Source organism: Mycobacterium sp. 94-17 (assembly GCF_035617725.1).
Lineage (GTDB): Bacteria > Actinomycetota > Actinomycetes > Mycobacteriales > Mycobacteriaceae > Mycobacterium.
Map to the genome: position 1 here is coordinate 225,628 of NZ_JAPIYN010000001.1, position 57,044 is coordinate 282,671.

The 57,044-nt window shown below is 65.9% G+C and carries 55 protein-coding genes and 1 pseudogene (1 of these 56 running past the window's edge); 37 read left to right on the forward strand and 19 right to left on the reverse strand.

Annotation, left to right across the window (positions count from 1 at the left end; all coding sequences use genetic code 11):
* Positions 1-294, forward strand: partial view of an LLM class F420-dependent oxidoreductase gene (locus OQ789_RS01110; RefSeq protein ID WP_324682861.1) — the 3' end only. Its footprint begins 756 nt before the window's first position; the window shows 294 of its 1,050 coding nt (coding positions 757-1,050); its start codon lies off the left edge, out of view; it ends in the stop codon at positions 292-294.
* A 137-nt stretch (positions 295-431) separates the two neighbouring features.
* Here OQ789_RS01110 and OQ789_RS01115 read toward each other — a convergent pair whose 3' ends face one another.
* On the reverse strand, positions 432-1,154 hold the full coding sequence (locus tag OQ789_RS01115) for an acetoacetate decarboxylase family protein (protein WP_324682863.1): 723 nt from the start codon (positions 1,152-1,154) through the stop codon (positions 432-434).
* A 42-nt stretch (positions 1,155-1,196) separates the two neighbouring features.
* On the opposite strand from OQ789_RS01115, the gene OQ789_RS01120 reads away from it, so the two are divergent.
* The gene (locus tag OQ789_RS01120; protein WP_324682865.1) at positions 1,197-2,417 is read left to right on the forward strand and encodes a cytochrome P450; all 1,221 of its coding nucleotides are present in this window, start codon (positions 1,197-1,199) and stop codon (positions 2,415-2,417) included.
* Positions 2,418-2,502: 85 nt separating this feature from the next.
* Here the strand turns inward: OQ789_RS01120 and OQ789_RS01125 are convergent, their stop codons facing one another.
* Positions 2,503-3,303, reverse strand: coding sequence for a crotonase/enoyl-CoA hydratase family protein (locus tag OQ789_RS01125; RefSeq protein ID WP_324682867.1), 801 nt, complete (start codon positions 3,301-3,303; stop codon positions 2,503-2,505).
* Between the two features lie 63 nt (positions 3,304-3,366).
* On the opposite strand from OQ789_RS01125, the gene OQ789_RS01130 reads away from it, so the two are divergent.
* The 4 genes and pseudogenes from OQ789_RS01130 to OQ789_RS01145 all read left to right on the forward strand — a co-directional run bounded on the left by OQ789_RS01130 (position 3,367) and on the right by OQ789_RS01145 (position 8,189).
* Complete coding sequence (locus OQ789_RS01130) at positions 3,367-5,025, forward strand: acyl-CoA synthetase (protein ID WP_324682869.1); 1,659 nt, start codon at positions 3,367-3,369, stop codon at positions 5,023-5,025.
* Positions 5,022-5,790 (forward strand): annotated as a pseudogene (locus OQ789_RS01135) (fructosamine kinase family protein). The gene OQ789_RS01130 and the pseudogene OQ789_RS01135 overlap by 4 nt, the downstream one beginning before the upstream one ends.
* 24 nt (positions 5,791-5,814) lie before the next feature.
* Positions 5,815-6,642 (forward strand): amidohydrolase family protein, encoded by an 828-nt coding sequence (locus tag OQ789_RS01140; RefSeq protein WP_324682871.1) that lies wholly within the window; start codon positions 5,815-5,817, stop codon positions 6,640-6,642.
* A complete protein-coding gene (locus OQ789_RS01145) occupies positions 6,639-8,189 on the forward strand; it encodes an acetolactate synthase large subunit (protein WP_324682873.1) in 1,551 nt (516 codons plus the stop codon). Before OQ789_RS01140 ends, OQ789_RS01145 begins: the two co-directional genes overlap by 4 nt.
* On the opposite strand, the gene OQ789_RS01150 is transcribed toward OQ789_RS01145, so the two are convergent.
* From OQ789_RS01150 to OQ789_RS01165, 4 genes are all read right to left on the reverse strand, one after another.
* Entirely contained in the window at positions 8,175-8,888 is a 714-nt protein-coding gene (locus tag OQ789_RS01150) for a hypothetical protein (protein ID WP_324682875.1), read from the reverse strand. The genes OQ789_RS01145 and OQ789_RS01150 overlap by 15 nt on opposite strands.
* Positions 8,889-8,986: 98 nt before the next feature.
* Positions 8,987-10,543 carry a long-chain-fatty-acid--CoA ligase FadD17 gene (gene fadD17, locus OQ789_RS01155; RefSeq protein WP_324682877.1) on the reverse strand — a complete coding sequence of 519 codons (1,557 nt, stop codon included), beginning with the start codon at positions 10,541-10,543 and terminating at the stop codon, positions 8,987-8,989.
* 5 nt (positions 10,544-10,548) lie between these two features.
* On the reverse strand, positions 10,549-11,646 hold the full coding sequence (locus tag OQ789_RS01160) for an acyl-CoA dehydrogenase family protein (protein ID WP_324682879.1): 1,098 nt from the start codon (positions 11,644-11,646) through the stop codon (positions 10,549-10,551).
* A 29-nt stretch (positions 11,647-11,675) separates the two neighbouring features.
* Positions 11,676-12,857, reverse strand: a complete 1,182-nt coding sequence (locus tag OQ789_RS01165) for an acyl-CoA dehydrogenase (protein ID WP_324682881.1) — start codon at positions 12,855-12,857, stop codon at positions 11,676-11,678.
* A gap of 215 nt (positions 12,858-13,072) precedes the next feature.
* On the opposite strand from OQ789_RS01165, the gene OQ789_RS01170 reads away from it, so the two are divergent.
* From OQ789_RS01170 to OQ789_RS01225, 12 genes are all read left to right on the forward strand, one after another.
* Positions 13,073-13,264, forward strand: coding sequence for a ferredoxin (locus tag OQ789_RS01170; RefSeq protein WP_324682882.1), 192 nt, complete (start codon positions 13,073-13,075; stop codon positions 13,262-13,264).
* A 45-nt stretch (positions 13,265-13,309) separates the two neighbouring features.
* Complete coding sequence (locus OQ789_RS01175; RefSeq protein ID WP_324682883.1) at positions 13,310-14,224, forward strand: 3-oxoacyl-ACP reductase; 915 nt, start codon at positions 13,310-13,312, stop codon at positions 14,222-14,224.
* A gap of 237 nt (positions 14,225-14,461) precedes the next feature.
* Entirely contained in the window at positions 14,462-15,226 is a 765-nt protein-coding gene (locus OQ789_RS01180; RefSeq protein WP_324682885.1) for an ABC transporter permease, read from the forward strand.
* A 19-nt stretch (positions 15,227-15,245) separates the two neighbouring features.
* Positions 15,246-16,088 carry an ABC transporter permease gene (locus OQ789_RS01185; protein ID WP_324682886.1) on the forward strand — a complete coding sequence of 281 codons (843 nt, stop codon included), beginning with the start codon at positions 15,246-15,248 and terminating at the stop codon, positions 16,086-16,088.
* A gap of 19 nt (positions 16,089-16,107) precedes the next feature.
* Complete coding sequence (locus OQ789_RS01190; protein ID WP_324682888.1) at positions 16,108-17,310, forward strand: MCE family protein; 1,203 nt, start codon at positions 16,108-16,110, stop codon at positions 17,308-17,310.
* Positions 17,310-18,365, forward strand: a complete 1,056-nt coding sequence (locus OQ789_RS01195; protein WP_324682889.1) for a virulence factor Mce family protein — start codon at positions 17,310-17,312, stop codon at positions 18,363-18,365. Before OQ789_RS01190 ends, OQ789_RS01195 begins: the two co-directional genes overlap by 1 nt.
* Positions 18,355-19,419: a virulence factor Mce family protein gene (locus OQ789_RS01200; protein ID WP_324682890.1), complete on the forward strand. Its 1,065-nt coding sequence runs from the start codon at positions 18,355-18,357 to the stop codon at positions 19,417-19,419. The genes OQ789_RS01195 and OQ789_RS01200 overlap by 11 nt, the downstream gene beginning before the upstream one ends.
* An 11-nt stretch (positions 19,420-19,430) precedes the next feature.
* Positions 19,431-20,858 (forward strand): virulence factor Mce family protein, encoded by a 1,428-nt coding sequence (locus OQ789_RS01205; protein ID WP_324682892.1) that lies wholly within the window; start codon positions 19,431-19,433, stop codon positions 20,856-20,858.
* Positions 20,855-22,009 (forward strand): MCE family protein, encoded by a 1,155-nt coding sequence (locus tag OQ789_RS01210; RefSeq protein ID WP_324682893.1) that lies wholly within the window; start codon positions 20,855-20,857, stop codon positions 22,007-22,009. The genes OQ789_RS01205 and OQ789_RS01210 overlap by 4 nt, the downstream gene beginning before the upstream one ends.
* Positions 22,010-22,022: 13 nt before the next feature.
* The gene (locus tag OQ789_RS01215) at positions 22,023-23,747 is read left to right on the forward strand and encodes a virulence factor Mce family protein (RefSeq protein ID WP_324682894.1); all 1,725 of its coding nucleotides are present in this window, start codon (positions 22,023-22,025) and stop codon (positions 23,745-23,747) included.
* Positions 23,747-24,454 carry a mammalian cell entry protein gene (locus tag OQ789_RS01220; protein WP_324682895.1) on the forward strand — a complete coding sequence of 236 codons (708 nt, stop codon included), beginning with the start codon at positions 23,747-23,749 and terminating at the stop codon, positions 24,452-24,454. The genes OQ789_RS01215 and OQ789_RS01220 overlap by 1 nt, the downstream gene beginning before the upstream one ends.
* On the forward strand, positions 24,454-24,945 hold the full coding sequence (locus OQ789_RS01225; RefSeq protein WP_324682896.1) for a mammalian cell entry protein: 492 nt from the start codon (positions 24,454-24,456) through the stop codon (positions 24,943-24,945). Before OQ789_RS01220 ends, OQ789_RS01225 begins: the two co-directional genes overlap by 1 nt.
* A gap of 22 nt (positions 24,946-24,967) precedes the next feature.
* On the opposite strand, the gene OQ789_RS01230 is transcribed toward OQ789_RS01225, so the two are convergent.
* From OQ789_RS01230 to OQ789_RS01240, 3 genes are all read right to left on the reverse strand, one after another.
* A complete protein-coding gene (locus OQ789_RS01230) occupies positions 24,968-25,546 on the reverse strand; it encodes a hypothetical protein (RefSeq protein ID WP_324682898.1) in 579 nt (192 codons plus the stop codon).
* An 85-nt stretch (positions 25,547-25,631) separates the two neighbouring features.
* Positions 25,632-27,110 carry a trehalose-6-phosphate synthase gene (locus OQ789_RS01235; RefSeq protein ID WP_324682900.1) on the reverse strand — a complete coding sequence of 493 codons (1,479 nt, stop codon included), beginning with the start codon at positions 27,108-27,110 and terminating at the stop codon, positions 25,632-25,634.
* Entirely contained in the window at positions 27,111-27,275 is a 165-nt protein-coding gene (locus OQ789_RS01240) for a hypothetical protein (RefSeq protein ID WP_324682901.1), read from the reverse strand.
* 97 nt (positions 27,276-27,372) lie between these two features.
* Here OQ789_RS01240 and OQ789_RS01245 point away from each other — a divergent pair, with 97 nt between their 5' ends.
* The 5 genes from OQ789_RS01245 to OQ789_RS01265 all read left to right on the forward strand — a co-directional run bounded on the left by OQ789_RS01245 (position 27,373) and on the right by OQ789_RS01265 (position 31,681).
* Positions 27,373-28,086 (forward strand): phosphate ABC transporter ATP-binding protein, encoded by a 714-nt coding sequence (locus OQ789_RS01245; RefSeq protein ID WP_324682902.1) that lies wholly within the window; start codon positions 27,373-27,375, stop codon positions 28,084-28,086.
* Positions 28,083-28,871: an ABC transporter permease gene (locus OQ789_RS01250; protein WP_324682904.1), complete on the forward strand. Its 789-nt coding sequence runs from the start codon at positions 28,083-28,085 to the stop codon at positions 28,869-28,871. The genes OQ789_RS01245 and OQ789_RS01250 overlap by 4 nt, the downstream gene beginning before the upstream one ends.
* Before the next feature lie 111 nt (positions 28,872-28,982).
* Entirely contained in the window at positions 28,983-29,918 is a 936-nt protein-coding gene (locus OQ789_RS01255) for an enoyl-CoA hydratase (RefSeq protein ID WP_324682905.1), read from the forward strand.
* A 99-nt stretch (positions 29,919-30,017) separates the two neighbouring features.
* On the forward strand, positions 30,018-30,857 hold the full coding sequence (locus OQ789_RS01260) for an SDR family oxidoreductase (protein WP_324682906.1): 840 nt from the start codon (positions 30,018-30,020) through the stop codon (positions 30,855-30,857).
* A gap of 32 nt (positions 30,858-30,889) precedes the next feature.
* Positions 30,890-31,681 carry an SDR family NAD(P)-dependent oxidoreductase gene (locus OQ789_RS01265; protein WP_324682908.1) on the forward strand — a complete coding sequence of 264 codons (792 nt, stop codon included), beginning with the start codon at positions 30,890-30,892 and terminating at the stop codon, positions 31,679-31,681.
* A 123-nt stretch (positions 31,682-31,804) separates the two neighbouring features.
* Here the strand turns inward: OQ789_RS01265 and OQ789_RS01270 are convergent, their stop codons facing one another.
* The gene (locus OQ789_RS01270; protein WP_324682910.1) at positions 31,805-33,367 is read right to left on the reverse strand and encodes an LCP family protein; all 1,563 of its coding nucleotides are present in this window, start codon (positions 33,365-33,367) and stop codon (positions 31,805-31,807) included.
* Positions 33,368-33,712: 345 nt separating this feature from the next.
* The gene (locus OQ789_RS01275; protein ID WP_324682911.1) at positions 33,713-33,955 is read right to left on the reverse strand and encodes a hypothetical protein; all 243 of its coding nucleotides are present in this window, start codon (positions 33,953-33,955) and stop codon (positions 33,713-33,715) included.
* 368 nt (positions 33,956-34,323) lie between these two features.
* On the opposite strand from OQ789_RS01275, the gene OQ789_RS01280 reads away from it, so the two are divergent.
* Entirely contained in the window at positions 34,324-34,500 is a 177-nt protein-coding gene (locus OQ789_RS01280) for a hypothetical protein (RefSeq protein WP_324682912.1), read from the forward strand.
* Positions 34,501-34,528: 28 nt separating this feature from the next.
* On the opposite strand, the gene OQ789_RS01285 is transcribed toward OQ789_RS01280, so the two are convergent.
* A complete protein-coding gene (locus tag OQ789_RS01285; RefSeq protein ID WP_324682913.1) occupies positions 34,529-36,022 on the reverse strand; it encodes an amidase in 1,494 nt (497 codons plus the stop codon).
* Positions 36,023-36,159: 137 nt separating this feature from the next.
* Between OQ789_RS01285 and OQ789_RS01290 the strand changes: the two genes are divergently transcribed.
* From OQ789_RS01290 to OQ789_RS01305, 4 genes are all read left to right on the forward strand, one after another.
* Positions 36,160-37,035 carry an alpha/beta hydrolase gene (locus tag OQ789_RS01290; RefSeq protein ID WP_324682914.1) on the forward strand — a complete coding sequence of 292 codons (876 nt, stop codon included), beginning with the start codon at positions 36,160-36,162 and terminating at the stop codon, positions 37,033-37,035.
* Between the two features lie 88 nt (positions 37,036-37,123).
* A complete protein-coding gene (locus tag OQ789_RS01295; protein WP_324682915.1) occupies positions 37,124-37,792 on the forward strand; it encodes a S1 family peptidase in 669 nt (222 codons plus the stop codon).
* A 139-nt stretch (positions 37,793-37,931) separates the two neighbouring features.
* Positions 37,932-38,408 (forward strand): lipoprotein LpqH, encoded by a 477-nt coding sequence (locus tag OQ789_RS01300; protein ID WP_324682917.1) that lies wholly within the window; start codon positions 37,932-37,934, stop codon positions 38,406-38,408.
* Between the two features lie 40 nt (positions 38,409-38,448).
* Positions 38,449-39,534: an MAP_0585 family protein gene (locus OQ789_RS01305; RefSeq protein ID WP_324683342.1), complete on the forward strand. Its 1,086-nt coding sequence runs from the start codon at positions 38,449-38,451 to the stop codon at positions 39,532-39,534.
* A 68-nt stretch (positions 39,535-39,602) separates the two neighbouring features.
* On the opposite strand, the gene OQ789_RS01310 is transcribed toward OQ789_RS01305, so the two are convergent.
* On the reverse strand, positions 39,603-40,550 hold the full coding sequence (locus OQ789_RS01310) for a transglycosylase SLT domain-containing protein (protein WP_324682918.1): 948 nt from the start codon (positions 40,548-40,550) through the stop codon (positions 39,603-39,605).
* A gap of 132 nt (positions 40,551-40,682) precedes the next feature.
* Here OQ789_RS01310 and OQ789_RS01315 point away from each other — a divergent pair, with 132 nt between their 5' ends.
* On the forward strand, positions 40,683-41,507 hold the full coding sequence (locus tag OQ789_RS01315; protein ID WP_324682920.1) for a DUF732 domain-containing protein: 825 nt from the start codon (positions 40,683-40,685) through the stop codon (positions 41,505-41,507).
* Positions 41,508-41,629: 122 nt separating this feature from the next.
* Complete coding sequence (locus OQ789_RS01320) at positions 41,630-41,932, forward strand: LapA family protein (RefSeq protein ID WP_324682922.1); 303 nt, start codon at positions 41,630-41,632, stop codon at positions 41,930-41,932.
* Positions 41,933-42,054: 122 nt separating this feature from the next.
* Here OQ789_RS01320 and OQ789_RS01325 read toward each other — a convergent pair whose 3' ends face one another.
* The gene (locus tag OQ789_RS01325; RefSeq protein WP_324682923.1) at positions 42,055-42,183 is read right to left on the reverse strand and encodes a hypothetical protein; all 129 of its coding nucleotides are present in this window, start codon (positions 42,181-42,183) and stop codon (positions 42,055-42,057) included.
* A gap of 402 nt (positions 42,184-42,585) precedes the next feature.
* Here OQ789_RS01325 and OQ789_RS01330 point away from each other — a divergent pair, with 402 nt between their 5' ends.
* The 3 genes from OQ789_RS01330 to OQ789_RS01340 all read left to right on the forward strand — a co-directional run bounded on the left by OQ789_RS01330 (position 42,586) and on the right by OQ789_RS01340 (position 47,491).
* Positions 42,586-44,799 (forward strand): hypothetical protein, encoded by a 2,214-nt coding sequence (locus OQ789_RS01330; RefSeq protein ID WP_324682924.1) that lies wholly within the window; start codon positions 42,586-42,588, stop codon positions 44,797-44,799.
* Complete coding sequence (locus OQ789_RS01335) at positions 44,771-45,388, forward strand: hypothetical protein (RefSeq protein ID WP_324682925.1); 618 nt, start codon at positions 44,771-44,773, stop codon at positions 45,386-45,388. Before OQ789_RS01330 ends, OQ789_RS01335 begins: the two co-directional genes overlap by 29 nt.
* 315 nt (positions 45,389-45,703) lie before the next feature.
* Positions 45,704-47,491, forward strand: coding sequence for an N-acyl-D-amino-acid deacylase family protein (locus OQ789_RS01340; protein ID WP_324682926.1), 1,788 nt, complete (start codon positions 45,704-45,706; stop codon positions 47,489-47,491).
* A gap of 30 nt (positions 47,492-47,521) precedes the next feature.
* Here OQ789_RS01340 and OQ789_RS01345 read toward each other — a convergent pair whose 3' ends face one another.
* The gene (locus OQ789_RS01345) at positions 47,522-48,454 is read right to left on the reverse strand and encodes an alpha/beta hydrolase (RefSeq protein WP_324682928.1); all 933 of its coding nucleotides are present in this window, start codon (positions 48,452-48,454) and stop codon (positions 47,522-47,524) included.
* Between the two features lie 300 nt (positions 48,455-48,754).
* Here OQ789_RS01345 and OQ789_RS01350 point away from each other — a divergent pair, with 300 nt between their 5' ends.
* The 3 genes from OQ789_RS01350 to OQ789_RS01360 all read left to right on the forward strand — a co-directional run bounded on the left by OQ789_RS01350 (position 48,755) and on the right by OQ789_RS01360 (position 51,757).
* On the forward strand, positions 48,755-49,042 hold the full coding sequence (locus tag OQ789_RS01350; protein WP_324682929.1) for an SRPBCC family protein: 288 nt from the start codon (positions 48,755-48,757) through the stop codon (positions 49,040-49,042).
* A gap of 170 nt (positions 49,043-49,212) precedes the next feature.
* Complete coding sequence (locus tag OQ789_RS01355; protein ID WP_324682930.1) at positions 49,213-50,151, forward strand: metal-dependent hydrolase; 939 nt, start codon at positions 49,213-49,215, stop codon at positions 50,149-50,151.
* Positions 50,135-51,757 carry an NAD(P)/FAD-dependent oxidoreductase gene (locus OQ789_RS01360; protein WP_324682931.1) on the forward strand — a complete coding sequence of 541 codons (1,623 nt, stop codon included), beginning with the start codon at positions 50,135-50,137 and terminating at the stop codon, positions 51,755-51,757. Before OQ789_RS01355 ends, OQ789_RS01360 begins: the two co-directional genes overlap by 17 nt.
* A gap of 33 nt (positions 51,758-51,790) precedes the next feature.
* Here OQ789_RS01360 and OQ789_RS01365 read toward each other — a convergent pair whose 3' ends face one another.
* Entirely contained in the window at positions 51,791-52,459 is a 669-nt protein-coding gene (locus OQ789_RS01365; protein ID WP_324683344.1) for a helix-turn-helix domain-containing protein, read from the reverse strand.
* Between the two features lie 424 nt (positions 52,460-52,883).
* On the opposite strand from OQ789_RS01365, the gene OQ789_RS01370 reads away from it, so the two are divergent.
* Positions 52,884-53,033, forward strand: a complete 150-nt coding sequence (locus tag OQ789_RS01370; protein WP_324682933.1) for a hypothetical protein — start codon at positions 52,884-52,886, stop codon at positions 53,031-53,033.
* Between the two features lie 44 nt (positions 53,034-53,077).
* Here OQ789_RS01370 and OQ789_RS01375 read toward each other — a convergent pair whose 3' ends face one another.
* The 3 genes from OQ789_RS01375 to OQ789_RS01385 form a co-directional block, all read right to left on the reverse strand.
* Positions 53,078-54,001, reverse strand: coding sequence for a metal-dependent hydrolase (locus OQ789_RS01375; RefSeq protein WP_324682934.1), 924 nt, complete (start codon positions 53,999-54,001; stop codon positions 53,078-53,080).
* A 157-nt stretch (positions 54,002-54,158) separates the two neighbouring features.
* Positions 54,159-55,568 carry an NAD(P)/FAD-dependent oxidoreductase gene (locus OQ789_RS01380; RefSeq protein ID WP_324682936.1) on the reverse strand — a complete coding sequence of 470 codons (1,410 nt, stop codon included), beginning with the start codon at positions 55,566-55,568 and terminating at the stop codon, positions 54,159-54,161.
* Between the two features lie 109 nt (positions 55,569-55,677).
* Positions 55,678-56,772, reverse strand: coding sequence for an aromatic ring-hydroxylating dioxygenase subunit alpha (locus tag OQ789_RS01385; RefSeq protein WP_324682938.1), 1,095 nt, complete (start codon positions 56,770-56,772; stop codon positions 55,678-55,680).
* Positions 56,773-57,044: the final 272 nt, after the last annotated feature.

A 57,044-nucleotide genomic window follows, 5' to 3' on the forward strand; every position in this document is an offset into this window, starting at 1 on the left:
TACATGGGCGGGATGGGGGCCGAAGACACCAACTTCCATGCCGACGTCTACCGCCGGATGGGTTACGCCGAGGTGGTCGACGACGTGACCAAGCTGTTCCGGAGTGGACAAAAGGACGGCAAAGAACGAGCGGCGGAAATCATCCCCGACGAGGTGATCGACGACGCCGCGATCGTCGGCGATGTCGACTACGTGCGTAAGCAGATCAAGGTTTGGGAGGCGGCAGGCGTCACCATGATGGTGGTGTCCGGCCGCAGTACGGAGCAGGTCCACGAGCTGGCGAGCCTGATCTGACACTTACGCGCAGCGCAGTAGAACACGTTCCAGTTTTCTTGCCAGGGGCTTAGAACACGTTCTAGATTGTCCGGATGACACGCCCGACGACCATGCAGCGCGCTGAGCAGCCGGGCAATAGACATCGGTCCGGCGGGTCAGCCCAGCGGATGGGCGTCGCCGAACGTCATCTCGACGTGGCCGACCGATCCGGAGACCATCGCCCGCTTGGGGAGGCCCAGCGACGCGAGCTCCTTGGCGTAGGCGTGATCGCCCAGTCGCAACGTCGCCCCGCCGGGCCGGCCGCGCAATCCGCGCACCCGCATCTCCCAGGGCACTTCGCGGGTGGTGCCGTCGGCAAAGGTGTAGGTCTTGAGCACCTGCGGCCTGGCGGTGAACATCGAGGGCACCGGCAATCCGCGGGCGAAGTCGATGCCGGCGATGTGCGCGCCGTCGGCGCTGACGTCGAATCCGAACCGGCCCTGCTCGCGAACGGTGAAGTCCGCCATGATCTTCGGGAATCCCCAGATCGAGCGGCCGGCTTCCAAAGTGAAACTCTGGTCCACGGGCAGATGGTGGATGAACGCGGCCGCATCACCCAGTGCCCGCCAGCCGCGCGCCGTCGAGCCGGGCGGGTTCACCATGACGGCGGTGCCGAATTCGTGGTACTTCCCCAGATCGCCGTCGATGTAGCGCGCCAGCATCAGGTTCACCACCGCCCGGCCGGGGCGGTGCTGGCAGACCTGCAGGCCGCTGTATTCGATAAGTTGTTGTGCGGCTTGCGCATCCACCGAAAACATCGCGGTGTGCACGTCCGCTTTCCGTATCCGAACCGGCATGGTGAGGACTGTCCCCGCAATGGTGTGTTGTGACTCAGGCATGCCGGTAACTGTAATCCGCTCGTCAATATCTGGAGGCTGTAGATGACTTCGACCATCCCGGACGCTATCTCGAACATCGACCTGACCGACGGCAATTTCTACGGCGACCGTCGCACCTCGCGCGAGGCCTATCGCTGGATGCGGGCCAACCAGCCGGTGTTTCGTGATCGCAATGGACTGGCCGGCGCCACCACCTATCAAGCGATCCTCGACGCCGAACGCAATCCGGAGTTGTTCTCCAGCACGGGCGGCATCCGCCCCGAGCAGCCCGGCATGCCCTACATGATCGACATGGACGACCCCGCACACCTGTTGCGGCGCAAGCTCGTCAACGCCGGTTTCACCCGCAAGCGGGTGAAGGAGAAGGAACCGTCCATCGCCAGACTGTGCGACACGCTGATCGACGCCGTGTGTGAGCGCGGCGAGTGTGACTTCGTCCGCGACATCGCCGCCCCGCTGCCGATGGCGGTGATCGGCGACATGCTCGGCGTGCTGCCCCAGGAGCGCGGCATGCTGTTGAAATGGTCCGACGACCTGGTCTGCGGGCTGAGCTCGCACATCGACCCCGAATCCGACGTCGCCCAAGCGGTGATGGCCGCGTTCGCCGCGTACACCGCATTCACCACCGAGATCATCACCAAGCGGCGAGCCGAGCCCACCGACGACCTGTTCTCCATCCTGGTCAACGCCGAGGTGGAGGGTCAGCGCTTGTCCGACGACGAGATCGTCATGGAGACGCTGCTCATCCTCATCGGCGGCGACGAAACCACGAGGCACACGTTGAGCGGCGGGACCGAACAGCTGGTGCGCCACCGCGACCAGTGGGATGCCCTGGTGCGCGACCCCTCGCTGCTGCCCGGCGCGATCGAGGAGATGCTGCGCTGGACCTCGCCGGTGAAGAACATGTGCCGAACGCTGACCGCCGACACCGAATTTCACGGCACTTCGCTGCGTGAGGGCCAGAAGATCATGCTGCTGTTCGAGTCGGGCAACTTCGACGAGTCGGTGTTCGAGGAGCCGGACAACTTCGACATCCGGCGAGACCCTAACAGCCACATGGCTTTCGGTTTTGGTACTCACTTCTGCCTGGGCAATCAGCTGGCCCGCCTGGAGCTGTCGATGATGACCGAGCGGGTGCTCAAGCGGATGCCGGATCTCAGGCTGGCCGAGGACGACTCGACCCTGCCGTTGCGACCGGCGAACTTCGTCAGCGGGCTGGAGTCGATGCCGGTGGTGTTCACCCCGAGCGCGCCGCTGAGCTGATTTGAGTTTGCGGGCGCCGAGCGTGACGCCAGGGCGATAAATCGGCCGAAAACTCGCCCTGAGTTCACGCTCGGCGAAGAAAGTCCTAGCGGCTTTTGAACTGCGGCTTGCGCTTCTCGGCGAACGCGCGGGGGCCTTCCTTGGAGTCCTCGGAGAGGAACACCGGGATGCCGTTGGCGGTGTCGGGCTTGAAGGCCTCTTCCTCGTGCATCCCCTCGGTCTCGCGGATCGTCTTGAGGATCGCCTGCACCGCCAGCGGCCCGTTGTTCTCGATCACCTCGGCGATCTCCAGCGCCTTTGTCAGCGCCTGGCCGTCAGGAACGACGTGCCCGATCAGCCCCATCGCCAGAGCCTCGGCGGCGGTGACGTGGCGCCCGGTCAGCAGCAGGTCACAGGCCACGGTGTAGGGGATCTGGCGGACCAGGCGGACCGCCGAGCCGCCCATCGGGTACAGGCTCCACTTGGCCTCGGAGATGCCGAACTTGGCGCTCTCGCCGGCGACCCGGATGTCGGTGCCCTGCAGGATCTCGGTGCCCCCGGCGATGGCCGGGCCCTCGACGGCGGCGATCAGCGGCTTCTTCAGCCTGCGGCCTTTGAGCAAGGCATCGATTCGCGACGGGTCGTAGCTGCCGTCCTTGAACGACTCACCCGGCGGCTTTGCGGTTGCCGCCTTGAGGTCCATGCCCGCGCAGAAGTAGCCACCGGCGCCGGTCAGGATGCAGCAGCGGATGTCGTCGTCGTTGTCGACGCGGTCCCAGGCCTGGACCATGATTTCCATCATTTCCGTGCTCAACGCATTGCGGCGGTGGGGCCGATTCATGGTGACGATCAGCGTGTGACTGCGCTGCTCGACGAGGGCGTCGGGGCTATCGTCCGGATCGGTCACGGGGGTCCGCCTTCCTGCATCGTTGCGCGAAACTTGCCTCGAAATGTAACACGTTCTAATTTGGTGGCCGTGGCCCTGAATATTGCCGACCTTGCAGAGCACGCCATCGACGCCGTGCCCGACCGTGTCGCCCTGATCTGCGGCGATGAAAAGCTGACCTACGCCCAACTCGAGGAGAAGGCCAACCGCCTGGCTCACTACCTGATGGAGCAGGGGGTGAAAAAGGACGACAAGGTCGGGCTGTACTGCCGCAACCGCATCGAGATCGTCATCGCGATGCTCGGCATCGTCAAGGCCGGCGCCATCCTGGTGAACATCAACTACCGCTACGTCGAGGCCGAGCTGCGCTACCTGTTCGAGAACTCCGACATGGTCGCGCTGGTCCACGAGCGGCAGTACTCCGAGCGCGTCGCGAACGTGTTGCCCGACACCCCCGAAGTCAAGACGGTGCTGGTGGTCGAGGACGGCAGCGACGCCGATTACGCGGGCTACGGAGGCGTCGAGTTCTACTCCGCGATCGCCGACAGCTCGCCCGAACGTGACTTCGGCGAGCGCAGCGCCGACGACATCTACCTGCTGTATACCGGTGGCACGACGGGCTTTCCCAAGGGAGTGATGTGGCGCCACGAGGACATCTATCGGGTGCTGTTCGGTGGAACCGACTTCGCCACAGGCGAATTCATCAAGGATGAGCACGACCTGGCCAAGGCCGCCGCGGTCAGCACGCCGATGATCCGCCACCCGATCCCACCGATGATCCACGGGGCCACCCAGTCGGCCACCTGGATGTCGATCTTCTCGGGCCAAACCACGGTTCTGGCACCGGAATTCAATGCCGACGAGGTATGGCAAACGATCCACAAGCACAAGGTGAACCTGCTGTTCTTCACCGGCGACGCGATGGCGCGCCCCCTGCTCGACGCACTGCTGGCTGCACAGGAAGGCGCAGAAGGAGAAGCGTACGACCTGTCGTCGCTGTTCCTGCTCGCCTCCACCGCCGCGCTGTTCTCGCCGAGCATCAAGGAGAAGTTCCTCGAGCTGCTGCCCAACCGGATCATCACCGACTCCATCGGGTCGTCGGAGACCGGCTTCGGGGGCACCAGCGTGGTCGCCAAGGACGCGCCCCATGCCGGTGGCCCGCGCGTCACGATCGACCACCGCACCGTCGTCCTCGACGAGCAGGGCAACGAGGTCAAGCCGGGCTCCGGTGTGCGCGGATTCATCGCGAAGAAGGGCAACATCCCTGTCGGCTACTACAAGGACGAGAAGAAGACCGCCGAGACGTTCAAGACCTTCAACGGCGTGCGCTACGCCATCCCCGGCGACTTCGCCACGGTCGAGGAGGACGGCACCGTGACGATGCTGGGCCGGGGCTCGGTGTCGATCAACAGCGGCGGGGAGAAGATCTACCCCGAAGAGGTCGAGGCCGCGCTCAAGGGCCACCCCGACGTCTTCGACGCCCTGGTGGTCGGCGTGCCCGATCCGCGCTACGGCCAGCACGTCGCCGCGGTCGTCCAGGCCCGGCCGGGCACCCGGCCCGCGCTGTCCGAGCTGGACAGCTTCGTGCGCTCCGAGATCGCGGGCTACAAGGTGCCGCGCAGCCTGTGGCTGGTCGACGAGGTCAAGCGGTCACCCGCGGGCAAACCCGATTACCGCTGGGCCAAGGAACAGACCGAGGTGCGACCCGCCGACGACGTGCATGCCGCCCACGCCACTGCGTGACCGACTTCGTCAAACGTAATCCGGCCGCACCGGCCGGCTTCTTCGCGGCCGAAGCGGCAGGGCTGCAATGGCTTTCCGCCGTAGACGGCGGCGCGCCGTGCGCGCAGGTCGTCTCGGTGGACCACGCGAGCCTGACCGTGCGGCGCCTGCGGTCGGTGAGCCCGACCCCCGAGGCGGCATGCGCGTTTGGCTGCCGGCTGGCCGTCACCCACGACGCCGGAGCGCCGGCGTTCGGCGCGGGACCGGACGGCTGGGACGGGCCGGGATTCTTCGGGCCGCTGTCGCAGCCCCTGCCGATATCGCTGCGCCGGCACCGGCGCTGGGGCGAGTTCTACGCCGAGGAGCGGCTGGCTCCGATGGCCGAACTGGCGGCCCCGCACCTGGATGCCGGCACCCGCGACGCAGTTGGCGCCGTCGCGGCGCGTTGCCGTGCGGGCGATTTCGACGACGACGACCGCCCGGCCCGGCTGCACGGCGATCTGTGGAGCGGGAACATGATGTGGACGCCCGACGGCGTGGTGCTGATCGACCCGGCCGCGCACGCCGGTCACCGCGAGACCGACCTGGCGATGCTCGCGCTCTTCGGCTGCCCGCACTACGGCGCCGTCATCGACGGCTACCAGCGGGTGCGGCCACTGAAGCCCAGCTGGCGCAACCGTATCGGGCTGCACCAGCTCTTCCCGCTGCTGGCGCACGGTCGTGCTGTTCGGCGGCGGATACGCGCAGCAGACCGATGCCGCGGCCCGCGCCGCGTTGGCTGCCTAGTCCACGGTCTAGTGTCAAACTGCGATGACGATCGACGTGTGGATGCAGCATCCGACCCAGCGGTTCCTGCGCAGCGATTTCTTGGCCTCGCTGCGCCGCTGGACCGGTGGGTCGATTCCCGACGCCGACGTGCCTATCGAGTTGACGTTGGCGGCGATGGATGCCGCCGAGGTCGAGTTCGGTCTGCTCAGTGCGTGGCGCGGCCCCAATGGTCAGGACCTGATCTCCAACGACGAGGTCGCGGAGTGGATCCGGTTGCACCCCAGCCGATTTGCCGGCTTGGTCGCCGTCGATCTGGACCGGCCCATGGAAGCCGTCCGGGAGCTGCGGCGCCGGATAGCCGACGGCGGGTTCGTCGGCCTGCGGGTGGTGCCGTGGTTGTGGAATGCCCCGCCCACCGATCGCCGCTACTACCCGCTGTTCGCCCAGTGCGTGGAATCGCAGGTGCCGTTTTGCACCCAGGTCGGCCACACTGGCCCGCTGCGCCCGTCGGAGACCGGCCGGCCGATTCCCTACATCGACCAGGTGGCACTCGATTTTCCGGAGCTGGTGATCGTCTGCGGACACGTCGGCTACCCGTGGACCGAGGAGATGGTCGCGGTGGCGCGCAAGCACGAAAACGTCTACATAGACACCTCGGCGTACACCATCAAGCGACTGCCGGACGAACTCGTCCGATTCATGAAGACGGGCACCGGGCAACGAAAAGTGTTGTTCGGCACCAATTATCCAATGATCACCCACGAGCACGCGCTGGCCGGAGTTGACGGCCTCGGGCTGTCCGATGAGAGTCGCCGAGATTTCCTGCGCGGCAACGCCCAACGAGTTTTCCGACTGGAGGCAATGAAGTGAACGGTGCCCAGGCCCTGATCAACACCTTGGTCGACGGCGGCGTCGACGTGTGTTTCGCCAATCCGGGGACATCGGAGATGCACTTCGTGGCCGCGCTGGATGCGGTCCCGCGGATGCGCGGCGTGCTGGCGTTGTTCGAGGGGGTCGCCACCGGCGCGGCCGACGGGTACGCCCGCATCGCCGACCGCCCGGCCGCCGTGCTGCTGCACCTGGGTCCCGGGCTGGGCAACGGCCTGGCCAACCTGCACAACGCGCGCCGCGCGCGGGTGCCGATGGTGGTGGTCGTCGGCGATCACGCCACGTATCACAAAAAGTATGACGCCCCACTGGAATCCGACATCGACGCGCTCGCGGGCAGCGTCTCGGGGTGGGTGCGCCGGACCGGTGACGCCTCGCAGGTCTCGGCCGATGCCGTCGAGGGCATCGCCGCCAGCCGGTGGGGTTCGCAGATCTCGACGCTGATCCTGCCCGCCGACGTGTCCTGGTCCGACGGCGCCCAGCTGTTTGCCAACCTGGAGGCAGAGCCGACGGGCGCCGATCCGCTGCTGGTGCCCGAGGTGATCGAGGCCCTCCAGTCCGGGGAGCCGACGGTGATCATGGTGGGCGGTGATGCCACCCGCCGTGCCGGGTTGGCGGCGGCCACCCGCATCGCGGCGGCCACGGGTGTCCGCGTGCTGTGCGAAACCTTCCCGACCCGCCTGGAACGCGGGGCCGGCGTCCCCGCTGTCGACCGGCTCGCGTATTTCGCCGAGGCCGCCACCGCCCAATTGAACGGCGCCAAGCATCTGGTGCTGGCCGGCGCCAAGTCGCCGGTGTCGTTCTTCGCCTACCCCGGCATGCCCAGCGACCTGGTGCCGGCCGGCTGCGAGGTACATGTGCTCGCCGAATACAGCGGTGCCGCAGACGCTTTGACCGCCCTGGCCGATCAGCTGGCGCCCGGCACCGAAGCGCCGGTGGCTGCCGCGTCGCGTCCCGAGCTGCCGACGGGCGCGCTCACCTCCGCGTCGGCGGCCGACGTGATCGGCGCGCTGATGCCCGAAGGCGCGATCGTGGTCGACGAGTCGAACACCTCGGGCGTGTTGCTTGCGGGAGCGACCGCCGGGGCACCGGCGCACGACTGGCTGACCCTGACCGGCGGCGCGATCGGCTACGGCATCCCAACGGCCGTCGGCGCCGCGGTGGCCGCCCCGCATCGTCCGGTGCTGTGCCTGGAATCCGACGGTTCGGCGATGTACACGATCTCGGGATTGTGGACCCAGGCCCGCGAGAACCTGAACGTCACCACCGTGCTGTACAACAACAGTGCCTACGACATCCTCCGGATCGAGCTGCAACGCGTCGGCGCGGGGTCGGCCCCCGGGCCCGAAGCGCTCGCGCTGCTCGATTTATCAGATCCCACAATCGATTTCGTGAAGATCAGCGAGGGCATGGGGGTGCCCGCCCGGCGGGTCACCACCGCCGAGGAATTGGCCGGTGCGCTGCGCACCGCCTTCGCCGAACCCGGCCCGCATCTGATCGACGCCGTGGTGCCGTCAATAACGGGCTAGGCTGGGCAACCGGCTCAGCAACCAGTCCGTCATCGTGTTCACCACGTCGACGCCCGTCTCGAACGCGCCGTCGTCCGCGTCCGCCGCGAGCGCCACGCCCCATTGGCCGGACGGCGTGGGCACGATGCCGAACTGGCGGACCAGGTATCGGTCGTGCGCGCCGGGGCCCCAACCACCCTTCGCGGCAAGGCCTTTCGCGGCAAGCCCCCACTGATCGCCGGGGACCAGACGTTGCATCAGGTCGATCACCTCGACGGCGTCGGGAATGGTCGACACCTCAGCGGCGAAGCGCGCCTGGCGCTGCAGGCTCCACTGGGTCTGGCCGAACGCGGTGAATCCGCGGCGAAGCCTTCGTGATTCGACCACCGTCGCCGTGTCACCGCCTTCGGCCACCACGACCTGAACGCGCCGCGCCGCGTCCGCCGGCTCGCCGAGCTGCGACCACAGCTGTTCGGACGCGCGATTGTCGGATTCGGTGATGGCCTTGGTGACCAGGTCGCGCGCGCCCAGCCAGTCGTTGCGCAGCGCCGCGATCGCCAGGGGCACCTTGATCGTCGACCAGGCCACGCCCGACCACCAGCTGCCCAGCGAGAAGGTTCGGTCCGGACGGGCGACGGCGACGCCGACGTTCGCCGGCACCGCCTCGGCAAGCTGGTCAAAGCTCGCTTCCAGCGCGAGTTCAAGGGGCCGGGCCGTCATGCGCTGGCTTCGCCGCCGGCGTGTGTGACGCTGGCGCCGCGGCGGGCGACCAGGATTGAACCGGCGATCACTACGCAGATTTTCATCAAGCGCTGAGTTTACTGCGGCACCGGCGCATCCGGCGGCAATGCCGGCCCCCGGCCCTGGCGGGGGATCTCCCACACCGGGTCGCCGCAGTCGACGCCCTGGGCGGCGAGCTGTCGCTTCAGCACCTTGAAGGTCACCGTCCGCGGGAGCTCGGCGCAGACCCGGACATACGACGGCCATTGCTTGGGGCCCAGGTCGGGTTGTTCGGCCAAAAAGGCGCGGAACTTGCCGTCGGCGAACTCGGTGCCCGGCGCCATCACCAAGGCGGCCATCACCTGGTCGCCGACTATCGGGTCCGGCACCGGGTACACCGCGACCTCGGTGACGTCGGGGTGGCGCAGCAACACTCCTTCGATCGGGGCCGCGCCAAGGTTTTCGCCGTCGACGCGCATCCAATCACCCAGCCGCCCGGCGAAGTACGCGTAGCCGGCCTCGTCGCGGTAGGCCAGGTCGCCGCTGTGGTACACCCCCCCGGCCATCCGCTCGGCCTCGGCCGCCTCGTCGTTGTAATAGCCCTCGAAACGTCCCCGCCCCGCGGTGTTGACCAGTTCGCCGACCACACCGGGCGGGCACGACGAGCCGGTATCGGGATCGATGATGTCGACGCCCTCCGGCAGTGGGCCCAGCGATCCCGCCGGCGTGTCGGGCGTGCGCGCGATGGCCACCCCGCCTTCGGTGGAACCGAACCCGTCCTGCACGACGCATCCGAACCGGCGCGCGAAGCGCTCGATGTCATCCGGCACGCCCTCGTTGCCGTAGACCGCGCGCAGCGGGTTGTCGGCATCGTCGGGTTGCTCGGGCGTGGCGAGCACATACGACAGCGGCTTGCCCACGTAATTCGCGTAGGTGGCGCGGTAGCGACGTACATCGACGAAGAAGTTCGACGCGGAAAACTTGCGCCGCAACACCATTGACCCCTCGCAGGCCGCCGCCACCGCCCAGCCCACCAGCACCGCGTTGGAATGGAACAGCGGCATCGACACGTAGCAGACATCGTCGGGCCCGAGGCTGAAACGCCGTGACATCGTCACGCCCGCGATCGCGACCTTGCCGTGGCTGCACTTGACCGCCTTCGGCTCGCCGCTGGTGCCCGACGTGAAGATCAGCATGAACAGATCCGCAGGCGAGGCGGCCGGGAAAGACAGCCGCGCGTCGCGGTGCGCGGCGACCTCTTCCGCCCACTCCGGTGAGTCGGCGTTCAGGTGCTCGATGCCGTCCAGCGTCTCCGACGATGCCGAGTCGGCCAGCACCAATTGGCAATCGGCGCGGGCGATGTCGCGCCGCAGCGCCGCGCCGCGGCGCACCGGGTTGAGTCCCACCGGCACGATCCCCGACATTCCCGCCGCCACCAGCATCGCCGAGAAGAACGGAGTGTTCTCCAACAGCACGCCGACGTGTGGCGGCCGGCCGGGGTCGAGCCGCTCACGCAACGCCGCGGCGATCGCGGCGCCGTGCTGCAGGTGATCGCGCCAGCTGGTGAACGAGTCCTCGAAGTAGACACCGCGATCGTCGATCTCGGCCAGCGGCGCCAGCAGCTTGGCTACCGTCAGGTCATCGGTGAGTTCCATTGCGCCTAAGCAGGCGTCTCGGCCAGCTCCCGGCCGATCCGGCGCAGCTGTCCGGTGGCACCGCCGAGGGCGAACTCGGCCTCCTTTGCGGCCAAGAAATAGCGGTGCGCCGGGTGGTCGGTGTCGACGCCGACGCCGCCGTGCACGTGAACGATGGTGTGCGCCACCCGGTGGCCGGCGTCCGCCGCCCAGAACGCCGCGTTCGCGACGTCCATCTCGGCCGGAATGTCTTCCGAGACCCGCCAGGCCGCCTGGGTCAGCGTGAGCCGCAACCCCTTGACGTCGATGTAGCCGTCAGCCAGCCGTTGCGACACGGCCTGGAAGCTGCCAATGGGGCGGTCGAACTGCTCACGCACGCGGGCGTATTCGGCCGTCATCTGCAGGCCCCGCTCGAGTACCCCGAGCTGGAAAGCGCTGCGGCCCAACGTGCCCAGCGTACCGAGCCACGTCACGACCTCGGCGTCGCCGACCTTACGGCTGTCATCGACCTCGACGCCGTCCAGCGCGAGGTGCCCGACGCTGCCCAGCCCGGTGGTCTCCAGTGCGGTCACCGTGATACCGGGATCGTCGGCGGCGACCAGGAAAACCGCGGTGCCGGAATCGGTTTCGGCGGGAACCAGGAATGCGTCGGCCACCGGGCCGAAGTGGACCTGGGTGCGCGTCCCGGTCAGCCGGTAGCCCGCGCCGGCGCCGGCCGCCCGCACGGGGCCGTCGCCCATCTCGCCGTCGAGGGCCACGCTGAGCGTCTTCTCGCCGTTGACCGCCGGTGCACCCCAATCTTGCTGCAGCTCTTCGGAACCGAACCGGGCCAGGGCGCCTGCGGCCAGCACCACCGACTCCAGATAGGGCACCGCGGCCAGCTGGTGTCCCAGCGCGACCAGGATCGCCATCTGCTCGAGCGCACCGAACCCGTCGCCGCCCAGCGAGGAGGCCGACGCGCTGGACAGGATGCCCGCATCGATCAGCTTTCGCCACAGGTCGCGGTCGAACCGCTGATCGAGCCCGTCGAGCTCACGCTGATGGTCGGGGGTGCATACCGAGTCCACGATGGTGTCGACCAGGTTGCCGAGGTCGTTCGCCGCTTCGGTGGTGGTGAAATCCATGAACGTCCGTCTTTCTATTCCGTAGCGGCTCAGCGGTTCCGGGGCAGGCCGAGTGCGACCATGCCGATGATGTCGCGCTGCACTTCGTTGGTGCCGCCGCCGAAGGTCAGAATCAGGCAGGCCCGGTGCATCCGCTCGACCCGGCCGCGCAGCAACGAGCCCGACGAATTCTGGCGCACCGTCGCAGCGGTACCCAGCACCTCCATCAGCAGCCGGTACGCCTCGGTGGCCAGTTCGGTGCCGTACACCTTGGCCGCCGAGGCGTCCGCCGGGTTCAGGGCTTCACTTGACGCCGAGGCGAGCTCCCAGTTGATCAGCTTCAGCACTTCGGCTTTGGCGTGCACGCGGGCCAAGTTGATCTGCACCCATTCGGAGTCGATCAGGCGGGCGCCGCCGGCGTCCTTGGTGTTCTGGGCCCATTCGCGGACCTCGCGCAGCGCCACGATGATTGGTTGCGCCGAGACCAGGGCGACGCGCTCGTGGTTGAGCTGGTTGGTGACCAGCTTCCAGCCGCCGTTCTCCTCGCCGATCAGGTTGGTCACCGGGACGCGCACGTCGGAGTAGTAGGTGGCGCTGGTGTCCACCCCGGCCATGGTGTGCACCGGTGTCCAGGAGAAGCCTTCGGCGGTGGTCGGCACCGCGATCATCGAGATGCCGCGGTGTTTCTTGGCCTCGGGGTTGGTGCGCACGGCCAGCCACACCCAGTCCGCGTAGGCGATGAGGCTGGTCCACATCTTCTGGCCGTTGATGACGTAGTCGTCACCGTCGCGCACCGCGGTGGTGCGCAGGTTTGCCAGGTCCGTGCCGGCGCCGGGCTCGGAGTAGCCGATCGAGAAATGCAGTTCGCCGGCGGCGATCTTGGGCAGGAAGAACGTCTTTTGCTCGTCGGTGCCGAAGGCCATGATGGTCGGCGCCACGCTATTGATGGTCAAAAACGGCACCGGCACGCCGGCGATGGCGGCTTCGTCGGTGAAGATCAGCGAATCCATCGGGGAGCGGTCCTGCCCGCCGTACTCCTTGGGCCAGTTCAGGGTGAGCCACCCGTCCTTGCCCATCTGCGCGACGGTGTCGCGGTACGCGGTGCCGGTCCCGACTTCGCCGCCGCCCGACGAGGTCAGTGCCTCCCGGCGCTCGGGGGTCATCAGCGTGGTGAAGTACGACCGCAGCTCGCGACGCAGCTCCTCTTGTTCCGGGGTGTAACTGATACGCATTTCGGCCGTCCTTGAAGTTACCGACGTTCGGAGTGACAAGCCTCGTCATGGGCTGCCGCAACTCGACCAACGGCTACCCGTTCGCCTCCCCGGTTGTAACACGTTCTAGTCTGGGAATCCAGCGGCCGTTTCCCCAGAGGTGTCGGGGTCCTATGGTGGACCTACATACCGATGAGGCGAGTCCTGCGGTGAAGTCCAGGTTCAAGGAGGGTGCTGTGCGGGTGATCGTGGACCGTGACCGGTGCGAAGGCAACGCAGTGTGTTTGGGAATTGCCCCAGATATCTTCGACCTGGACGATGAGGACTACGCGGTGGTGAAGCTCGACCCCATTCCCGGCGATCAGGAGCAACTGGCCGAGCAGGCGATCGCGGAGTGCCCGCGCGCGGCGCTCCAGCGCGGCGACTAACGGAGCCCAGAGCCCGGATCCAGATGAACTAGAGGTATTCATAAATTGACTAGCAGCACGAACGCGACCGATCTGTCCGGAAAGGTCGCGGTGGTCACCGGTGCGGCCGCGGGCCTGGGACGTGCCGAGGCACTCGGCCTGGCGCGCCAGGGCGCAACCGTCGTCGTCAACGACATCGCCGCGGCGTTGGATTCGTCCGATGTCATCGACGAGATCACCTCGGTTGGTTCGAAGGCCGTCGCCGTGGCCGGTGACATCAGCGAACGCGCCACCGCCGACGAACTGGTTGCTCAGGCCGACTCTCTGGGCGGCCTCGACATCGTGATCAACAACGCCGGGATCACCCGGGACCGGATGCTGTTCAACATGTCGGACGAGGAGTGGGATCTCGTCATCGCAGTGCACCTGCGCGGTCATTTCCTGCTGACCCGCAACGCCGCGACCTACTGGCGCTCCAAGGCCAAGGACGCCGGCGGCCAGATCTTCGGGCGGATTGTCAACACCGCGTCGGAGGCCGGGCTGGTCGGTCCGGTCGGGCAGGCGAATTACGGCGCCGCCAAGGCGGGCATCATTTCGCTCACCCTCACGGCCGCACGGGCACTGGGCCGCTACGGTGTGTGCGCCAACGCCATCTGCCCGCGCGCGCGCACCGCGATGACGGCCGACGTCTTCGGCGACGCACCCGAGGCGGAAGCGGGTGGCGTCGACCCGTTGTCGCCTGAGCACGTGGTCAATCTGGTGACGTTCCTGTCGTCGCCGGCGGCCGCCGAGGTGAACGGCCAGGTGTTCATCGTCTACGGTCCGCAGGTGACGTTGGTGGCCGCGCCGACCGTGGAGCGCAAATTCAGCGCCGACGGCACCGCCTGGGACCCGGCGACGCTCAGTTCGACGCTGCAGGAATACTTTGCTGGCCGTGATCCTGAGCACAATTTTTCGGCTGGCGCGCTGATGGAAGAATAGCCGCGAAAGACCCGGCGTATCGGGCGGAATCGCCAGGTAGAACGTGTGTCAGTTTGACACGTACCAAGCGGGTCTGACCTGGCAAATTAACAGTTCGGATAAAGAAGTGCCGTTCATTGACACGGCCAACTTGTTCTGGGTTAATATGATCCGGCTCACAGCGAGCCCCGTGCGACCGTAGACGATGCAAAGGCCAGACATAGACTTCGCCGAGACCAAACCGAGGGGGGGACCGCGTTGAGGGAACAACTTGCGGTTCCCGCCCGCGCTGTCGGCGGATTCTTCGAGATGATGTTGGATACCGGCCGTGCGGTTTTTCGCCGGCCGTTTCAGTTCGGTGAGTTTCTCGATCAGACATGGATGATCGCTCGCGTGTCGCTGGTTCCCACGCTGCTGGTGTCCATCCCGTTCACCGTTCTGGTGGCCTTCACCCTCAACATCCTGCTGCGCGAGATCGGCGCCGCCGATCTGTCCGGCGCGGGGACGGCATTTGGCACCATCACCCAGTTGGGTCCGGTGGTGACCGTGCTCGTCGTGGCCGGTGCCGGCGCCACCGCGATCTGTGCCGACCTCGGCGCCCGCACCATCCGCGAAGAGATCGACGCGATGCGGGTGCTCGGCATCGACCCGATCCACCGGCTGGTGGTGCCGCGCGTACTGGCCTCCACGGTGGTGGCCCTGCTCCTGAACGGATTGGTATGCGCCATCGGTCTTTCCGGTGGCTACGTATTCTCCGTCTTCCTACAGGGCGTAAACCCCGGCGCGTTCATCAATGGACTGACCGTCCTGACCGGGCTGCGCGAGCTGGTGCTGGCCGAAGTCAAGGCGCTGCTGTTCGGCGTGATGGCAGGCATGGTGGGCTGCTACCGTGGCCTGACCGTCAAGGGTGGGCCCAAGGGCGTCGGCAACGCGGTCAACGAAACCGTGGTCTACGCCTTCATCTGTCTGTTCGTGATCAACGTGGTGATGACCGCGGTCGGCGTGCGAATCTCGGCGAAGTGATCGGACCGGTGAGCACGCAATGAGTTACGACTTCACTTACCGGCTTCGCAATTTCGTTTCACGGTTTGAGGAGCCGGTCGACGACTTCGGCGAGCAGGCATTGTTCTACGGGCAGACCTTGCGCTATGTGCCCAACGCCGCCACGCGCTATCGCAAGGAGACGCTCCGGCTGGTCGCTGAGATGACGATGGGCTCGGGGGCTCTCATCATGATCGGCGGCACGGTCGGTGTGGCAGCCTTCCTGACCCTGGCGTCCGGCGGTGTCATTGCCGTGCAGGGTTATTCGTCGCTGGGCAACATCGGCATCGAGGCGCTGACCGGATTCCTGTCGGCGTTTTTGAACGTCCGCGTCGTCGCGCCGGTGATCGCGGGTATCGCACTGGCGGCCACCATCGGCGCCGGCGCGACAGCCCAACTCGGTGCCATGCGAGTGTCCGAGGAGATCGACGCGGTGGAATCGATGGCGGTGCACGCCGTGTCCTACCTGGTATCGACCCGGCTGATCGCCGGCCTCATCGCGATCATCCCGTTGTACTCGCTCTCGGTGCTGGCCGCGTTCTTCGCCGCCCGCTTCACCACGGTATACATCAACGGGCAGTCAAAAGGCCTCTACGATCACTACTTCAATACGTTCCTGATACCGTCCGACCTGTTGTGGTCGTTCCTGCAGGCCATCGCGATGGCCATCGCGGTCATGCTGGTCCATACCTATTACGGCTTCAACGCGCACGGCGGTCCGGTCGGGGTTGGCATCGCGGTCGGCCAGGCCGTGCGGACCTCGTTGATCGTCGTGGTCGTCATCACTTTGTTCATCTCGCTCGCTGTGTATGGGGCGTCCGGTAACTTCAACCTCTCCGGATAAGAGGGCCGCTCAAAGGGATATGGCGAACACAGACGCGCGACGCACATCCGTCCGGCTGGCAGCAGCGGTGCTGGCCGGTCTGATCGTGGCTTCCGCTGTGCTGACGTACCTTTCCTACACCGCGGCTTTCGCGTCGATCGACACCGTCACCGTGTCGGCGCCCCGGGCCGGGCTGGTGATGGAGAAGGGCGCCAAGGTCAAATACCGGGGTATTCAGATCGGCAAGGTCGAAACCGTCGACTATTCCGGCGACCAGGCGCGGCTGACGCTCGGAATCAACAGCGGGGACATGCGTTTCATCCCGTCCAACGCGACGGTGCACATCGCGGGCAACACCATCTTCGGCGCCAAGGCGGTGGAATTCATTCCACCGCAGGCGCCTTCGCCGACATCGCTGCGTCCCGACGCGCATGTGGCGGCCTCGTCGGTGCAGCTGGAAGTCAACACCTTGTTCCAGTCGTTGATGGACCTGCTGCACAAGATCGACCCCGTCGAACTCAACGGCACGCTGAGCGCCTTCGCGGAAGGCCTGCGTGGTCACGGCGACGACCTGGGCGGCATCCTGTCGGGCTTGAATACGCTGGCGCGCCAGGCGAACCCGAAGCTGCCGACACTGCAGGAGGACCTGCGCAAAACCGCGGTGGTGGCCAACGTGTACGCGGACGCGGCGCCGGACCTGACCACCGTGGTCGACAATCTGCCGACGATCGACAAGACGGTCGTGGACCAGCAGAAGAACCTCGACAGCACACTATTGGCCACCATCGGCCTGTCGAACAACGCGTATGACACTCTGGCGCCGGCCGAACGGGACTTCATCGATACCATCAACCGGCTGCGGGCCCCGCTTAAGGTGGCGTCCGATTACTCACCGGAATTCGGCTGCCTGTTCGCCGGCATCGAGCGCGGTATAAAGGAATTCGCCCCGCTGCTCGGTGTTCGCAAGGCCGGCCTGTTCACGTCGTCGAGCTTCGTGTTGGGCGCGCCTGCGTACGTCTATCCCGAATCGCTGCCGATCGTGAACGCCTCCGGCGGCCCGAACTGCCGTGGGCTGCCCGACATTCCGACCAAGCAGACCGGGGGATCGTTCTACCGGGCGCCGTTCCTGGTGACCGACAACGCCAACATCCCGTACGAGCCGTTCACCGAACTGCAGTTCGACGCACCGTCGACGTTGCAGTTCCTGTTCCACGGGGCGTTCGCGGAACGGGATGACTTCTGATGCCGGGCCGCTCGGGAATGCCGTCGCATCGCGCAATGATGACCAAGGTCAGCATTTTTGCGGTGGCCATGCTGTTGGTGTCAGCGGGGCTGGTGGTGGTGTTCGGCGATTTCCGATTCGGTCCCGAAAGCACCTACCACGCAACGTTCACCGATGTTTCGCGGCTGAAGTCCGGGCAGAAGGTGCGCATCGCGGGGGTGCCGGTCGGCGCGGTCTCGGGCATCAAGCTCAACCCCGACAACACCATCGACGTCAAATTCGGAGTCGACCAGCGCTACACGCTTTACTCCTCTACCCGCGCGGTGATCCGCTACGAAAACTTGGTCGGTGACCGATATCTGGAGATCACCTCGGGCCCGGGCGAGCTGCGAAAACTGCCGGCCGGCGCGACGATCAACAGCCAGCACACCCAGCCCGCACTCGATCTCGACGCCCTGCTGGGCGGACTGCGCCCGGTGCTCAAAGGCCTCGACGCCGACAAGGTCAACACCATCACCGGCGCGGTCATCCAGCTGCTGCAGGGGCAGGGCGGGGCGTTGTCGAATGTGCTGGCCGACACCAGCGCATTCTCATCGGCGCTGGGCCAGCGCGACCAGCTCATCGGCGATGTGATCAACAACCTCAATACGGTGCTGACCACCGTCGACCAGCGCAGTGCACAGTTTTCGGCCAGCGTCGACCAGCTACAGCAGCTGATTACCGGGCTGGCCCAACACTCCGACGACATCGCCGGCGCCATCCCGCCGCTGGCGTCGACCACGACGGATTTGACGCAGTTACTGAAGAATTCGCGTCGGCCGTTGCAGGGAATCCTGGAGAACGCTCGCCCGCTGGCCACCGAGCTGGACAACCGCAAGGCCGAGCTGAACAACGACATCGAGCAGCTGGGCGAGGACTATCTGCGGCTGGCCGCCCTCGGCGCGTACGGGTCGTTCTTCAACATCTACTTCTGCTCCGTGACGATCAAGATCAACGGTCCGGCCGGCAGTGACATCCTGCTGCCGCTCGGTGGCCAGGTGGATCCCAGCAAGGGGAGGTGCGCTTTTGTCAAGTAACGCAAGGCGCGAGCGCGATCCACTGCGCACCGGCATCTTCGGCGTGGTGCTTGTGGTGTGTGTCGTGCTCGTTGCGTTCGGCTACACCGGATTGCCGTTCTGGCCGCAGGGCAAGACCTACGACGCCTACTTCACCGACGCCGGCGGCATCAATCCCGGCAACGCCGTGTACGTTTCCGGCTTCAAAGTCGGCAAGGTGACCGAAGTGGGCCTGGCCGGCGACAGCGCCAAGATCAGCTTCAGCGTCGATCGCCACGTCGCCGTCGGCGACCAGTCGCTGGCCGCGATCCGCACCGACACCATCCTCGGTGAGCGCTCCATCTCCGTGACCCCCGCCGGGGTCGGCAAGACCACCACCATTCCGCTCAGCCGTACCACGACGCCATACACACTCGCGGGCGCCCTCGAAGATTTGGGGCAGAACGCCAACAACCTCGACAAGCCGCAGTTTGAAAAGGCGTTGAACGTGCTGACTGACACGCTGCACGACGCAAACCCGCAACTGCGCGGTGCGCTGGACGGGGTGACATCGCTGTCGCGCACCCTGGACCGCCGCGACGAGGCGCTGCAAAGCCTGCTGGCTCATGCGAAGTCGGTCACCGGCGTGTTGTCACAGCGCGCGGGACAGGTCAACAAGCTGGTTGACGACGGCAACGAGTTGTTCGCCGCGCTCGACGAACGCCGCGGCGCCCTGGCCCAGCTGATCTCGGGGATCCAGGACCTCTCGACGCAGATCTCCGGCTTCGTCGCCGACAACCGCAAGGAGTTCGGCCCGGCGCTGAACAAGCTCAACGACGTGCTGTCCAACCTCAACGAGCGCCGCGACTACATCACCGAGGCCCTCAAGCGGCTGCCCACCTATGCCACCGAGCTGGGCGAGGTGGTCGGTTCGGGCCCCGGATTCAATGTCAACGTCTACGGGGTGATCCCGGCGCCGCTGCTGGCCACCATGTTCGACTTCTTCTATCAGCCCGGCAAGATGCCTGCCAGCCTCGCCGACTACCTGCGCGGGCTGATTCAGGAGCGCTGGATCATCAGGCCGAAGTCACCGTGATGCCGGGCTTCATGGGAAGGATCGCCGGCAGCCGAGCGCTGCGCTCCGCCACCATCATCGCGCTGGTCGCGGTGTTGGTGGGCGGGGTGTATGTGCTTTCGTCGCAAGCGAATAGCCGCAAGATCGTCGGCTACTTCGCCTCCGCGGTCGGCCTGTATCCCGGTGACCAGGTGCGGATCCTCGGCGTCCCGGTCGGAACCGTCGACACGATCGACCCGCGGCCGTCCGACGTGAAGATCACCATGTCGGTGTCCAATGACGTCAAGATCCCGCAGAATGCCAAGGCCATCATCATGTCGCCGAATCTGGTGGCGGCCAGGTTCATTCAGCTGACGCCGGCGTACACCGGCGGCCCAGCGATGGCCGATGGCGCCAGCATCGGCCCGGGCCGGACCGCGGTGCCGGTGGAATGGGACGAGGTCAAGGAGTCGCTGACCCAGCTTGCCGTGCAGCTCGGTCCGACCGCCGGATCGATGCAGGGGCCGTTGGGCGAGGCGATCAACCAGGCCGCGGACACATTCGATGGCAAGGGCCAGTCGTTCCACAACGCCCTGCGCGAGCTCTCGCAAGCCGCTGGGCGTCTGGGGGATTCGCGCGGCGACATCTTCGGCACGGTGAAAAACCTGCAGGTTCTGGTCAACGCGCTGTCGTCCAGTAACGAGCAGATCGTCCAGTTCGCCGGAAACGTCGCGTCGGTGTCGCAGGTGCTCGCCGACAGCTCGCGCCACCTCGACACCACGCTGGGAACGCTCAACACAGCGCTGTCGGACATCCGCGGGTTCCTGCACGAAAACAACTCGACGATTGTCGATACGGTGAACAACCTCAACGATTTCGCGAAGACGTTGAGCGACCAGAGCGACAACATCGAGCAGGTGCTGCACGTGGCGGGCCCGGGTATCGCCAACTTCTACAACATCTACGACCCCGCGCAGGGCACCCTCAACGGCTTGTTGTCGATTCCGGAATTCGCCAACCCGGTGCAGTTCATCTGCGGTGGGTCCTTCGAGACCGCAGCGGGCCCCCGGGCGCCGGACTACTTCAAGCGCGCCGAGCTCTGCCGTGAGCGTCTCGGACCGGTGTTGCGCCGGCTCACCGTGAACTATCCACCGCTGATGTTCCACCCGCTCAACACGATTACGGCGTACAAGGGCCAGATCATCTACGACACCCCGGAGACGCAGGCCAAGTCGGCGACGCCGGAACCGCAGCTGACCTGGGTCCCGGCCAAGGGTGCCCAGACGCCGCCGGCCGCTCAGAACCCGGCGGATCTGCAAGCACTGCTGGTCCCGACGGCCCCGCAGTCCGCTCCCGGCCAACCGGCGCCCGGCCCCGCCCCCGCCGCCGGCCCCGCGGGAAGCGCGTTCGGCCCGCCGCCGGGTCCGCCCCCGGGCCAGGCTCCCGGCGGGCCGGCGGCCGGCTTGGACGGTGGCAGATGAACCGAATGTGGTTGCGCGCCGGTGGATTAATCGCAGGAAGCCTGCTGGTGGCCGGCTGTCAATTCGATGGGCTGAACTCACTGGCGATGCCCGGCACCGCCGGTCACGGCAGGGGCGCCTACTCGATCACCGTCGAACTGCCCGACGTCGCGACGCTGCCGCAGAACTCTCCGGTCATGGTGGACGACGTCACCGTCGGCAGTGTCGCCGGCATCTCGGCCGAACAGCGCGCGGACGGATCATTCTACGCGGCAGTGAAATTGGCGCTGAACAACAATGTGGTGCTGCCCTCCAACTCGACCGCGACGGTCGCCCAGACCTCGCTGCTCGGATCGATGCACATCGACCTGGCCCGCCCCAAGGACAAGCCGGCCGTCGGCAGACTGAAGGACGGGTCGAAGATCGCGCAGGCCAACACCGGTCGCTATCCCACCACCGAGGAGGTGCTCTCGGCGCTCGGCGTGGTGGTGAACAAGGGCAATGTCGGTGCACTGGAAGAGATCACCGACGAGACCTACCGGGCCGTGGCAGGGCGCCAGGACCAGTTCGTCGACCTGATTCCCCGGCTCGCGGAACTGACGTCGGGCCTAAACCGTCAGGTCAACGACATCATCGATGCCGTCGACGGATTGAACCGGTTCTCGGCGAGCCTGGCCCACGACAAGGACAATCTCGGCCGGGCGCTGGACACGCTGCCCGACGCGATCCGCGTGCTCAACAAGAATCGCGGCCACATCGTCGAGGCGTTCGCCGCGCTGCACAAACTGGCCAATGTCACCTCGAACATCCTGGCCAAGACGAAGGTCGACTTCGCCGCCGACATGAAAGACCTGTACTCGGTGGTCAAGGTCCTCAACGACAACCGCCGGAACTTCGTCACCTCGCTGCAGCTGCTGCTGACGTTCCCGTTCCCCAACTTCGGGATCAAGCAGGCGGTGCGCGGCGACTACCTCAACGTGTTCACCACGTTCGACCTCACCCTGCGCCGCCTCGGTGAAACATTCTTTACCACAGCCTATTTCGATCCGAACATGGCCCACATGAACGAGATCCTCAACCCGCCGGACTTCTTGACCGGCGAAATGGCCAACCTGTCCGGACAGGCCGCGGACCCGTTCAAGATTCCGCCCGGCACGGCTTCGGGACAGTAGGGGGCGGGCGTACATGCACGACAGACTGACCAAGATCCAGCTGGCTATCTTCGCGGTGATCACGGTCATCACCCTGACCGTGATGGCGGTGTTCTATCTGCGGCTGCCGTCCACCCTCGGAATCGGAACATACGGCGTGAGCGCTGATTTCGTGGCCGGCGGCGGCCTGTACAAGAACGCCAACGTCACCTACCGCGGCGTTGCCGTCGGCCGGGTCGAGTCGGTGGGGTTGAGCCCCAACGGTGTCGTCGCCGGCATGCGGCTGAACAGCGGCACCGCCATCCCGTCGAACGTCACCGCCACCGTCAAGAGCGTTTCGGCCGTCGGCGAGCAGTACATCGACCTGGTGCCCCCGGGCACACCGGCCACCACGAAGCTGACCAACGGATTTCGCATCACGCGGCAGAACACCCGGATCGGGCAGGACGTCGCCGACCTGTTGAAACGCTCGGAGACCTTGGTCAACAGCCTCGGTGACACCCGGCTGCGGGAGTTGCTGCACGAGACGTTCATCGCGGCCAACGGCTCAGGCCCCGAGCTGGCGCGGCTCTTCGAGTCCGCCCGGCTGCTGGTGGACGAGGCCAACGTCAACTATCCGCAAGTGTCGGAGTTGATCGACCAGGCCGGCCCGTTCCTACAGGCCCAGATTCGCGCGGGCGCTGACATCAGGTCGCTGTCCGACGGGCTGGCGCGGTTCACCTCCGAGGTGCGCCAGGCCGACCCGCAGCTGCGCGACACCCTGGCGACCGCTCCCGGTGCCACCGACGAGGCCAGCACCGCGTTCTCCGGCATCCGTCCGTCCTTCCCGGCCCTGGCCGCCAGCCTGGCCAACCTGGGGCGGGTCGGGGTGATTTACCACAAGTCGATCGAGCAGCTGCTGGTCGTCTTGCCGGCGCTGTTCGCCGCCATCACCACCGCCGCAGGCGGCGGCCCGCAGGATGAAGGCGCCAAGCTGGACTTCAAGCTTGACCTCAACGACCCGCCGCCATGCGCCGTCGGCTTCCTGCCGCCGCCGTTGATGCGCACCCCGGCCGACGAGACGGTGCGCGAGCTGCCGAAGGACATGTTCTGCAAGACGGCGCAGAACGATCCCAGCACCGTGCGCGGCGCGCGCAACTACCCGTGCCAGGAGTTCCCAGGCAAACGCGCGCCGACGATCCAGCAGTGCCGCGACCCGAAGGGCTACGTGCCGGTCGGCCGCAACCCGTGGCGCGGCCCGCCCGTGCCGTATGACACCCCGATGACCAACGGTTTGAACGTGTTGCCGCCCAACCACTTCCCTTACATCCCGCCGGGCGCCGAGCCCGACCCGGGTACGCCCATCGTCGGGCCGCCGCCCCCGGGTGTGGTGCCCGGGCCGGGGCCGTTGCCCAACAAGCAGCCGGCCTTCGCTCCGCCGCCGCCCAATGACAACGGGCCGCCGCCGCCGTTCACGTCGTGGCAGCCGCCCGGGGTGCCCCCGGTGCCGCCGCAGCTTCCGTACCCGAAGTGGCTGCCGCCACCGGCGCCGCCGGAGGGCATCAGCCCGCCGCCGGCGGGCCCGGGACCCGAGAAGCCGTGGGGCCCGCCACCCGGAGGGCAGCCGCAGGCCAGCGGCCCGGCCTACGCCACCTATGACCAGAAGACCGGCGCGTTTGTCGATCCGGCCGGTGGCACTGGTATCTTCGCGGCCGGCGCGACCGGCACCTCGGGCGCGGAGAACTGGGTGGACCTCATGCTTGATCCAAGGCCGATGTAATGGACCCTGTCGTGGTAGACGAATCGACGAGCACGCCGCGCGTGCGTCGACGAGCCTCGCGCGCGGCGGGCCCGGCCAAGGGTGAGCCGGCCCGCGAAGTCACGGTCCCCGCCGGGGTCGCGGGCACACCGAAGCGACCGGCAAAACCCGCCAAGACCCTGCGGTCCGTCAAGCCGCCGCCCAGGCGGCAACCGCACCGCGCCCTGGTTGCGTGGGTGTCGTTCGCCGCGGCGCTGGTGGCGGTCGGGGCGGTGGCCGGGTGTGTCGCGGCGTTGTTCGTCGCGCAGCGGCACACGACCGCCGCGCAGGCCCGCGATCAGCGTTTCGTCGACACCGCGACGCAGACGGTCGTCAACATGTTCAGCTACAAGCAGGACAGCATCGACGAGAGCGTGAACAGGTTCGTCAACGGCACCAGCGGGCCGCTGCGCGGCATGCTCGGCGCCAACAACAACGTCGAGAACCTCAAGGGCCTGTTCCGCTCCACCAATGCGACGTCGGAAGCCGTGATCAACGGTGCCGCCCTGGAAGGCGTTGACGCCGTTACGGATAACGCGTCCGTGTTGGTGTCGGTGCGCGTCACGGTCGCCGACATCGACGGAGTCAACAAGCCGTCCATGCCGTATCGGTTGCGTGTGATCGTGCACGAAGACGACGCCGGAAAGATGACCGGCTACGACCTGAAATATCCCGACGGAGGTAATTGATGCGCTGGCGGCGTTGGCTGCTGGTCGTCGCGGGTTACCTCATGGCCGTGGCGTTCGTCGGGTTGTCCGCGGTGGCCGGCTGGATGTACTGGGACCGCGTGCAGACCCGCGGCGAGCAGGCGGCGCGAGCGGTGTTGCCCGGGTTGGCGGCCAAGGAGATTCCCGAGGTCTTCGCCTATGACTACCAAACAGTCGAGCGCAGCCTGTCGGCGGCGTATCCGTTGTTGACGCCCGACTATCGCTCGGAATTCCAGAAGAGCGCCAACACCCAGATCATCCCCGAGGCCAAGAAGCGCGAAGTGGTCGTGCAGGCCAATGTCGTTGGCGTGGGGGTTATGTCGGCCAAACGCGAATCGGCGTCGGTGATGGTCTTCATGAACCGCACCGTGACCGACAAGTCACGCCAGCCGCTCTATGACGGCAGCCGGCTGCGGGTGGATTTCAAGAAGGTCGGCAAGCAGTGGTTGATCGCCTACATCACACCGATCTAGCCCACCCGGCGAGCGGCCGGCGTCAGTAGCACATCGCAATGCCGTTGCAGTACAACGGGTAACGATTGATCGGGCTGGGCGGCGGCCCGGTCATCGCCAGCGAGAACGGTTCCTTCTTCATCCCCGGCTGCAACCCGCACACGGCGCCGTGCAGCGTGGTGTGGGTGCCGCTCATCGTCTCGTCGCTGAACGCGAACGTGTCGGTCGATGGCGCGGAGCCACCGCCCGGGCAGGCCACACCGTCCGCTTTGTCGATTTTGAAAGTCCATAGCATGCTGGACATTCGGGCCCGGCCGCTGAAATTCTGCTGCTTGTCCGCGGCGCTGATCTGCTCGGGCGTCGAACTCACGATGTTGAGCGCGCAGTTCATCGCGAACACAATCGGGTCGGAGTAGTCGTTCATGTTCCGAGTGCCCGAGGGTTGATCGCAGAGCGCCGAGATGGTCCAGGTAACCCCAGACACGCCCGCCTCGTTGTAGTTGTAGGTGCCGTCCGCCGGTGGTCCGACCGCTTTGGCCGGTTCACCGGATTGCAGTGCGATGCCCACCGCGACGGCCGTGAAGATGCCGGCACCCGCGGCCATCCCATGGCGGAGCCTCATGTGGCGACCCTCCTTCACGCTCGTGCGCTGTATCTGAGTATCACAGCGTTCGGGCGTCAACACCATGGGATCCTGCGCGTGCGCGTTAATCGGCGGTGCCGGGCCGGGATTCGGCGAGTGCGTCGAGGAACGACCTCGCCCAGCGGTCGACGTTGTGGGCGAGGACCTGGCGACGAAGTGACCGCATCCGGCGTCGTCCGTCTTCGGCGGACTGGTTCAGCGCAGCCTCGATGGCGTCCTTGACGCCTTCGAGGTCGTGCGGGTTGACCAGATACGCCTGCCGAAGTTCGGCCGCGGCGCCCGTGAATTCGGACAAGACGAGCGCGCCACCCAAATCGCTGCGGCACGCGACGTACTCCTTGGCGACCAGGTTCATCCCGTCACGCAACGGGGTGACGAGCATGACGTCGGCGGCGACGAAGAACGCGATCAGTTCGTCGCGCGGCACCGGCCGGTGCAGGTAGTGCACCACCGGATGCCCGACTTCGCCATATTCGCCGTTGATGTGGCCGACCTGGCGTTCGATGTCGTTGCGCAGCTGCTGGTAACTGTCCACCCGTTCGCGGCTCGGTGTCGCCAGCTGGACCAGCACCGTGTCGTCGCGCTTGACGCGGGCCTCCGCGAGCAGCTCCGAAAAGGCTTTCAGGCGAACGTCGATGCCTTTGGTGTAGTCGAGCCGGTCGACGCCGAGCAGCACCTTGCGGGGGTTGCCCAGCTCGGCCCGGATCTCGCGGGCGCGGCGCCGGATGTCGCGATGGCGGGCCGCCTGGTCAAGCGAGCTGGAGTCGATGGAGATGGGAAACGCGCCCACCCGAACCACCCGCGATTCGAGCTCCACCTCGCCGTATCGCGACCGCACTCCCACCGCCCCGCGCGAGGTGTTGACGCCGATCAGCCGTCGGGCCAGGAACAGGAAGTTCTGCGCACCGCCGGCCAGGTGGAACCCGACCAGGTCCGCACCGAGCAGGCCCTCGACGATCTCGGTCCGCCACGGCATCTGCATGAACAACTCGACGGGCGGGAAGGGGATGTGCAGGAAGAAGCCGATGGTCAGGTCCGGCCGCAGCTCGCGCAGCATCGCCGGCACCAGTTGCAGCTGGTAGTCCTGCACCCAGACCGTGGCCCCCTGCGCGGCGGCGCGGGAGGTGGCTTCGGCGAAGCGGCGGTTGACGGCGACGTAGCGTTCCCACCATTCGCGGTGGTACATCGGTTTGACGATGACGTCGTGATACAGCGGCCACAGCGTGGCGTTGGAGAAACCCTCGTAATATTCGGCGACATCGTCCGCGCTCAGCTTGACCGGCCGAAGCTCGAGGTCGTCCTGGAGGATGGGCTCGCCGTCCTGGTCGGTGTCCTCGTCGACGACTCCCGGCCAGCCGACCCACGCCCCGCGTTGGCGGCGCAGCAGCGGCTCGAGGGCCGTGACCAGCCCCCCGGGGCTGCGTTTCCACGCGGTGGTGCCGTCGGGAAGACGTTCCTGATCGACCGGCAACCGGTTGGCAACCACGACGAAGTCGGAATTACCGAATGCTTCCCTCGAGCCTCGCCCTCCCCCGGGAGACATCTACGCGTCGAGTTTCGCCGGCCCAATACCCAGCATGGACAGGAAGACCCGGCACTCGTCAGCGTCGGTGGCGTAGGCCGCGACGACCCGCCTGGCCTGGCTCGCAGTGTCGTCGGCCACCGGCTCGACATCGCCGATTTCGGCGGGATCAGATTTTGTAGGCATCACTCAACTGTAGGCGACGCGCCCGACCGGTGGCAGGCTGTCTCACCAGCTGACCGGGGGTTCGCCGCGCGGCTCACGGTCAACCGGCGGCGCGGTGATGCAGGATAAACGGGTGGTCGACCAGGACGCCGACAACGACACGGTGTTCGAGTTCGTCGATGTCGTTGTGGAACGCCAAGGGGTGCGGGCCCTCGACGGGCTGGCGGCGGCGATTCCGGGGCGCGGCGTGACGGCGGTGTTCGGGGCGTCGGGCTCGGGCAAGTCGACCCTGCTTCGGCTGTGCAACAGGCTGGAGCTACCGACGAGCGGCCGGGTGGTGTTCTACGGGTCGGACATCTCCGGCCTCGACCCGCTGTGGCTGCGGCGCCGGGTGGGCATGTGCTTTCAGCGACCGACTCCATTCCCCGGCACGGTCGCCGACAATCTGCAAGCCGCCGACCCGGATGCGTCCGACGCGCGCATGCAAGAAACGCTGGCCCGGGTCGCGCTGACGGGATCGTGGTTGGACCGCGACGTCGCCGGCCTCTCGGGCGGCGAAGCCCAACGGGTGTGCCTGGCCCGCACGCTGATAGCGCAACCCCAAGTGCTGCTGCTGGACGAACCCACCTCCGCCGTCGACGCCGAGGCCGCCGAAATCATCGAGCGCGCGGTGCGCGAACTGGCCGCCGAGGGCACCCCCGCCCTGTGGGTCACGCATGACGCGGCGCAGGTGGACAGGGCGGCCGATTGGGTCCTGCGGCTGAAGTCGGGCCGCAGCCTGGGACTGGGCCGGGTCGGCACCCGGCCCAGTGACGGCCCGGCGGCGCGATGAACGGTCAAGTCGGCTGGGTGGGCCTGGCGACGTCGCTGATCCTGGTCGCGTTCGCGGCCGGGATCTCGCTGTGGCGGCGACTGGGTTTGGAGCGGCAGCTGCTGTGGGCCGCGGCCCGCGCGCTGGTGCAGCTGCTCCTCGTGGGTGGGGCGCTGACGCTGCTGTTCGAACCGGGCCGGTCGTTGTGGTGGTCGTGGGCCTGGGTCGCGGGGATGGTGGCCTACGCCGGGGACGTCGCGCGCCGCAGGGCACCGGAGGTGCCGCGGTTTGCGCGGCTGGCCGTGGCCGCGTTCGCCGGCGCGGCGGTGGTGACCCTGGGGGTGATCTTCGGCCTGCGGGTGTTCCCGCTGCAGGGACGCACTCTGGTACCGGTCGCCGGGATGATGATCGGCAACTCGATGACCGCCATGGTGCTGGTGGCCCGGCGACTGGTCGACGAGTTGCGCGACAAGCGCGACGAGGTCGAAGCCCGCCTCGCGCTGGGGCAGCCGTCGGGGCAGGCCGCGTCCCCCTACCTGCGAACCGCGTTGCGCTCGGCTATATCTCCGCAGATCGAAACGACCAAGGCCACCGGCCTGGTGTTTTTGCCGGGTGCCATGACCGGCCTCATCCTCGCCGGGGTGCCACCCTTGCAGGCCGTGCTGGTGCAGGCCGTGGTGATGTTCTTGATCCTGGGTTCGGTGGCGGGCACCACCGTGGTCGTCGCGCTGGGCATCGTGCGGCTGGTGTTCACCCGCGACCATCGGCTACTGCCGCTGGGCGGCCGGCCCGGCGACGACAGGTGAGAACGCGGTGGTCGGTAGGCCCCGCGGCCGATCCCCCCAGCGCGGACCCGGTTACACACTGGCCGTAATGTGTAAACGACTTTGAGCTGGACAACAAGCGAGGTGGGCGAAATGACTCTCTCCGAGCAAGCCGGACCGCAGGCGGGCAACGCCGGCGCCGAGGAGCTGGTGACGTACGAGACTCTGGACGATGGCGTCATCGCCCGCATCTGGCTCAACCGGCCCGAGGCTCACAACGCGCAGAGCCGCGGCCTGCTGGTCCAGCTCGACGAGGCGTTCCTGCGTGCTGAGGCCGACGACACCGTGCGGGTGGTGATCCTGGCCGCGCGCGGGAAGAACTTCTCCGCCGGTCACGACCTGGGCTCAGAGCTGGCGCTCGCCGAGCGGGCCCCCGGCGCGGGGCAGCACCCGACGTTCCGCATCAACGGCGCCACCCGCGAACCCGTCGCCGAGAAGACCTATCTGCAGGAGTGGCATTACTTCTTCCAAAACACTTGCCGCTGGCGCGATCTGCGCAAGATCACCATCGCCCAGGTTCAGGGCAACGCGATCTCGGCGGGCCTGATGCTGATCTGGGCGTGCGACCTGATCGTCGCCGCCGACAATGCGAAGTTCAGCGACGTGGTCGGCGTCCGGATGGGCATGCCGGGTGTCGAATACTACGCTCACCCTTGGGAATTCGGCCCTCGTAAGGCCAAAGAGCTGCTGCTGACCGGGGATGCGCTGGACGCCGACGAAGCCTATCGCCTCGGCATGGTGTCCAAGGTGTTCCCGGTCGACGAATTAGCAGACAAGACAGTGGAATTCGCGCGGCGCATCGCCGAGCGGCCGACGATGGCGGCCATGCTGATCAAGGATTCGGTCAACGCGGCCTCCGACGCGATGGGCTTCACCGAGGCGCTGCGGCACGCGTTCCACATTCACGAGCTCGGTCACGCGCACTGGGCGGCCCACAACGAGAACAGATACCCGGTCGGCCTGCCGCCCGACGTCGAGGACTGGCGCAACGCCAAGCCGACCAAGCTGGCCCGCCGCGACACCCCGTAGCCGGGGCCCGGTCGGCCTCAGGTTCGGGGGAGCCGTCACCGCCGGCAACGGGCGCATGGTTCGATGACTAGAACCTGTTCCAGTTGAGAGGTGGCTTGCGTGCAGCTTTCTTTCGAAGACCGGACATATCTGGTCACCGGCGGCGGCAGCGGGATCGGCAAAGGCGTGTCCGCCGGGCTGGTCGCGGGCGGCGCCTCGGTCATGATCGTCGGCCGCAACGCCGATCGCCTCGCGGAGGCCGTCGAGGAGATCGAGGCCCTTCCCGGCAGCGGCTCCATCCGGTATGAGCCCACCGACGTCACCAACGAGGACGAGGTGGTCCGCGCGGTCGACGCCGCGACGGCCTGGCACGGCCAGCTACACGGTGCGGTGCATTGCGCCGGCGGCTCGCTGACGGTCGGACCGATCACCCACACCGACTCCGAGGCGTGGCGAAACACCGTCGACCTCAACGTCAACGGCACCATGTACGTGCTCAAACACGTGGCGCGCGAACTGGTGCGTGGCGGTGGTGGCTCGTTCATCGGAATCTCGTCGATCGCGGCCAGCAACACCCACCGCTGGTTCGGGCCCTACGGCGTCACCAAGGCGGCGATCGACCACATGATGATGCTGGCCGCCGACGAACTCGGCCCGTCCTGGGTGCGGGTCAACAGCATCCGTCCGGGCCTGATCCGCACCGATCTGGTCGACGCGAGCGTGATCCAGTCACCGGCGATCAGCGGCGACTACGCGCTGTGCACCCCGCTGCCGCGCGTCGGCGAGGTCGAAGACATCGCCAACCTGGCCATGTTCCTGCTCAGCGACGCCGCGACCTGGATCACCGGCCAGTGCATCAACGTCGACGGTGGACACATTCTGCGCCGCGGCCCCGACTACTCCTCGATGATGGAACAGATGTACGGCGCCGACGCGCTGCGCGGAGTGGTCACACCCTGATCCGTCCCCGCGCTGAGTGAACCGGAGATGCAATGAAGCGACTCGAGGGCAAGCGGATCCTGGTGACGGGCGCCGCGTCGGGCATCGGTCAGGCCACCGCGCTGCGCCTGCTGGACGAGGGCGCCGCCGTGGCGGCCTCCGATGTCGCCGCCGACGGCCTGGACAACACCCGGGCGCACGCCCACCACGCCGGCACCGCCGACCGGCTCACCACCGTGGCGATGGACGTCGCCGGCGAGGACTCGGTGGTCGCCGGGGTGCGCCTGGCCGTCGAACAGTTGGGCGGCCTTGACTCGCTGGTCAACGCCGCCGGCATCCTGCGGGCCGCGCACACCCACGAGACAAGCCTGGAACTCTGGAACCAGATCGTCGGGGTGAACCTGACCGGCACCTTCCTGGTGGTCCGGGAGGCGCTGCCGGCGCTGCTGGCGAATTCCCGCAGCGCGATCGTGAACTTCAGCTCCACATCGGCCTCGTTCGCCCACCCCTATATGGCCGCCTATGCCGCGAGCAAGGGTGGCATTCAGGCGTTCACCCATTCGTTGGCGCTCGAATACGCGAAGGACGGCCTGCGGGCGGCGTGCGTGGCGCCGGGCAGCATCAAGTCCGGGATCACCGATGCCACCGGCGGATACATCCCTAAAGATGCCGACTGGTCACTGTTTACGAGGCTGATGCCGATCCTGCCGACGACGGTCGAATCCAGCGGTGCCGGCATGGCCGAGCCCGCAGCGATCGCCGGCGTCATCGCCATGCTGGTGTCCGACGACGGCGCGTGGATCACCGGCACCGAGATCCGCATCGACGGAGGCACTCACGCCTGACGGCGGCCGGCTTGGCGGTGGGTTTGATGGCTGCGACCGGATTCGCCGCTCTTGCGATCGCCGCAGTGGTTTGAGGGCGGCGACCCGCGGCGACCGGATTCGCCGCTCTTGCGATCGCCGCAGTTAGTTAACGCACGGGACGCCGCCGCCATCGATCGGCTTTCCCTGATCGGGCGTCGGATACGTCGTGGTCGTGCCGTTGTAGTAATAGCTCTTGGCCTTCGTCGACGTCGTACTGGAGCTGGTGCTCGTGGTGTCGTCCATCTGGGTGTCGTCGGATGTCGGCATCGAGAAATTGGTGTCCACGGTGAGCCGGATGTGTCCGGCCGCGAGGCCGGGGCTGGGCTGCTTGGGTGCGTCCACGCCGAGCAGATTGGCCAGGTTGACCGCATCGGTTTGCGCGCCGGCCCCGTACTCCACCGTCGTGGTGGACGGGTCGCCGGATTCCCGGTCACGTACCTGGCCCGGGGTGTAGCCCTTCTTCTTCAACGCGCGCGACACCTCGCTGGCCAGACCGCTCATGCTGCCGGCGTTGACCACGTCGACGACCGTGGACGGATCGGGCTTGGCTGCGGTGGTTGTCGTCGCGGTCGTCGGCGCGTCGGAACCGATCGCGGCGGCCACCTCGGACTTGATCGCCACCGGGTCAACAATGTTGACGTCTTGGCCATCGATGTTGTCGTAGCGCACCACCGGCAGCGTCCGGAATTCGATGTTGCCGCCCGCCAGGCCGCCGAGCCGTTGGATCATGTCGTCGTTCCAGCCCGCCGAGAGCACCACGTCTTTGCGCGCCACCGCCATCAGGTTCTTGAGCTTGTCGATGTTGGTGAAGGTGCCCGCGGCCTGCAACTCCTGCATCACCGAGGAGATGAACGCCTGCTGCCGGTGGGTGCGATCCAGGTCGCCGTTGTCCAGGCCGTGCCGCTGCCTGACGAACGACAGCGCCTCCGAGGCGTCCAGGCGCTGTCGCCCGGCCGGGAAGTCGGCGCCGGAATACGAGTCGTAGACGGGGTGATTCAGGCAGACGTCGACGCCTCCGAGGGTCTGGGCCAGATCAAAGAAGCCGGCCAGGTTGACCTCGGCGAAGTAGTCGATGGGGACGCCGGTCAGGTTGCGCACCGCACGCAGCGTCGCCGCCCGGCCTGCCTCGCGGCCCTTGGTTTCGAGTTCCTTCTGAGTGCTGTCGCCCTGGTTGGCCAGCTTTTGCGCGACGTACTGCTTGGTCAGCCCGTAGGCCTCTTTGATCTTGATGTGGTTGTATCCCGGGACCCCGGTAAAGGGCACCCAGTCGTCGCGGGGGATCGAGAAGGCGACGACCCTGTTGTCCTCGCTGACGTGCACCAGGATCAGGGTGTTGGTGTTGTAGCCGCCGTCGTCGGAGTCCCCGGCGTGCAGATGCTTCAGGATCGAATAGGGCAGATCGTTGCCATCCTGATCCTTTCGCGAGTCCAGGCCGATCAGCAGGATGTTCATGTTGTCGCCGCTGGACCGCGGGTCCTCGGGCCGGAGGGCGTTGGACACGGTGATACCGCCCAGCGCGCCGTGCGCCACGTAGTACCCCGCTCCGGTGAGCCCCACGGCTGCCACGGAGACGATGGCGCCCAGCGTGCGCGTCAGCCCTTTGCGGAATCGGGAGGGCTGACGGACGGCTCGATGACGGTGATGGGCGCCACCCGAGCGGGCCATCACAAACCTCTGCCCACGCCCAGTACATCGCCGGGCACCGCAACGGTACCCTGCGGCGATGTCGCGTCAAGCATGCTGACAAGTATGCGGTAGCTCGCTGTGAAGCCCCCAATCGAGAGCACCCGTCACACGGTCGGGGCAGACCCGTTCGCTGGGCGAATCCAGCGCGATTTCCACCCACTACACTCGCTCTACCAGCGCTTTTACCGAGCAGTGGCCGCGATGGCCTGCGTAAGGTGTCGGGCCGGCCACATCGCCGCCCGGACCGAGCCGGACTCGATACGAGCGGATGCGTTCCGCTGGCCGGTACCGCACCACGGCGGCCAGCAAACCGGTCGCCATCGGCTACCCGGCCCTGACCAAATCCTCACCCGAGTTGTAGTAGAGCGCGATATTGGTGCCGGTGACCATCTCGGCGAGGTAGACGCCGACCGGTTCGATCTCGTAGTAGTAGCGGATGTTGCCGTCGTTATCCAGCGTCGAGGCGCAGGAGAAGCCCGGTGCGCCGCATCGTTGCTTGATGGGTACCGCGAAGACGGTAAGCAGCACGACGACGGCAACGCCGACGAGTAGCGGGAGCCTGCGCACTGCCGACCTCGGTCGTGTCGGATGGACCACGGTTGGAGTGTAAGCGGCCGGCCCGACGGCCTCAGCTGTGGCCAATTCGGTCCGGTGTCGCCGCGGGCGTTTGGGTCCCCGGGTACCGCGGGTACGCGGCCAGGAAGCCGAGCAGAGGACTGAGCAATGATCACCACCCGCTTGGGGCCGCCAGCGGCGCAGCGTCTCCGGAATTCGGAGCCATCGCAGCCGGGCACTCCCAGCGAGACGCCGGAGCGGCTCACGCCGACGGTAACGCCGGAACGTCTGACGCCATCAGAACCGCCCGAAAGGCTGACGCCCGCGGAACCACCCGAGCGTCAGGCTCCGGGGTAAACGAACAGGATTGGAGAGCAGACATGCGCGCCGAGGAAGGCGACGAAACAGTCAACGACTACGCAAAAGAGGGCCGAGAAGCCCTCGGCCGCATCAAGGCTTCTCAGCACGCGGAGGGTCGCCTCGGCGACATCGCCCGGCGCTTCGCCGGCTTGTGGCGAGGCCGCCGCGGCAGCGAGGACGCCGGGCCGGCCTCGTAAGCCTGGCGTAAAGGAGTCAGCGGCAGAACTAATTCGGCAACGCGGGTGCCGGATGGCGGTGGGCCCACGGGCTCGCCTCTTCCAGTTGCGCGGCCAGCTGCAGCAGGTCGCCGTCGGCGCCCAGCGACCCGACGAATTGGACCCCGAGGGGGAGCCCGGCATCCGTCCAGTGCAGCGGCACGCTGATTGCCGGGCGACCCGTGAGGTTTGCGAGCTGCGTGTAGGGAACCCAGCCCAGGCTCTCTTGAATGAGATCGTCAAGAATTCCGCTGAGCCCCATCAGTTTTCCCGCCCGCACCTTGCTGACCAACCGGGACACCCGCTGCAGCGCGGGCGATGTCGCCGTGGCGCCGACCGCCAGTGGCGGGGTGGCCAGGGTGGGGGTCACAAAGAAGTCGTAACGGTCGTGGAAGTCGGTCAGGGACCGAATGTAGTCGTTCCTGTTTTCCAGCGCTGACATGACGGGCAACACACCGCTGGACCGGCCGAGTTCGGCGATGGCCAGCGTATCGGCCTCAAAGTCACTGTCGCGAGCGCCAATTCGTTGCTTGATCTCGGCGACTTGCTGATGTAACTGAGCGAACCAGATCGTCAAAAAATCACGTCCCAGCGCCGCGTCGTCGTAGGGCGGTGCCACCTCCTCGACCTGATGGCCCAACTCCCGCAGGAGCGCAGCGGACTTTTCGACCGCGGCGACGGCCTCGCGGTCGGGCCGCGCGTTGATGGCCGAGCGCGCCGAGTAGCCGATCTTCAGGACCTTCGGACGCTGCTTGATCTGTTCACCAAAGGTCTTGTCGGGCAGCGCAACTCGATAGGCGGCTCCCGGATCGGGGCCGACGATCGCGTCGAGCAGGGCGGCGCTGTCGCGTACGGTGCGCGACAGCACCCCCTGGGTCGCCATGCCCAGCATCGGTTCCCCGGTCTGCGGGCCGTAGGGGGCGAGTCCGCGGCTGGGCTTTAGTCCGACCAGCCCGTTGCAGGCGGCGGGGATGCGGATCGACCCGCCGCCGTCGTTGGCGCCCGCGGCGGGAACGATGCCGGCCGCCACGGCTGCTCCGGACCCGCCCGACGAGCCGCCGGGCGTGTGCCCGGTATTCCACGGGTTACGGGCCGGGCCCCAATAGTCGGGTTCCGTCACACCCTTGGCGCCGAACTCGGGAGTATTGGTCTTCCCGAAGATCACCAGGCCCGCGTCCAGAAACCGCTGGGTGACCAGGGCATGCCGGTCGGCCACGTCGTGGGCTAGTGAGCGGGACCCGCACGAGGTCGCGAAGCCGCGGTATTCCTGGCCGAGGTCTTTGAGCAGGAATGGCACACCGGCGAAGGGCCCGCTCAGCTGCGGGTCCGCGGCTTGCCGGTCGGCGACGTCGCCGAGGCGGCAGACGATGGCGTTCAGCCGCGGATTGACCGCGTCCGCTCGTTGGCGGGCCAGCGCGAGCAACTCGGCCGGGGTGACCTGTTTCGTCTCGACCAATTCGGCCAGCGCGGTCGCGTCCAGCGACATGTACTCGTCGAGATGCATGTCATTACTCCTTGGCTCAGGTCCGACCGTGTCTGCCAGCAGCCGGCGCCCTTGTTTACCGACGCTAATTGACGCCGTTGCATGCTTGACGTTAAGCCAACGCGAGGTTTTCGCGGTGGGCGACTTAGTATCACCTGGTGCCCACGGCAGCCGAACCGTTCACCATCCGGGGTCCCGGCGGCGTGCAGATCGTCGCCGACCGACTCGGAGATCCGCAGGCGCGCGCCGTGGTCTTCTTACACGGCGGCGGACAAACCCGCCGCTCCTGGGGCAACGCGGCCGCCGCTGTCGCCGCGCGCGGCTGGCAGTCCGTCACCGTCGACCTGCGTGGCCATGGCGAATCGGACTGGTCGGACGACGGCGACTACCGCGTGGTGAGTTTCGCCGCCGACGTCGAACATGTGCTGCGCACGCTGCCCCCGCAGCCGGTGCTGGTGGGCGCATCCCTGGGCGGGTTCACATCGATGCTGCTCGCCGGGGAGCTGTCGCCGGGCATCGCCAGTGCGGTCGTGTTGGTGGACATCGTGCCGAACATGGACCAGTCGGGGGCGAACCGGATACACGCCTTCATGGCCGAGCGGGTGGAGTCGGGCTTCAGCTCACTCGACGAAGTCGCCGACGCGATCGCTGAATACAACCCGCACCGCCCGCGACCAACCGATCTGGAAGGGCTGAGGACCAACCTGCGTCGGCGTGGTGATCGGTGGTACTGGCATTGGGATCCCCAATTCATCAGCGGCACAGCGGCTTTCCCTCCGGTCGAGGTCACCGACCCCGACCGGATGCACAACGCCGTCGAGGCGATTCTGCGCGGCGGGGTGCCTATTCTGCTGGTTCGTGGGCAGATGAGCGACCTGGTCAGCCAAGAACGCGCCGACGAATTCCTGGCGCGGTTCCCGCAGGTCGAATTCACCGATGTCCGCGGCGCGGGGCACATGGTTGCCGGCGACCGCAACGACATCTTTGCCGACGCGGTGCTGGACTTCCTGGTCCGGCACGTCGACGCCGGGTGAACCACGTGCACGGAACGGATTGGTTGCCACCCCATTTCAGGTCGACGGCGCTGCTACTATCTGCCGGGCGCAAGCGGAGGAGGACGGCGTGACCAAACCGTGGTTGCGGGGATTGGGGCTCTCAGCTGCCGTGATGGTGACCGCGATGACGGTGGCGAAAACCGCTCAGGCGGCGCCGCCGCCGGCCCTGCCGTCGCCACGACCCGCGCCGGGTATCGGAGTAGATCATCAATCAGGAAGGTGCACAGCGGGTTTCGCGGCGCAGGGGCGCGACGGTAGCTACTACCTGATGACCAGTGGGCACTGCGACTCGCACGACGGCAAGGAGTGGACGTATGGCAGCGACGCTCCGCTCGGCAGGATCTCCGCCAGCGAACACGACGGCGACAAGCGAGACGCCGCGCTCATCCGCCTGGATCCCACTGTCGGCATGCCGACGGGCGACGTCGGCGGCAGGTATCAAGTCCGGGATGTGTTGAGCCGCGAGCAGATTCAGGCCGGTATGCCGTTCTGCAAGATCGGTGCCGTCACCGGTGAGACGTGCGGCGCCATCAAAGGCATCAATGCCGACGTCGTCGAAGCCAGCGTGTTCAGTCTGGACGGCGACAGCGGCAGCCCGGGCTTCGTGATGAATCCGGACGGCACCGTCAGTGCGGTCGGGCTGTTGATGTCATCCCCCGACGGTGATGACTACACGACCTATTTCATGCTGATCAACCCATTGCTCGACAGGTGGGGGCTTCGCGTACTTCCGTAAAGGTTTCACCGGCCGGTCGGCGGCCCGATCAGCGGCACGTAACGTAGCGTTTGCAGCCTGCGGGCTCTGGATAATCCGCCTGTGTGGACGCGGCCAACGTGAAGAGGCAGCGGAACCAGCGACACGAAGGGGAGCAGTAGTGAAGCGTGGGATCGTGGTCGGCGTAGCCGGGGTCGCCCTGGTGGTCGCGGCCGGAGCCGGCTGTTCGAGCAACAAGTCGAGTACGGGTTCGCCTGGGTCGTCGTCATCTGCGGCGGCAGCGGCTTCGGGCCCGGTGCTCACCGTCGACGGTCAGAATCAAAACATCAGCGGGCCGGTCACCTGCACCACCTCGGGCGACAACGTCACCATCGGCATCGGTGACCCGACCGCCGGGCTCGGTGCCGTGGTCAGCAACGGCAATCCGCCGCTGGTGCACTCTGTCGGCCTGGGCACCGTCAACGGCGTCGCACTCGGCTTCTCCGACGCCGCACCTAACCAAAGCAGCAATGCGGGGGCCGCGGTCAACGGCAAGGACTGGGCGATCAAGGGAACCGCTACCGGTACCGACATGAGCAATCCGCAGCAACCCAAAACGGTGACCAAGCCGTTCGAGTTGGACCTCACCTGCCCGTAGTGCGGGCCGATCACTCCCAAGAGGGGACGCAGCTATGTCTATGAAACGTGCCGTCAGCACGGCCGCGCTGGCCGCAGGCCTGAGCATCTCCGCGGCGACGCTGAACGCCGGGTCGGCCTACGCCGCTCCGCTGGACCCACCGCCCCCATGCCCGAACTGCCACGGCGGTGGTGGCGGCGGGGGCAACCCCGGCGGCCCTGGTGGACAGCCCGGCGGCCCGGGTGGGCAACCTGGTGGACAGCCCGGCGGGCCTGGTGGGCAGACTGGTGGACAGCCGGGCGGGCAGCCCGGCGGCCCTGGTGGGCAGCCCGGTGGACAGCCCGGCGGCCCGGGTGGGCAACCTGGTGGACAGCCCGGCGGCCCGGGTGGGCAACCTGGTGGACAGCCCGGCGGGTCTCGTGGGCAGAACAACCCGCCGCCGGGCGGGCAGCCGGGCGGCCAGAACAACCCGCCGCAGGGCGGGCAGCCGGGCGGCCAGAACAACCCGCCGCAGGGCGGCCAAAACGGCCCGCAGCCCAATCAGCCGGGCCAGAACCCGGGCCAGACGGGGCAGAACCCCCCGCCCAACGAACACGGGCAGAACCCCCCGCAGGGTGGTCAGAACAATCCGCCTAACGAGCACAACCAAACCCCCCCGCAACAGGGCGGGCCGACCAATGCACCGGCGAACACTCAGAATCCGCCGCCGCCGAACAACCGGCAGCGGTTCGAGGCGCTGAATCCGCCGCCAACTCAGCCTCCCCACCCGCCCTACATCCCACGTCGCGACGTGGTCACTGCGAGTGCGCAGATCGGTGGACCCGCCGGTCCGGATGTCCAATTCAGCATCCCGGGCCGAGGAGCGCCCCCGCCGCCGCGCCAGCACGGATACGGCTGGAACGACGGCCCCGCTCCGGGCCATCCGCCGCCACACTGGGAGGGCCCGCCGCCTCCGGGGGGTTGGGACGGTCCGCCGCCTCCGGGAGGCTGGAACCGGCCGTGGGACGGACCGCCGCGTGACGTTGGTGTGGCACGGGCCGACTTCGGACCCTTCAGCTACAACACCTTCACCGTTATCCCGGTCTTCAACTGGCAGTACGGCGGTTGGGGTTACTGGTTCTTCGGTGTGTGGGTGCCGTTGTACTGACCGGCACACCGTCAGTGGGCGCTGCCGTGAGCCGGCGCTACCACAGGCGAGTACGTCTCACAGCCGGTCTACTGCGGGTGGGCCGCCACGTAGTCGGAGGCCGGAATCGGTGACGACGCGTCGTAGCCGATGGGCAGCAACACGTCGCCCGCGGTAGTCAGGCAGTAGACGTCCCACCGGTAGTACGCGGCAAATGTGGCAGGATCGGCGGCGATCAGCGCGGCATACTGGTCGACCGCGCGCACGTATTGGCTGGCGTGGTTGTACGCGTAGACGGCGCGATCCGGGTTGGTGGCGAAGCCATTGGCGGCCAGGTAGCGGCCGGCCGCCAGAATGCTGTCGTGGGCTGAGTGGATGTCGCCGCCCTGGCCGTAACCGGCGAACGTCGAAGGCAGGAACTGCATGGGTCCCTGTGCGCCGGCGGTACTCGCGCCGACGATGCTGCCGAAGCGGGTTTCGACGAAATTGATCGCGGCCAGGTAGTTCCAGCCAACGCCGGATTGCGCCTCCGCCTGGTGGTAGTAGTTCATCAGCTCGCCGGCCGGTGCCGGCGCATCGATGCGCCAGGCCGGAAGGGTGGCTCGCGCCGGGGTCAACGCGGTGAGTTGCCGACGGGCGTCGACGTTGCGGTCATAGACATCAACCAGCTCCGGGGGGATGCGTGGGCGGGTGGTGGCATCCCACTCGGGGTGGCGCCCGATGGCGCGGTAGGCGGCCTGCTCGCGATGCGCCGCCGCCGTCAGTCCCGGCTCCGGTGTGCTCGGGTCCCGCAGCGCGCGCTCGTCGGCGACCAGGTCGTCGGCCAACTGTGCGGGGTCCGATGCCAGTCGAGGTTGCGCACCGCCGGCGGTCCCCGCGTCGGCGGGCACCATTCGTGTCGTCGGTGCCGCCGACGCGGCGGAGAGTGAAGCGGTGGGCGGGGCGGTAGCGGCGGTCGGATGCGACGCCGAACACGCGACGAGCGCACACATGATCGCGCCGAGGGCCAATAGCGCGATAGGCCGACTACGGCTCATGGTGATCACGTCCGTTCGTTGCGTCGTTGCTTATCGCGAGTCTTTCGCACGTGGCCGCCTGACATCAATGTGGTTGCGGCTGTTTGTGCAAAGGAGTTGTGGCAATGACGCGACACTCGCAGACTGATTGATGTGCGCGACCGCGATCAGATCAACGCCGAATTACGGCTCCTTGCGCTGCGGCGTCAGGCCATCCGCGAGCAGGGCGGCCAGCTGTCGTCTCGAGAGGCCGACGCACTGCTCGACGAAATCCTGGCCCACGGCGCGGGGCCCTCGGAGGCCGACGCATTTCAAGTCTGGGAAACAGAGGTCGTTGCCGCCACGCGCAAGTCGCGGAAGTGGGACAGCAAAGCGCGTGCCAGGGCGTCTCGGCGACGGAAGATTGCAGGGCTTCGACGCCTGGGGCTCTTCGCGGCGCTACCGCTATCGCTGATAGCCGTCGTCGGCGCGGTGCTGGTGATGTTCGTGCTCCACCGCCAGGGTTCGTCGGCGCAGCCGGAGCAAAACCCGCCTTCGGCCGCGCCGTCCGCGCCGTCCGCAATGCATGCGCCCGGCGCGCCGGCTGGGCCGAAGCCGTCCGCTCCGGCGATCAACGCCATTGACGCGGCGTTCATCGGCGCGCTGAAGCAGGAAGGTGTGCCGGTTCCCAGCCAGGAATACGTGATGAGTCAGGGGCACGCAGTCTGCGACTTCCTGGCGCGCCAGCCGAACTTCGCGGACGCGGTCGCGTCCGTGCAACGGGGGTCCATCTGGGACGCCGATCAAAGCACCGCCGTAACCGCGGGCGCCATCTTCGCGTATTGCCCCCAGTCTCGGCCGGCAAGCCCGGATCCGATCTCGCCCGCGTACGAGAGCACGATTTCCGATCTGCAGGCCATCGAGCGGAAACTCCAAGGCATCCAGGGGAATTTGCACGACATCCAGGGCGGTCTGCCCGGAGTTCCAGGGCCCCCCTGACCAGGCCATTACCCCGGGCAGATCAGGACGCGCCAAGCCGCAAGCGTGCGTGTGTAAATAGTGGCTTGTGGTTATTGTTTTCGTGATCACTGGTGAGTAGCCTGGCGTCAGAGGAGGCCATTGTGAGCTATATCACCTCGAATGATCCCGTCGACCATCAGCGGACGAGCCGCCCGCTGGTGGGGCAGGCGCTGAAAAGTCCGGCCAAGGAGCCCGCGTTGCTCCTGATGGCGGTCGGTCTGGCGGCATACGGAATTTGCCTCGCTGGCTTCGCCTACGGCCAATACCAGGCCGGCGTCGTCGCCGCCGCCATCTCGTTGCTGGCTATGGCCATGGGTGGGGCCTGGCTGTGGAAAGAAGCAAGGCGAGTGCGAAAACTCGAAAGTGACTGGAACATCAAAGAACACAAAAGGCTGGCCGGCTGAATAACGTTCGTAATACATGAACTTCTTTTCCGGCCGCTCCGACTGTGACTCGCCAATGCAGTCACGTATCCGATCCGTCGCGGCTAGGGGGCCTGCGACGGGCGTTTATCGGCTGGACGTGACTAGAGCGACTTTTCGACGGCGGCCGGCGCGCCGATCGTTATGCAGCCCGACGATCCCAGCATCACACCGGTCAGCACCGCGATCAGTGCGGCGGCTTTTAGCATCTTCTTGGTGCTCTTCGTCCTCATCGATCACGCCTTTCTGCTGGTAGGGGCAACCCTGACGGCAAATGCCCGCCTGCTGGCTGATGCTATTCAATTATTTTGTGCACGTGTCAAATACTGCAGAAATCGGACAAAATACTCAGAATTGGCGGTGCTCTAGTCGTTGACCGGGAAAGGCGCTTAATTGGTTCGCGAAGCCCGACGACGTCGAGCCAAAAGGTGCCGGTAGACGCATGCGACTTAGCGGTTGTGCCGCAAAGGGTGCCGAGAAGGTGCTAAGTCAGATCCCCACTTCGCGGCGCGGTCGCCAGAAACGAGAAATTCGGTCGCGGTCAACCATCCATGGATATCTCGGTCACCTCGCACTAGCCGGTGGGGCGTCCGCAACTGCTCGTCGATGAGGTGGCGCTGTGATGAGGTAGTGCTGTGTCAAACGCGACCGTCTTTGTCTCTGGAGTCCACTCGGGGCCCAGTCCATCGGCCGGCCTGGGTGTTGCGCGTTCGCTGCGCGCGGACCTGCCCTCGCTGCGCGTGGTCGGCGTCGACTACTGGGCCGGCAGCTCCGGGCTACACCACGACGTGTTCGACGCGATCTGGCTCAAGCCATCGTGGGACCTGATCGAGGAAGACCTCTACGCCTCCGAGATCGGCACCGAGCTCGACGCCGGCGCGTGCTGGATCCCGACCCTGGACCTCGAGATCTCCTGGCTCGCGCGTCAGCTCGGCGAGCGCCCAGGCCTCCTGGCGCCGCCAAGCGCTGGGCTGGCCCAGACCATGAAGCCGGCGCCGAGCATCGCCGGCGCCCTCCCGTTCGCGCGGCCGCCGGCGCTCGACCTCGCCGCCTCGGACGATGAGATCCACACGTTCTGCCGCGCCCACTCTTTCCGGGTGTGGGTCAAGGGTCCCTACCACGACGCCGTCGCGGTCAAGAGCTGGAGACAGCTCGAAGCCACCCGCGCCCGGCTGCGCGAGCGCTGGAAGACCGATCGGCTGTCGCTGCAGGCTCACGTCCGGGGCTACGAGGAGTCCATTGTGTTCGCAGCGACGGGCGGCGCCCTGCTCGATGCGTTGTACATGCGCAAGCGCATCATCACGCACGAAGGCAAGACCTGGGCCGGCCGGATCTCCGAGCTGCCGGACGAACTCCATGCGGCACTAGAGGCTGCGGTCGCCGCGACGAAGTGGACGGGCGGAGCGGAGATCGAGGTCCTGCGCGACGTCGACGACCGCCGGTGGCTGATGGAGTGGAACCCGCGGTTCCCGGCATGGATCCATGGCGCCACGCTCGCCGGCCGCAACCTGCCTGCGGCGCTGGTCCGCCGCGCGCTCGACATCCGAGAGCCGAGCCGCCGCCCGCTCACCGATCGCGCCGAGTTCACCCGCGTGGTTACCGAGGTGGCGGTGCGCGAGGAGCTGCCGCTGCCACTGATCGCCGAGCCCGACCACAAGATCGACGCCAGTTATGGCAAGTACGGCGCCGCGCTGCCGTCGATCGTCGGCAAGGTCACTCCGCTCGCGGGTGGTCCCGCGGCGCCGCAGCTCACCGCCGAGCTCGCCGCCGACCTGGCCGACGCGGCAGCCGACCGTCGGCCCACGCCCAACCGCATCCTGCTTGGCCGGTGCGCCGACGCCGCGTTCGCCCAGCTCGCACGGCACACCGGCGGCAGCATCGAGCCGAAGTTCGCCTACAGCCTCAAGACCAGCCCAGATCTTGAGTACCTGCAGCGGGCGCGCGCGGCCGGCATGCTCGCCGAGTGCATCAGCCTGCTCGAGGTCCGACGGGCGCTGGAGGCGGGCTGGACGCCGGCCGAGATCGTGCTCAATGGCCCCGGCAAATGGTGGCCGGCCGGCACACCATGCGCCGACGGGCTGCACGCCGTTTTCTGCGACTCGATCGAGGAGTTCGAGCGGTTCGCCGCGTCGGGACGTCGCGATCACGTGTGGGGCGTGCGGCTGCGCGTGCCCGGCCTCCCGTCGCGGTTCGGCGTCGTGCTCGACGAGCCCAGCGAGTTCGAGCGGCTGTGCGCGCGGGTCGCCGCGCTGCCGGCCGAACGCGTCTTCGGCGTCCACGTGCACATTGCGAGCATGGTTCTCGGCGTTGGCCACTGGCGCGACGTCGTCGAGGCGGCGATCGCGTGGGCGGCGTCGCTGGAGGCCGCAACCGGCAAGCCCGTTGAGGTATTCGACGTCGGCGGCGGCTATCACCCCGATGATCTCGCGCGCATCCCGTTCGGCGACCTCGCCGGGTTCGCCGCGGCGCGACTGCCCGGCCTCAAGGAATTTCTGGTCGAGCCCGGCCGTGCTTTGACCCAGGCCACGATGGGTGTGGTGACGTCGGTACTCGACCTACGTCGCCGCGGCGGCAAGCTCGATGAGGTCGTGGTCGACACCAGCATTGCCGAGCTGCCGCTTGTCTCGGTGTATCCGCACCGCGTATTCCGCCTAGACGGCCCGCGGCCGGAGCCGGTGGCGCGGGGCCCCGTACGCATGCTCGGCCGGATCTGCATGGAGGACGACGTGGTTTCGTCCGGTCTGGACCTGCCTGAGGACCTCGCCGTCGGCGACCGTTTCATGGTGTGTGACGCCGGCGGGTATGAAAAAATCATGAGCTATGGCTTCGGCCGCGGTGGATGTCTTTGATCGCCCCGAATGGGTGGGCGCCGCGGTGTCGGTGCTCGGCCGCCACGGCGCCTGCTGTGACCGCGCGCGGGCGTGGCTCGCCGCGATGGGTCGCTCGCACGACTTTGCCGCCACCGACGGTCTGGCGTTCGCCGGGCCGGGTTGGCTGACCGAGCGCTACGCCTGGGGACCGACGCGCTGGCCGCTGGCATGGTGCGACGCCGTGCGCGCCCCAACCATCGACTGTGGCGTGTTCTCGGCGTTCGCCCTCGAGATCTTCCGCGCGAAGGGCATTGAAGCTTTCCCGGGACAGGTCTTGCGATTTTGCGCGGCCGAACGCACGACGCACTGGCGGTCCAAGTGGTCCTCGCTTCCCGAGGCGTTCAACTGGATCGGTTCGGGCGTCGTCTACCACGAGGTCAACGTCGTGCGGGTCAGCGAGACGGACGCCCGGGTGTATGACCCCACCGTCGGCGTGTGGCTCGACGCCGGTGTGAAGGCCGGCCACGGTGCCCACATCGCGATCCGCGCCGAGCTGCCGGTCGCGCTGAGCTGGGAGGGACACAAGCTGGTCGGCGGCCAGTGGACCAAGTTGGTCGCCGTTGCGTGACGGGCTCGCCCGGGCGCGCCGCCGTATCGCCGGCGCTGAGCGCAAGCTATGTCGGCCTGGTGTAGACGCTCGTGCTGTTGCGCCCGGTGCGCAATGCCGCCCGTCGCGCGAGGCTGACATGGGTCAAGCGCAGAGCCCTTACAAGGCCAGCGGCATCGGCCGTCAACGCGGATGTGCACTGCCGAACTGCAACCCAGGCGTCTGTCTGCACCGGCGGCAGAGCGAATCGGGGTGCGCGAACACCGCTAGACGTTTACGAAAAAACGTGTGGCGAAATCGTTGACAGGGTAATTCAACGGGATGTCTCATGGACACATGTTGTACGACACAATCATTCGTAACGGGCGGTGGTTCGACGGAACCGGCGCACCCTCGGCCATCCGGAACATCGGTATCTGCGATGGTCACGTCGCCGCCATCTCCGCAGACGAGCTGGACGCCACGGGTTGCTCGAACGTGATCGACGGCAGCGGCAAATGGGTTCTGCCGGGCATGATCGACATCCACACCCACTACGACGTCGAGGTGCTCGAGGGGCCGGCACTGTCGGAATCGCTGCGCCACGGTGTGACCACCGTGCTTATCGGGTCGTGCTCGATTTCGACGGTGCATGTCGGTGGAGTGGACGCTGGCGATCTGTTCGGCCGCGTGGAAGCCATCCCGCGCAAGTACGTGATCGAGGCTGTCGACCGCAATAAGAACTGGTCCAGCGCGCAAGAGTACGTCGATGCGCTGGAGGCGCGGCCGCTCGGAGCCAATTTGGCGGCGTTCATCGGCCACTCCGACATGCGCACCGCCATCATGGGTCTGGACCGGGCCACGCGCGACGACGTTCGCCCCAGTGCCGCGGAGCGCAGGCAGATGGAGGAGTGGCTGACTGAGGCTTTGGACGCCGGCTTCATCGGGCTGTCTTCGCAGCAGCTGAAGTTCGACAAACTCGATGGTGAGACGTGTCGGTCGCGGACATTGCCGTCGACCTACGCAACCATCCGTGAACTGCGGCGTCTCAAAAGCATTGTCCGCCGCCGTCGTCGGGTCCTTCAGTCCGGTCCCGACATCGAAAATCCGTTGAACATCGTGTCGCAGATGATGCAGTCACTGGGGATCTTCCGTAAGAGTCTCAAGACCACCCTGCTATCGGCGGCCGATGTGAAGTCGAACCCATTTTCGCCCTACATGATGGGGCCCCCGGCGCGCATGGTGAATCGACTCGGCGCGAACTTTCGCTGGCAACATCTTCCGGTGCCGTTCGAGGTCTACGCCGACGGGATCGACTTCGTCATCTTTGAAGAGTTCGGCAGTGGCTGCCTGGCGCAACATGTCGCGGACAGTCCCGAACGCGACGAGATGATGCGCGACGAGGATTACCGCCGCCGGTTCCGCAAAGACTACGAAAACAAGAGGGGGATCCGGGTCTGGCACCGAGATTTCTTCGACGCCGAAATCGTCTCCTGCCCTGATGAATCCGTTGTCGGTAAGTCGTTCGGCCAGATCGGAATTGAACGTGGGGGCCTCCACCCGGTCGATGCCTTTCTGGACCTCGTTCTCGAACATGGTAAGGCGGTGCGTTGGCGCACCGTGATCTCCAACCACAGGCCCGAGGTCCTCAAGAAGCTCGCACAGCACCCCGCGATCCAGATGGGCTTCTCAGACGCCGGCGCACACTTGCGGAACATGGCGTTCTACAACAGCGGGCTGCGTCTGTTGCGCCACGTACGCGATTGCGAATTGGCCGGTCGGCCGTTCATGAGCATCGAGCAGGCCGTGCACAAGATGACTGGTGACCTCGGGGACTGGTATGACATCGACGCCGGACACCTGCGCCTCGGTGATCGCGCCGACCTGTTGGTGCTCGACCCGACGAAGCTCGATGAGCGGCTCGACGCCTACGCCGAGGACACTATTGAGCACTTCGGAGGGATGTCCCGCATGGTGAACCGCAACGATGAGACGGTGACCGCGGTGATGGTCAGCGGCCGCTTGGTGTTCGCCGAAGGCCAACCCACCGACATTGTGGGCGTCGAGCGAACGGGCAGTCTGTTGCGCGCGGGCCAGAAGATGCCCGCGGTCCGGCACTCGCGCTCCGTCGCGGGACTCACGTAGCCGGGTTACCGCGCAGCTGAGTCGTGTCGATCATTCACTCGATGAATCGACGAGCGCAGCCCGCAGATGCTCACATTGGCTCGCGAAGAAAGCGACCGATATCGGCGCGTTTGCGCGCAACTGGTCGAACGCATGAAACGCTCCTGGCGCCACTTCTTCGTGCACAGGCACCCCTGCCTCACGCAGGCGTCGGCCGTATTCCATGCATTCTCGGTAGAACAGATCCAGCGTCCCTACTCCGATCCACGCCGCCGGCAGCCCCGACAGGTCGTCGCGGCGCGCTGGAACCGCGTCGGCGACATCTGCGCCGCCCAGGTACCACTGCCACGCCAATTGGTTGTCGCGCGCAGACCACATGATTCGCTTGCGGTTGTCGCTATCTGGTCCGGTGCGGTCATCGAGCATGGGATAGATCAGCATCTGGAAGATGGGCCGGACCTCGTCGCGGTCATGGGCGAACTGTGCGAGAGCAGCGGCGAAATATCCTCCGGCACTTGCTCCTCCAACGGCCAGACGTTGCCGATTCGCCCACGGCTGGTCGGCCAACCACACAAGTGCCGCGTAGCAATCCTCGAGCGGAGCGGGGTAAGGGTGCTCGGGTGCCAGCCGGTGCTCGACGGCGACAACGGCGATACCGCACAGGTGCGCCAATTTGCGGCAGTAAAGATCGTCTTGGCCGGCCGTGCCCATCACCGTGCCGCCCCCGTGGATCCACAACAGTGCGGGCGCCGACGCAGGCAGACTAACCGGGCGATGAACTCGAACCGAAACGTGATCGTTGATCGCCTCGACGGGTACTCGGCGGTCGCGGCCGGCTGAGCCCAGAAGCTTCATGATCGCGCGCTGGGGCTTGAGGCCACGGTGCAGCGCATAGCCTCGGGGTAGCACACGTGCTATCGGCCGCAGACCGGGATCGATCGCTCGCCGCGAGGTGAAGGCGTTCGGTGGGAATTGCTCTGCCATATCTTCTCCGTCCCGATCGCCGACGCCAGCTCACATTGACCATACACAAATAAGCCGGTGTTCGGCGACGAGGTCAGATAAGGTGCGGCGGGTTGTGAACGGCCGCGGTTCACTGATCACAAGGTGTCGCGTTGTTGCTCATTCCACCGTTGCGCGCCATACTCGGGTGTATCACCACCGATTTTTATAGGCAAGTATGGTCGCGAGATTTCTTGGGCCTCAACCGCTCCCGACCTCTCGCGTGCCAGCGAGCAATACCGGATGAGGATCCAGCCGTTACGCAGCGACCGAGGAGCACACGTGATCCCGCCGGGGGAGTGTGTCGCTTACTTGACCTACGGCACGATTGCGCCGCTGCGCACCGACGAGGAGCGCAATTGGCATGCCTACGGGATGGACGCGGCCTGCCTGGTGTCGCGCGACGAAGACTTTCCGGCCGCGGAGGCGTGCCAGCGAGGGCTCGCGGCAGGAGTAGGCCACGTTCTATTCGGACGAAACGAGCCACTGCTACACCATTTCGCCGTCGTGTGGGCGGATGCACTCACGCGCCACGAGGCGGAAGTGAGTCTGTCCGCTGCGTCTGGCTAAGACGCGATCGAATGTGTTCAGCCGTAGCCTCGGAATTCGACTTCCTTCGCGGTAACCGCCATACGTAGGTCAAATAGTGTATGGTCTAGGAGTGGCCGCATGGGCGGACGCAACGTGCAGTGACACCGATGGGGCGCTCGCTGACAGGCCGGAATGTGAGGGCAAACGCCATGACTGACCTGAAGGTCCGCAGAGTTCGCTTCGATCTCGCTGGCGACGACATCCCGTTCCTCTGGCAGCCCGAGCGACCTTCGTTCAGCGTCGTGACCAACTACATGTCGTTCCTGGCTCCCGGATTCGAGAAGCTGATCGTCGACGCCACCCGCGAAGCAATCCCGCTGATGACGGATCCGGATGCGGTGGAAGAGGCAAACCTGTATCTGCGGCAAGAAGCCCAGCACGCGTCAGCACATATGCGTCACATCAAAGCTCTGATCCGCAGGTATCCAGGGCTGCAGGACACCGTCGACGAGTTGTTCGCATCCTATGACCGGCTCACCGCGACCAAACCGCTGATGTGGCGGCTCGCCTATACCGCTGTCCTGGAAAGTACGTTCACCCCGTACTTCAAGGTTTATCTGGATCATGAGGACAAGCTGTTCGCTTCCGGAGACGAGCGGGTGGGGTCATTGTTGCTGTGGCACTTCAGCGAGGAGATCGAGCACCGCGCGTCGGCGATGATTGTCTACAACGCGGTCAACGACAGTTTTCGGTACCGACTGCGGGCGATGGGCAGCGTGATCAAGCACATCAGCGAGACGGTCGCCATCGTGTCCAACGGCTTTCAGCAACATGTGCCTCCCGAAGACGGCGGCCACTTTGGAGCCGTCTTGCCGAATGGTTTCTCGTTCAAGGGATTTCGCGACGCAAAGCGGATGGTGAAGGAGCTCATGAATCCGGATCAAGCGACCTACCAGGGCGTGCCGCGCCGTGAGTTGGTTGCGATGGTGATCGGCCTCATTCGCGCCCAAAGCCCGAACCACAACGCTCAAGCCGAGAAAACACCGTCATTCGCTTGGCGCTTGCTGGAACGCTACGAGACGGATCCCACGAGTTTGGCACGGTGGTACTCGCAAAAAGCACATGCCGCCGATGTCTCGCCGGTATGACGACAGGCTACAGAGAGGTCTCGATGTGCCTATAGATGCGCAGTTCGGTGACCGGGGTGACGACGCCGGGATCGAGTACACCGACGTGGTGGTTGTCGGTGCCGGAGTGTCGGGCATCGGTGCCGCGTACCGGCTGCAGGAATCGAATCCGCGGTTGACCTACACCGTTCTCGATCGTCGCGACCGGATCGGTGGAACATGGGATCTGTTCCGTTATCCGGGAATTCGATCAGACAGCGATATCTTTACGTTGAGCTTTCCATGGGAGCCTTGGGTTCGCGCGGAAAGTATCGCCCAAGGTGACGCGATTCAACAGTACCTCACGGACACGGCGGCCAAGCATGGCATCGACCGCCATATCCAGTTCGGCGTCCACGTGCACACGGCGAATTGGGACTCAAACTCCGACATGTGGACATTGGAAGCGACACAGGATGGGCGACCCAGACGCTTCCAATGCCGCTTTGTGTTCTTCGGGACTGGCTACTACAGCTACGACGACCCCTATACGCCGGATTTCCCCGGTCTGGGCAGCTTCGCCGGAAAGGTCGTTCACCCTCAGCATTGGCCGACCAACCTCGACTACGCCGGAAAGCGCGTCGTGATCATCGGCAGCGGCGCAACGGCGATCAGCATGGCCCCTGCGTTGACGCAGGATGCGGGGTCGGTCACGCTGCTTCAGCGGTCGCCGGGATACCTGATGTCGCAGCGCGAGTTCAACCCGCTCAACGACATCATTCGCAAAGTTCTGCCAACTCAGTCAGCCCACACCGCCGTGCGCTGGGTGAATATCTTTCTCACCCTGATGGTCTATTACTTCTGTCGCATGGCGCCTAAGGCCAGTCGTAATGTCGTCCGACGCACAGCGGTGAAGTCGCTGCCGGAAGGTTACGACGTCGACGTCCACTTCAAGCCGAGCTACGATCCCTGGGACCAACGGTTCGTCGTCGCGCTCGACTTCGACTTCTACAAGGCGGTGTCGGACGGCCGCATCGAGGTGGTGACAGACCACATCGAGAGATTCGACTCCCACGGGATCGTGCTGCGATCCGGGCGACGAATAGACGCCGATGTCGTCATCACCGCCACGGGTCTTCAACTCCAGTCGCTGGGCGGCGTGCGACTGGTGATCGACGGGGTGGAGGTCAAGCCGAACGAGCGCTGGGCCTACAAGAGCTTTCTACTCAGCGACGTGCCCAACCTTGCGTGGTGTATCGGATATGTCAATGCGTCCTGGACACTGCGCGCTGACATGACGGCACGCGCATTCGCGCGGCTGGTCGCCCACATGAGCGCCAACGGCTACACCCGGGGTTATCCCACATTGGGTAACGAAGTATTAACGGAGAAACCGACATTCGACCTCGAATCGGGCTATGTCATGCGCAGTGGCCGGCAGTTGCCGAAATCGGGGCGGAAGCGGCCGTGGCTCGTGCGCCACAACTTCCTTGCCGACCTCGTGGATTTCCGATTCGACCGCATCGAAGAATCGATGGTGTTCACTCGGTTCGGTGACACATCGACGTTGCCCGCATGGTCGGCGCTTACGTACGGAACCGTGCAGATGCACAACCACTGGCCGCGGTCGGCAGGCACCCGACCGTGACAGCGCGATCGATCTCGGGGCCCAAGTGGAAAGTCAGCGCGCTCTCGAGCGCCGGCGCGGATTTGCCGGCGCCGGAATAGGACGAAGGGCCTCGAGCGCTGCGGCTTGCTGCGGATAGGCGATGGCCGGGCCGATCCAGCGAGTCAGGAAGCGGCGGAGTTCGGCCCCCTTTCGAGCTGGTCGGCCAGGATCGACAAGCAATGAGTTCAGCGTCCGCAGACAGAATTCGTTGAGTTCATCCAGATCGGGATCGGTGAAACCATGCTGATGCCAATCGACGTCCAGGGTATGCAGCATCGAGCGGCCGAATGTCACCGCAGCTTCCGTCATGATCGACCCGGCCTTGGCATCGTTGCGTTCGTTCAGTACGAGGCCGACCTGACGGTCATCGGCCAGGTTCTCGATCGCGAACGCCATCCCTTCGACGACCGCGGTGACGGGATCGGTTTCGGGACGCATGCGGGCGGCCAATTGATCGAGAAAGCCGTTGGCCGATCGCATGGCGGTGGCGACCATAAGGGCTGCCGTGCCGGGAAAATAGCGGTACACAGTCTGCCGGGTGACACCGATGTCGCGTGCGACGTCGGCGAGCCGCATGGATGCCCCACGTTCCTCGATGATCTTCTCCGCCGAGTCGAGGATGCGATTGATTGCCTCTTCGTCCGAGGCAGGCGCATTTCCGGACCAGCCATGACTGCGCACCACTAGTGTTGCCTGCCTCGGCCGTCCAGCATTGTCATAGCCGGATCTTATCGCCCGTTACGCGGGCACCAGCGATTACCCGGCTGCGTGCGCTTTCTAAGAGGTCGTCTGAGCTCGTGGAAAGAGGTCGGCGAGATCCCACAGATCCGAGACCAGATCGGGACAGGACACCTAATCTGTTCGTGGCCCCCTTTGATGTCGTCGAGATCCAATTGGATGTAGGCATTGTCGCGGCGGCGGGTGAACCTCCCAACAGCTGAATGTCGATGCCGGGGCAGCGCTGACAATTGGAGTCTGAGTCGGCGCGACGTCGAAATTCGTGGCTCGCCGCTTCGGCCCGCTGGCCAAAGTACGTCGAATTCCGGTGCAAGCTACTGATGTTCCTCACCGCGCGTGACAGGAAATTGCGGAGGACGCTGACGGGGTGGCCAGCGTGTTGGTCGGGTCGTGCTCGATTTTGACGGTGCATGTTGACGGTGTGGACGCCGGCGATTTGTTCGGACGCGTGGAGGCGATTTCGCGCAAGTGCGTGATCGAGGCGTTCGATCGCAACACGAACTGGTCCAGCGCCTAGGCGGGCTGGCCTCCGTACAATTCACCGGAACATCCGTGTCGGGTTCAGGCCGTATTCGAGCCGTACCAATGTGCGGCGCCAGCCGGGTCTTCTTCGTAGCGGTGGAACCACCGATACGCGAACTCCGGCACCTTCGCGTCTTTGTGGTTTGCGTGCGGTGCCTGCGAGCGGATCAAGCCGATTAACATGGCGATGATCTCACTGCGCGGCACCCCGGCGTACGGCGCTTGCTGAGATGTCAGACCGAGCCGCTTGGTCGCGCGTCGAGCGCCACTGAATCCGCGCATCCCGAATCCCTCAGACAGCAGCGCGCCGTAATGGCCGCCATCGTCGGCCGGGATGTGTTTCTGGAATCCGCGCGACACAATGCCGGTGGTCTCACCGATGTGCTTGACCACGCTGCCGATGGCCTTGAGCCGGTACAGGAAGCTGCCGTTGACGGCGTTGTAGACGACCATCGCTGAACTGCGGTGTTCAATCTCTTCGCAGAAGTGCCAGAGGAATAAGGACGCGACGCGGTCGTCGCCAGGGGCGAAGAGCTTCTCTTGGTGATCAAGATAGACCTTGAAGTAGGGCGTGAAGGTGTTCTCCAACGCCGCTGTATAGGCCAACCGCCACATCAGCGGTTTGGTGGCCGTGAGATTAGCGTACGAAGCCATCATTTCGTCGTGGGTTTCCTGAAGCCCCGGGTAACGCCGCAATAGCGCGTTGATGTGCCGAATATGTGCCGCGGAGTGCTGAGCTTCCTGGCGGAGGAACAGGTTGGCTTCTTTGATCGCTGCCGGGTCGGTCATCAACGGGATTGCCTCGCGGGTGGCGTCGACGATCATGTTCTCGAACCCAGGGGCGATGAATGACATGTAGTTGGTGTAGATGCTGAAAGCAGGCCGTTCGGGCTGCCAGAGAAAGGGTATGTCGTCGTCACCGAGATCGAATCGGACGCGGCGGACCTTGATGTCGCTTTCCATTTCGGTTCCTATCATTTCAATTACCATAAGAAACAACACTTTTCAGTGCTGAGACCGTTCGCGTGAGATCGGTGTGGCGATTCCTCGGCGATGATGCGTACAGCGGCGCAATCGGCACGCGCGGGACGGGCTGGAAATCACAATGCGAACGGGCGGGTCAGGCGATTTGGTAGTCGCTGAGCGGAAACCGGCCCTGGTCCTTGGTGGCGCGGCGAGTCGATTGCGGGCGGAACCAACAGACGTCGCCGTCGTCGTTGAAGTAGTAGGAGTTTGCGGTGGCGCAATCACCGTGGAACAACACGGAAGTGTTCATCTTGGTGCGCATCTGCTCTGTCCAGACGAGCGTGGCTGCCTCGGAGACTTCGAAGGTGCTCGCGTTCTTGCGGCGGACCTCGGTGAGCAACCGGTTGATGTGGGTGACCTGTCCGCGGATGCCGTCGAAGAATGACAGCCCGGTAAATGCGAATGGGCTGGTCATGCCGATGTAGTTCGGGAAGTGCGGCATCGAGAGGGCTTGATAGGAGGCGTAGCGGTTTTCGCGCCACCACTTTCCGAGGTTGACGCCGTTTCGGCCGATCGTCTCGAACGACGGGAAGTTGTGGTCGTAGACGTTGAATCCCGTTGCCAGGATTAAAGTGTCGACCTGCGCGCGGGTGCCGTCACGAGCGACGATGCCGTCGGGTTCGATGCGCTCGATCCCGGCGGTCTGCAGCGCCACATTGGGTTTGGTGAGCTTCCGATCGCGCACCTGAAGGTACAGCAAGGCACGGCATTCCCACTCGACGAACTTCGCGAGCTTGCTGAAGCGATGATGGTTGACCACGGAGGTCATCAGTACGAACTGATACAGCATGTTCGTCAGGAAGCTGACGAAACGATGAAACAACGGCACCGAGGCGAAGAGATTCTGCACCCGCTCGGGTATGGCGAAGTCATACTTGGGTAGCACCCAGATCGGGGTACGCTGGTAGACCGTCAGGGCGCGCGCGGCGTCGGCGACATGGGGCAGTAACTGGACTGCGGTCGCGCCGGTGCCGATCACCGCTACGCGCTGGCCGCTGAGGTCGGTGCTGGGATCCCACCACGTGGTGTGCAGGATTTCCCCCTCGAAAGTCTCGAGGCCTTCGATGTCGGGGAAATGCCGCTGAGACAGAAATCCCGTGGCGTTGATCAGCATGCGAGCGACCAGGGTGCTGCCATCGGCCAGCGCCACGCGCCAAACGTTTCCGTCGTCGTCCCAGATCGCACTTTCCACGGCGCTGTTGAGCCGGACGTGACGGGTGACGTCATATTTGTCGCTGACCTGCTTGGCGTAGGCGTGCAGTTCGGGACCCTCGGCGTACAGCCGCTTCCATCGCGGATTTGGTTCAAACCAGTACTGGTAGGTGGTAGAAAAGATGTCCACCGCAGCGCCGGGGTATCGATTCACCCACCAGGTGCCACCGATGTCGTCTTCACGCTCGACGATCACGAAGTTCTGGTAACCCAGTTTCTTCAACTCGATCGGCGCGGCGATGCCAGAAAACCCCGCCCCCGCGATGACGGCATCCAAGCTCTGAGCAGTCATCATACGACCCTTCCAAATGATTCGCGGTTATTAATTTCGGATTGAGAAGATTCCAAGTGCCGCCGAGGCTGATCGCTGCATGGGCGATCCGGCCCGATTTCCGGACGCGCTACGCGAATTCAGTGATAGCGCCTTGCCAGACTGCGGCCATGTGCTGAAGGAGCGGTTCGTTCCGGCCGAACACGACATGATCCAGACCCGTCTGCAAACCCATCTGACATGATTCAGCCTGGGGAAAGTCTTCTTCGACGAGCACGGCACAGTTGCCGTTGAGCAGGTTGGTGTACCACTCGCGATCGGCGTCAGTTGTGATCGGCGTCAGTGTCCCTTGGCTGAGGTGCGTAATCGACCGGCCCGGTTCTGGCCCGGGGTAGACGCGAATCATCTGCACGCTGCCGGGTACCTCGACGAGAACGGTGGTGGGGAACAAATGCCATACCAAGATGCCCATGAAGTCGGGAAGCCAGCTGTCTTCCGGTTGGTCTTGAAAGTCAGTGATTTGGCGGAATGGAAAAGCAAAGCGGCAGTGGCGACCGAAGGTGTCGATCACGGAGTTGTTGGTGACCAGCGGAAACAGCGATTCCGGATGGGCATACTTGATGTGGTAGCCCTCAAAGTTGATGTCGATGTTGAGCTTCCAATTTGCCGCGACTTCGTAACGGCGGGTCTCGAAATGCCGTCGTTCAGCGAAGTTGTACTCAGCGAACGTATTCTCGACGTCTTCCAAGTGGGACTCGACGTCGACGTCGTCGGCCAGCCCCACCGTCAGCAGACCGCAGCGCTCGCTGATCGGGAGTTCCCTGAGGCCTCGCGAATCGAGGTCAGCCCCGTCGAACATTTTACGTGCGGGCGCACCAGTGAGCCGACCATCGAGACCATAAGTCCAGCCGTGGTAGGAGCAGACGAATGTCCTTGTCTTACCGCAACCTTCGGCCACGACTGCTCCACGGTGCGCGCATGCGTTGAAGAACGCGCGCAGCACCCCGTCGCGGGCCCGAGTGATTACGATCGGCATACCCAACAGGTCTTTGGCGATGTATTCCCCGGGCTGCCCGACTTCGCCGGCCCACCCGACCACGTGGGGGCTGCGCCGTAACATCGCCAGATCGGCTTCGTGGCGGTCCTGGCTAACAAAGGACGCCCCAGGCTCACGCCACACGTCCTTTTCCACGTCCAGCGTGTCCTGCGCCATGTGGGCCAGCACCCGCCGAGTCAACTCAGTCGCTTCCCGTCGCGGCATTCGGGATCCTCCAATGGCCATACGTAGTTATAAAAGCGTATGACGCTAGCCATGACCCTGTCAACGTAGGCTATGAGCGAGTTGTCGTCGGCTTCGGTGGAACGGTCTGATCGCCACGCGACGCGATGATCGGGCCATTGCGCCGGCGGGACTGTCGAGTTCCCAAGCGTGGATGGCGCAGTGGCATGACTGGTCAGCGCGCGGTCGCTTCCTGACAACTCGACCACGCGCCGTGC

Bases quoted from the DNA above. Each gene is read 5' to 3' on its own strand.
- OQ789_RS01115 (WP_324682863.1), bottom strand. From the start codon at position 1,154: ATGCCTGAGTCACAACACACCATTGCGGGGACAGTCCTCACCATGCCG.
- OQ789_RS01120 (WP_324682865.1), top strand. From the start codon at position 1,197: ATGACTTCGACCATCCCGGACGCTATCTCGAACATCGACCTGACCGAC.
- OQ789_RS01140 (WP_324682871.1), top strand. From the start codon at position 5,815: ATGACGATCGACGTGTGGATGCAGCATCCGACCCAGCGGTTCCTGCGC.
- OQ789_RS01150 (WP_324682875.1), bottom strand. From the start codon at position 8,888: ATGACGGCCCGGCCCCTTGAACTCGCGCTGGAAGCGAGCTTTGACCAG.
- fadD17 (WP_324682877.1), bottom strand. From the start codon at position 10,543: ATGGAACTCACCGATGACCTGACGGTAGCCAAGCTGCTGGCGCCGCTG.
- OQ789_RS01160 (WP_324682879.1), bottom strand. From the start codon at position 11,646: ATGGATTTCACCACCACCGAAGCGGCGAACGACCTCGGCAACCTGGTC.
- OQ789_RS01165 (WP_324682881.1), bottom strand. From the start codon at position 12,857: ATGCGTATCAGTTACACCCCGGAACAAGAGGAGCTGCGTCGCGAGCTG.
- OQ789_RS01185 (WP_324682886.1), top strand. From the start codon at position 15,246: ATGAGTTACGACTTCACTTACCGGCTTCGCAATTTCGTTTCACGGTTT.
- OQ789_RS01190 (WP_324682888.1), top strand. From the start codon at position 16,108: ATGGCGAACACAGACGCGCGACGCACATCCGTCCGGCTGGCAGCAGCG.
- OQ789_RS01195 (WP_324682889.1), top strand. From the start codon at position 17,310: ATGCCGGGCCGCTCGGGAATGCCGTCGCATCGCGCAATGATGACCAAG.
- OQ789_RS01205 (WP_324682892.1), top strand. From the start codon at position 19,431: ATGGGAAGGATCGCCGGCAGCCGAGCGCTGCGCTCCGCCACCATCATC.
- OQ789_RS01210 (WP_324682893.1), top strand. From the start codon at position 20,855: ATGAACCGAATGTGGTTGCGCGCCGGTGGATTAATCGCAGGAAGCCTG.
- OQ789_RS01215 (WP_324682894.1), top strand. From the start codon at position 22,023: ATGCACGACAGACTGACCAAGATCCAGCTGGCTATCTTCGCGGTGATC.
- OQ789_RS01220 (WP_324682895.1), top strand. From the start codon at position 23,747: ATGGACCCTGTCGTGGTAGACGAATCGACGAGCACGCCGCGCGTGCGT.
- OQ789_RS01225 (WP_324682896.1), top strand. From the start codon at position 24,454: ATGCGCTGGCGGCGTTGGCTGCTGGTCGTCGCGGGTTACCTCATGGCC.
- OQ789_RS01230 (WP_324682898.1), bottom strand. From the start codon at position 25,546: ATGAGGCTCCGCCATGGGATGGCCGCGGGTGCCGGCATCTTCACGGCC.
- OQ789_RS01235 (WP_324682900.1), bottom strand. From the start codon at position 27,110: ATGTCTCCCGGGGGAGGGCGAGGCTCGAGGGAAGCATTCGGTAATTCC.
- OQ789_RS01240 (WP_324682901.1), bottom strand. From the start codon at position 27,275: ATGCCTACAAAATCTGATCCCGCCGAAATCGGCGATGTCGAGCCGGTG.
- OQ789_RS01245 (WP_324682902.1), top strand. From the start codon at position 27,373: ATGCAGGATAAACGGGTGGTCGACCAGGACGCCGACAACGACACGGTG.
- OQ789_RS01250 (WP_324682904.1), top strand. From the start codon at position 28,083: ATGAACGGTCAAGTCGGCTGGGTGGGCCTGGCGACGTCGCTGATCCTG.
- OQ789_RS01255 (WP_324682905.1), top strand. From the start codon at position 28,983: ATGACTCTCTCCGAGCAAGCCGGACCGCAGGCGGGCAACGCCGGCGCC.
- OQ789_RS01265 (WP_324682908.1), top strand. From the start codon at position 30,890: ATGAAGCGACTCGAGGGCAAGCGGATCCTGGTGACGGGCGCCGCGTCG.
- OQ789_RS01270 (WP_324682910.1), bottom strand. From the start codon at position 33,367: ATGGCCCGCTCGGGTGGCGCCCATCACCGTCATCGAGCCGTCCGTCAG.
- OQ789_RS01280 (WP_324682912.1), top strand. From the start codon at position 34,324: ATGCGCGCCGAGGAAGGCGACGAAACAGTCAACGACTACGCAAAAGAG.
- OQ789_RS01285 (WP_324682913.1), bottom strand. From the start codon at position 36,022: ATGCATCTCGACGAGTACATGTCGCTGGACGCGACCGCGCTGGCCGAA.
- OQ789_RS01305 (WP_324683342.1), top strand. From the start codon at position 38,449: ATGAAACGTGCCGTCAGCACGGCCGCGCTGGCCGCAGGCCTGAGCATC.
- OQ789_RS01310 (WP_324682918.1), bottom strand. From the start codon at position 40,550: ATGAGCCGTAGTCGGCCTATCGCGCTATTGGCCCTCGGCGCGATCATG.
- OQ789_RS01325 (WP_324682923.1), bottom strand. From the start codon at position 42,183: ATGAGGACGAAGAGCACCAAGAAGATGCTAAAAGCCGCCGCACTGATC.
- OQ789_RS01335 (WP_324682925.1), top strand. From the start codon at position 44,771: ATGGCTTCGGCCGCGGTGGATGTCTTTGATCGCCCCGAATGGGTGGGC.
- OQ789_RS01340 (WP_324682926.1), top strand. From the start codon at position 45,704: ATGTTGTACGACACAATCATTCGTAACGGGCGGTGGTTCGACGGAACC.
- OQ789_RS01345 (WP_324682928.1), bottom strand. From the start codon at position 48,454: ATGGCAGAGCAATTCCCACCGAACGCCTTCACCTCGCGGCGAGCGATC.
- OQ789_RS01355 (WP_324682930.1), top strand. From the start codon at position 49,213: ATGACTGACCTGAAGGTCCGCAGAGTTCGCTTCGATCTCGCTGGCGAC.
- OQ789_RS01360 (WP_324682931.1), top strand. From the start codon at position 50,135: ATGTCTCGCCGGTATGACGACAGGCTACAGAGAGGTCTCGATGTGCCT.
- OQ789_RS01375 (WP_324682934.1), bottom strand. From the start codon at position 54,001: ATGGAAAGCGACATCAAGGTCCGCCGCGTCCGATTCGATCTCGGTGAC.
- OQ789_RS01380 (WP_324682936.1), bottom strand. From the start codon at position 55,568: ATGACTGCTCAGAGCTTGGATGCCGTCATCGCGGGGGCGGGGTTTTCT.